General features: G+C 48.9%; 59 protein-coding genes, 1 tRNA gene, 1 pseudogene and 1 other annotated feature (2 of these 62 running past the window's edge). Of the genes and pseudogenes, 21 read left to right on the top strand and 40 right to left on the bottom strand.

Annotated elements, in window-relative coordinates:
* The 4 genes from DFP94_RS03105 to DFP94_RS03090 form a co-directional block, all read right to left on the bottom strand.
* Positions 1-101: the beginning of an HPr family phosphocarrier protein gene (locus DFP94_RS03105; RefSeq protein ID WP_114494961.1), read on the bottom strand. 145 nt of this gene lie to the left of the window's left edge; 101 of the gene's 246 nt are visible here — the first part of the coding sequence; its start codon is at positions 99-101; the stop codon falls past the left edge of the window.
* Positions 102-182: 81 nt separating this feature from the next.
* Positions 183-1,298, bottom strand: a complete 1,116-nt coding sequence (locus tag DFP94_RS03100; RefSeq protein WP_114494960.1) for an aminopeptidase — start codon at positions 1,296-1,298, stop codon at positions 183-185.
* Positions 1,299-1,437: 139 nt separating this feature from the next.
* Complete coding sequence (locus DFP94_RS03095; protein WP_114494959.1) at positions 1,438-2,274, bottom strand: hypothetical protein; 837 nt, start codon at positions 2,272-2,274, stop codon at positions 1,438-1,440.
* 162 nt (positions 2,275-2,436) lie between these two features.
* Positions 2,437-4,425 carry a sensor domain-containing diguanylate cyclase gene (locus tag DFP94_RS03090; protein ID WP_114494958.1) on the bottom strand — a complete coding sequence of 663 codons (1,989 nt, stop codon included), beginning with the start codon at positions 4,423-4,425 and terminating at the stop codon, positions 2,437-2,439.
* 474 nt (positions 4,426-4,899) lie between these two features.
* Here DFP94_RS03090 and rpsD point away from each other — a divergent pair, with 474 nt between their 5' ends.
* Positions 4,900-5,499, top strand: coding sequence for a 30S ribosomal protein S4 (gene rpsD, locus DFP94_RS03085; protein WP_114494957.1), 600 nt, complete (start codon positions 4,900-4,902; stop codon positions 5,497-5,499).
* A 48-nt stretch (positions 5,500-5,547) separates the two neighbouring features.
* On the opposite strand, the gene DFP94_RS03080 is transcribed toward rpsD, so the two are convergent.
* The 3 genes from DFP94_RS03080 to tyrS form a co-directional block, all read right to left on the bottom strand.
* Positions 5,548-6,024, bottom strand: coding sequence for an SAM-dependent methyltransferase (locus DFP94_RS03080; protein ID WP_114494956.1), 477 nt, complete (start codon positions 6,022-6,024; stop codon positions 5,548-5,550).
* 123 nt (positions 6,025-6,147) lie between these two features.
* Positions 6,148-7,014: a MerR family transcriptional regulator gene (locus DFP94_RS03075; RefSeq protein ID WP_114494955.1), complete on the bottom strand. Its 867-nt coding sequence runs from the start codon at positions 7,012-7,014 to the stop codon at positions 6,148-6,150.
* A 236-nt stretch (positions 7,015-7,250) separates the two neighbouring features.
* Positions 7,251-8,504 (bottom strand): tyrosine--tRNA ligase, encoded by a 1,254-nt coding sequence (gene tyrS / locus DFP94_RS03070; protein ID WP_114494954.1) that lies wholly within the window; start codon positions 8,502-8,504, stop codon positions 7,251-7,253.
* Positions 8,505-8,565: 61 nt separating this feature from the next.
* Positions 8,566-8,834, bottom strand: a binding site (T-box leader).
* Positions 8,835-8,989: 155 nt separating this feature from the next.
* Here tyrS and DFP94_RS03065 point away from each other — a divergent pair.
* Positions 8,990-12,097, top strand: a complete 3,108-nt coding sequence (locus DFP94_RS03065; RefSeq protein WP_114494953.1) for a transglycosylase domain-containing protein — start codon at positions 8,990-8,992, stop codon at positions 12,095-12,097.
* Positions 12,098-12,152: 55 nt separating this feature from the next.
* On the opposite strand, the gene acsA is transcribed toward DFP94_RS03065, so the two are convergent.
* Positions 12,153-13,877, bottom strand: a complete 1,725-nt coding sequence (gene acsA, locus DFP94_RS03060; RefSeq protein ID WP_114494952.1) for an acetate--CoA ligase — start codon at positions 13,875-13,877, stop codon at positions 12,153-12,155.
* Between the two features lie 299 nt (positions 13,878-14,176).
* Between acsA and DFP94_RS03055 the strand changes: the two genes are divergently transcribed.
* Positions 14,177-14,809 carry a GNAT family N-acetyltransferase gene (locus tag DFP94_RS03055; RefSeq protein ID WP_114494951.1) on the top strand — a complete coding sequence of 211 codons (633 nt, stop codon included), beginning with the start codon at positions 14,177-14,179 and terminating at the stop codon, positions 14,807-14,809.
* Positions 14,810-14,841: 32 nt separating this feature from the next.
* Positions 14,842-16,032, top strand: a complete 1,191-nt coding sequence (locus DFP94_RS03050) for an acetoin utilization protein AcuC (RefSeq protein WP_114494950.1) — start codon at positions 14,842-14,844, stop codon at positions 16,030-16,032.
* 33 nt (positions 16,033-16,065) lie between these two features.
* On the opposite strand, the gene DFP94_RS03045 is transcribed toward DFP94_RS03050, so the two are convergent.
* From DFP94_RS03045 to DFP94_RS03030, 4 genes are all read right to left on the bottom strand, one after another.
* Positions 16,066-16,776, bottom strand: coding sequence for a 5'-methylthioadenosine/adenosylhomocysteine nucleosidase (locus DFP94_RS03045; RefSeq protein WP_114494949.1), 711 nt, complete (start codon positions 16,774-16,776; stop codon positions 16,066-16,068).
* A 132-nt stretch (positions 16,777-16,908) separates the two neighbouring features.
* On the bottom strand, positions 16,909-17,913 hold the full coding sequence (ccpA, locus tag DFP94_RS03040; RefSeq protein ID WP_114494948.1) for a catabolite control protein A: 1,005 nt from the start codon (positions 17,911-17,913) through the stop codon (positions 16,909-16,911).
* A gap of 111 nt (positions 17,914-18,024) precedes the next feature.
* Positions 18,025-18,366 (bottom strand): bacillithiol system redox-active protein YtxJ, encoded by a 342-nt coding sequence (gene ytxJ, locus DFP94_RS03035; protein ID WP_114494947.1) that lies wholly within the window; start codon positions 18,364-18,366, stop codon positions 18,025-18,027.
* A 108-nt stretch (positions 18,367-18,474) separates the two neighbouring features.
* On the bottom strand, positions 18,475-18,918 hold the full coding sequence (locus DFP94_RS03030) for a hypothetical protein (RefSeq protein ID WP_114494946.1): 444 nt from the start codon (positions 18,916-18,918) through the stop codon (positions 18,475-18,477).
* 115 nt (positions 18,919-19,033) lie between these two features.
* Between DFP94_RS03030 and DFP94_RS03025 the strand changes: the two genes are divergently transcribed.
* Complete coding sequence (locus tag DFP94_RS03025; protein ID WP_114494945.1) at positions 19,034-19,570, top strand: type 1 glutamine amidotransferase domain-containing protein; 537 nt, start codon at positions 19,034-19,036, stop codon at positions 19,568-19,570.
* A gap of 67 nt (positions 19,571-19,637) precedes the next feature.
* Here the strand turns inward: DFP94_RS03025 and ptsP are convergent, their stop codons facing one another.
* From ptsP to DFP94_RS02995, 6 genes are all read right to left on the bottom strand, one after another.
* The gene (gene ptsP / locus DFP94_RS03020; protein WP_114494944.1) at positions 19,638-21,374 is read right to left on the bottom strand and encodes a phosphoenolpyruvate--protein phosphotransferase; all 1,737 of its coding nucleotides are present in this window, start codon (positions 21,372-21,374) and stop codon (positions 19,638-19,640) included.
* A 207-nt stretch (positions 21,375-21,581) separates the two neighbouring features.
* Entirely contained in the window at positions 21,582-22,007 is a 426-nt protein-coding gene (locus DFP94_RS03015; protein ID WP_114494943.1) for a CoA-binding protein, read from the bottom strand.
* 24 nt (positions 22,008-22,031) lie between these two features.
* Positions 22,032-23,324: a 3-phosphoshikimate 1-carboxyvinyltransferase gene (gene aroA / locus DFP94_RS03010; RefSeq protein WP_114494942.1), complete on the bottom strand. Its 1,293-nt coding sequence runs from the start codon at positions 23,322-23,324 to the stop codon at positions 22,032-22,034.
* A 30-nt stretch (positions 23,325-23,354) separates the two neighbouring features.
* The gene (locus DFP94_RS03005) at positions 23,355-23,831 is read right to left on the bottom strand and encodes a shikimate kinase (RefSeq protein ID WP_245954575.1); all 477 of its coding nucleotides are present in this window, start codon (positions 23,829-23,831) and stop codon (positions 23,355-23,357) included.
* A 249-nt stretch (positions 23,832-24,080) separates the two neighbouring features.
* Positions 24,081-25,490 (bottom strand): NADP-dependent phosphogluconate dehydrogenase, encoded by a 1,410-nt coding sequence (gene gndA / locus DFP94_RS03000; protein WP_114494940.1) that lies wholly within the window; start codon positions 25,488-25,490, stop codon positions 24,081-24,083.
* Between the two features lie 157 nt (positions 25,491-25,647).
* Positions 25,648-26,244, bottom strand: coding sequence for a hypothetical protein (locus DFP94_RS02995; RefSeq protein ID WP_114494939.1), 597 nt, complete (start codon positions 26,242-26,244; stop codon positions 25,648-25,650).
* 298 nt (positions 26,245-26,542) lie between these two features.
* Between DFP94_RS02995 and DFP94_RS02990 the strand changes: the two genes are divergently transcribed.
* Positions 26,543-27,166, top strand: a complete 624-nt coding sequence (locus DFP94_RS02990) for a YktB family protein (RefSeq protein WP_114494938.1) — start codon at positions 26,543-26,545, stop codon at positions 27,164-27,166.
* Between the two features lie 826 nt (positions 27,167-27,992).
* On the opposite strand, the gene DFP94_RS02985 is transcribed toward DFP94_RS02990, so the two are convergent.
* The gene (locus DFP94_RS02985) at positions 27,993-29,297 is read right to left on the bottom strand and encodes an MFS transporter (RefSeq protein ID WP_114494937.1); all 1,305 of its coding nucleotides are present in this window, start codon (positions 29,295-29,297) and stop codon (positions 27,993-27,995) included.
* 188 nt (positions 29,298-29,485) lie between these two features.
* On the opposite strand from DFP94_RS02985, the gene DFP94_RS02980 reads away from it, so the two are divergent.
* Positions 29,486-30,961 carry an aminotransferase class I/II-fold pyridoxal phosphate-dependent enzyme gene (locus DFP94_RS02980; RefSeq protein ID WP_114494936.1) on the top strand — a complete coding sequence of 492 codons (1,476 nt, stop codon included), beginning with the start codon at positions 29,486-29,488 and terminating at the stop codon, positions 30,959-30,961.
* A 70-nt stretch (positions 30,962-31,031) separates the two neighbouring features.
* Here DFP94_RS02980 and DFP94_RS02975 read toward each other — a convergent pair whose 3' ends face one another.
* The gene (locus tag DFP94_RS02975) at positions 31,032-31,352 is read right to left on the bottom strand and encodes a DUF1292 domain-containing protein (protein ID WP_114494935.1); all 321 of its coding nucleotides are present in this window, start codon (positions 31,350-31,352) and stop codon (positions 31,032-31,034) included.
* Positions 31,353-31,462: 110 nt separating this feature from the next.
* The gene (locus DFP94_RS02970) at positions 31,463-32,017 is read right to left on the bottom strand and encodes a stalk domain-containing protein (RefSeq protein WP_114494934.1); all 555 of its coding nucleotides are present in this window, start codon (positions 32,015-32,017) and stop codon (positions 31,463-31,465) included.
* 171 nt (positions 32,018-32,188) lie between these two features.
* On the opposite strand from DFP94_RS02970, the gene DFP94_RS02965 reads away from it, so the two are divergent.
* Entirely contained in the window at positions 32,189-32,923 is a 735-nt protein-coding gene (locus DFP94_RS02965; RefSeq protein WP_114494933.1) for an MBL fold metallo-hydrolase, read from the top strand.
* A gap of 65 nt (positions 32,924-32,988) precedes the next feature.
* Here DFP94_RS02965 and DFP94_RS02960 read toward each other — a convergent pair whose 3' ends face one another.
* The 8 genes from DFP94_RS02960 to DFP94_RS02930 all read right to left on the bottom strand — a co-directional run bounded on the left by DFP94_RS02960 (position 32,989) and on the right by DFP94_RS02930 (position 38,442).
* Positions 32,989-33,228, bottom strand: coding sequence for a DUF3892 domain-containing protein (locus DFP94_RS02960; protein WP_114494932.1), 240 nt, complete (start codon positions 33,226-33,228; stop codon positions 32,989-32,991).
* 81 nt (positions 33,229-33,309) lie between these two features.
* Positions 33,310-33,759 carry a GNAT family N-acetyltransferase gene (locus tag DFP94_RS02955; RefSeq protein ID WP_114494931.1) on the bottom strand — a complete coding sequence of 150 codons (450 nt, stop codon included), beginning with the start codon at positions 33,757-33,759 and terminating at the stop codon, positions 33,310-33,312.
* Between the two features lie 273 nt (positions 33,760-34,032).
* Positions 34,033-34,284, bottom strand: a complete 252-nt coding sequence (locus DFP94_RS02950) for a hypothetical protein (protein ID WP_114494930.1) — start codon at positions 34,282-34,284, stop codon at positions 34,033-34,035.
* 174 nt (positions 34,285-34,458) lie between these two features.
* Positions 34,459-35,754 carry a glycosyltransferase family 2 protein gene (locus DFP94_RS02945; protein ID WP_114494929.1) on the bottom strand — a complete coding sequence of 432 codons (1,296 nt, stop codon included), beginning with the start codon at positions 35,752-35,754 and terminating at the stop codon, positions 34,459-34,461.
* On the bottom strand, positions 35,747-35,890 hold the full coding sequence (locus tag DFP94_RS25390) for a hypothetical protein (protein ID WP_181873013.1): 144 nt from the start codon (positions 35,888-35,890) through the stop codon (positions 35,747-35,749). The genes DFP94_RS02945 and DFP94_RS25390 overlap by 8 nt, the downstream gene beginning before the upstream one ends.
* Before the next feature lie 32 nt (positions 35,891-35,922).
* Positions 35,923-36,798, bottom strand: coding sequence for a diguanylate cyclase domain-containing protein (locus DFP94_RS02940; RefSeq protein ID WP_245954443.1), 876 nt, complete (start codon positions 36,796-36,798; stop codon positions 35,923-35,925).
* Between the two features lie 81 nt (positions 36,799-36,879).
* Positions 36,880-38,004 carry a glycosyl hydrolase gene (locus DFP94_RS02935; protein ID WP_245954438.1) on the bottom strand — a complete coding sequence of 375 codons (1,125 nt, stop codon included), beginning with the start codon at positions 38,002-38,004 and terminating at the stop codon, positions 36,880-36,882.
* Between the two features lie 51 nt (positions 38,005-38,055).
* Positions 38,056-38,442, bottom strand: a complete 387-nt coding sequence (locus DFP94_RS02930; protein ID WP_114495753.1) for a YkvA family protein — start codon at positions 38,440-38,442, stop codon at positions 38,056-38,058.
* 245 nt (positions 38,443-38,687) lie between these two features.
* On the opposite strand from DFP94_RS02930, the gene DFP94_RS02925 reads away from it, so the two are divergent.
* Entirely contained in the window at positions 38,688-38,885 is a 198-nt protein-coding gene (locus DFP94_RS02925; protein ID WP_147273834.1) for a hypothetical protein, read from the top strand.
* 995 nt (positions 38,886-39,880) lie between these two features.
* Here the strand turns inward: DFP94_RS02925 and DFP94_RS02920 are convergent.
* Positions 39,881-40,441 (bottom strand): hypothetical protein, encoded by a 561-nt coding sequence (locus DFP94_RS02920; protein WP_114494927.1) that lies wholly within the window; start codon positions 40,439-40,441, stop codon positions 39,881-39,883.
* 127 nt (positions 40,442-40,568) lie between these two features.
* Here DFP94_RS02920 and DFP94_RS02915 point away from each other — a divergent pair, with 127 nt between their 5' ends.
* The 3 genes and pseudogenes from DFP94_RS02915 to DFP94_RS02905 form a co-directional block, all read left to right on the top strand.
* Positions 40,569-40,949, top strand: coding sequence for a hypothetical protein (locus DFP94_RS02915; RefSeq protein WP_114494926.1), 381 nt, complete (start codon positions 40,569-40,571; stop codon positions 40,947-40,949).
* A gap of 185 nt (positions 40,950-41,134) precedes the next feature.
* Positions 41,135-41,824: a hypothetical protein gene (locus DFP94_RS02910; RefSeq protein ID WP_114494925.1), complete on the top strand. Its 690-nt coding sequence runs from the start codon at positions 41,135-41,137 to the stop codon at positions 41,822-41,824.
* A gap of 160 nt (positions 41,825-41,984) precedes the next feature.
* Positions 41,985-42,206: pseudogene (locus DFP94_RS02905) on the top strand (tyrosine-type recombinase/integrase); the annotation flags it as partial.
* A gap of 146 nt (positions 42,207-42,352) precedes the next feature.
* On the opposite strand, the gene DFP94_RS02900 reads toward DFP94_RS02905, so the two are convergent.
* A tRNA-Val gene (locus tag DFP94_RS02900) sits at positions 42,353-42,425 on the bottom strand.
* Between the two features lie 185 nt (positions 42,426-42,610).
* On the opposite strand from DFP94_RS02900, the gene DFP94_RS02895 reads away from it, so the two are divergent.
* The 3 genes from DFP94_RS02895 to DFP94_RS25380 all read left to right on the top strand — a co-directional run bounded on the left by DFP94_RS02895 (position 42,611) and on the right by DFP94_RS25380 (position 43,938).
* The gene (locus DFP94_RS02895) at positions 42,611-43,384 is read left to right on the top strand and encodes a polysaccharide deacetylase family protein (protein ID WP_114494924.1); all 774 of its coding nucleotides are present in this window, start codon (positions 42,611-42,613) and stop codon (positions 43,382-43,384) included.
* Positions 43,385-43,511: 127 nt separating this feature from the next.
* Complete coding sequence (locus tag DFP94_RS25385) at positions 43,512-43,655, top strand: hypothetical protein (RefSeq protein WP_181873012.1); 144 nt, start codon at positions 43,512-43,514, stop codon at positions 43,653-43,655.
* Positions 43,656-43,767: 112 nt separating this feature from the next.
* Positions 43,768-43,938, top strand: coding sequence for a hypothetical protein (locus tag DFP94_RS25380; protein WP_181873011.1), 171 nt, complete (start codon positions 43,768-43,770; stop codon positions 43,936-43,938).
* A gap of 91 nt (positions 43,939-44,029) precedes the next feature.
* Here the strand turns inward: DFP94_RS25380 and DFP94_RS02890 are convergent, their stop codons facing one another.
* Positions 44,030-44,782: a glucose 1-dehydrogenase gene (locus DFP94_RS02890; RefSeq protein WP_114494923.1), complete on the bottom strand. Its 753-nt coding sequence runs from the start codon at positions 44,780-44,782 to the stop codon at positions 44,030-44,032.
* A 232-nt stretch (positions 44,783-45,014) separates the two neighbouring features.
* Between DFP94_RS02890 and DFP94_RS02885 the strand changes: the two genes are divergently transcribed.
* Positions 45,015-45,554: a DoxX family membrane protein gene (locus DFP94_RS02885; RefSeq protein WP_114494922.1), complete on the top strand. Its 540-nt coding sequence runs from the start codon at positions 45,015-45,017 to the stop codon at positions 45,552-45,554.
* On the opposite strand, the gene DFP94_RS02880 is transcribed toward DFP94_RS02885, so the two are convergent.
* Entirely contained in the window at positions 45,551-45,949 is a 399-nt protein-coding gene (locus DFP94_RS02880; protein ID WP_114494921.1) for a phosphatase PAP2 family protein, read from the bottom strand. The two genes, DFP94_RS02885 and DFP94_RS02880, sit on opposite strands and share 4 nt — an antisense overlap.
* Before the next feature lie 81 nt (positions 45,950-46,030).
* Positions 46,031-46,732, bottom strand: a complete 702-nt coding sequence (locus DFP94_RS02875) for a PIG-L deacetylase family protein (RefSeq protein ID WP_114494920.1) — start codon at positions 46,730-46,732, stop codon at positions 46,031-46,033.
* Positions 46,733-46,851: 119 nt separating this feature from the next.
* Here DFP94_RS02875 and trhO point away from each other — a divergent pair, with 119 nt between their 5' ends.
* Both trhO and DFP94_RS02865 read left to right on the top strand, forming a co-directional pair.
* Positions 46,852-47,751 (top strand): oxygen-dependent tRNA uridine(34) hydroxylase TrhO, encoded by a 900-nt coding sequence (gene trhO, locus DFP94_RS02870; RefSeq protein ID WP_114494919.1) that lies wholly within the window; start codon positions 46,852-46,854, stop codon positions 47,749-47,751.
* A gap of 27 nt (positions 47,752-47,778) precedes the next feature.
* On the top strand, positions 47,779-48,405 hold the full coding sequence (locus DFP94_RS02865; protein ID WP_114494918.1) for a helix-turn-helix transcriptional regulator: 627 nt from the start codon (positions 47,779-47,781) through the stop codon (positions 48,403-48,405).
* Positions 48,406-48,466: 61 nt separating this feature from the next.
* Here DFP94_RS02865 and DFP94_RS02860 read toward each other — a convergent pair whose 3' ends face one another.
* Positions 48,467-48,715: a YuzB family protein gene (locus DFP94_RS02860; RefSeq protein WP_114494917.1), complete on the bottom strand. Its 249-nt coding sequence runs from the start codon at positions 48,713-48,715 to the stop codon at positions 48,467-48,469.
* Between the two features lie 199 nt (positions 48,716-48,914).
* Here DFP94_RS02860 and DFP94_RS02855 point away from each other — a divergent pair, with 199 nt between their 5' ends.
* The gene (locus DFP94_RS02855) at positions 48,915-49,532 is read left to right on the top strand and encodes a superoxide dismutase (RefSeq protein ID WP_114494916.1); all 618 of its coding nucleotides are present in this window, start codon (positions 48,915-48,917) and stop codon (positions 49,530-49,532) included.
* Between the two features lie 827 nt (positions 49,533-50,359).
* Here the strand turns inward: DFP94_RS02855 and DFP94_RS02850 are convergent.
* Positions 50,360-51,388: a LacI family DNA-binding transcriptional regulator gene (locus tag DFP94_RS02850; protein ID WP_114494915.1), complete on the bottom strand. Its 1,029-nt coding sequence runs from the start codon at positions 51,386-51,388 to the stop codon at positions 50,360-50,362.
* Between the two features lie 113 nt (positions 51,389-51,501).
* On the opposite strand from DFP94_RS02850, the gene DFP94_RS02845 reads away from it, so the two are divergent.
* Together DFP94_RS02845 and manA are read left to right on the top strand one after the other, a co-directional pair.
* The gene (locus tag DFP94_RS02845; protein ID WP_114494914.1) at positions 51,502-52,419 is read left to right on the top strand and encodes an ROK family protein; all 918 of its coding nucleotides are present in this window, start codon (positions 51,502-51,504) and stop codon (positions 52,417-52,419) included.
* 21 nt (positions 52,420-52,440) lie between these two features.
* A complete protein-coding gene (manA, locus tag DFP94_RS02840) occupies positions 52,441-53,385 on the top strand; it encodes a mannose-6-phosphate isomerase, class I (protein ID WP_114494913.1) in 945 nt (314 codons plus the stop codon).
* Positions 53,386-53,451: 66 nt separating this feature from the next.
* Here manA and DFP94_RS02835 read toward each other — a convergent pair whose 3' ends face one another.
* The 4 genes from DFP94_RS02835 to DFP94_RS02820 all read right to left on the bottom strand — a co-directional run.
* Positions 53,452-53,970, bottom strand: a complete 519-nt coding sequence (locus DFP94_RS02835) for a DinB family protein (protein ID WP_114494912.1) — start codon at positions 53,968-53,970, stop codon at positions 53,452-53,454.
* A 27-nt stretch (positions 53,971-53,997) separates the two neighbouring features.
* The gene (locus tag DFP94_RS02830) at positions 53,998-54,210 is read right to left on the bottom strand and encodes a DUF3006 domain-containing protein (protein WP_114494911.1); all 213 of its coding nucleotides are present in this window, start codon (positions 54,208-54,210) and stop codon (positions 53,998-54,000) included.
* 6 nt (positions 54,211-54,216) lie between these two features.
* Positions 54,217-54,921 (bottom strand): ComEC/Rec2 family competence protein, encoded by a 705-nt coding sequence (locus tag DFP94_RS02825; RefSeq protein ID WP_245954437.1) that lies wholly within the window; start codon positions 54,919-54,921, stop codon positions 54,217-54,219.
* A 335-nt stretch (positions 54,922-55,256) separates the two neighbouring features.
* On the bottom strand, positions 55,257-55,996 hold the end of the coding sequence (locus tag DFP94_RS02820; RefSeq protein WP_114494909.1) for an Ig-like domain-containing protein. 1,483 nt of this gene lie beyond the right edge of the window; the window shows 740 of its 2,223 coding nt (coding positions 1,484-2,223); its start codon lies beyond the right edge, outside the window; its stop codon occupies positions 55,257-55,259.

Raw genomic sequence — 55,996 nt, 5'->3', positions numbered from 1 at the left:
TTAACATCGATGTACTTATTGTCTGCTTGCAGCACAATAGATGAAGTAAACTTTCCTGCTGTTTGAGCAATTTCCACTACTGCTTCGTTATTAGTGGCCATAGCGATCCCTCCGTGTCTAACTTTGAAATAACATATCTTTATGATACCTTGAATCCGCTTTCCAGGCAAGGGATTTTCTATTTATTTCAGGTTCTCCGGATTTAATCCTTCAAGTTCTGGAAGCACGAAAATCCCGTCCTTACGGATAAGAACATCATCGAAATAAATTTCTCCGCCGCCGTATTCCGGCCGCTGGATCAAGACCAAATCCCAGTGAACCGAGGAACGGTTTCCGTTGTCCGTCTCGTCATAAGCTTGACCCGGCGTGAAATGAAGGCTGCCGGCGATTTTCTCGTCGAACAGAATATCCTTCATCGGATGGAGAATGTACGGGTTAAAACCGATCGCGAATTCCCCGATATATCTGGCTCCTTCATCCGAATCCAGAATCTCGTTCAAGCGTTTGTTATCATTGCTCGTCGCTTCCACGATTTTGCCGTTCTCAAAACGGAATTTAATATACTCAAAAGTGACCCCATTGTACAAAGTCGCCGCATTGTAGCTGATCGTGCCGTTCACGGAGTCCCGTACAGGCGCGCTGTACACTTCGCCATCAGGGATATTCTTTTGCCCGGAGCATTTTTCCGAACCGATATCTTTAATCGAAAAAGAAAGCTCTGTTCCCGGTCCGGTAATGCGTACTTTGTCGGTACGGTTCATCAAAGCTTGCAATGCATCCTGAGCCCGGTCCATTTTTGCGTAATCCAGATTGCAAACATCAAAATAGAAGTTTTCGAAAGCTTCGGTACTGACATTGGCCAGTTGTGCCATGCTTGCATTCGGATAGCGGAGAACGACCCATTTGGTGTGTTTGACGCGCTGCTCGCTATGTACCGGATGGTTGTATAATGTATTGTAGAGCTTCATGCCTTTTTCAGGAACATCGGACATATCGTTGACGTTGGAGCCTGCGCGAATTCCAATGTAACAGTCCATCATTTTCATCCGGACCAGGTCATATTCCGCCCACGCCTTAATACCTTCTTCCGTGGCATATTTCAATTGGGCGCTTTGTACGGTTTTGTCAGTCAGCTCAACAAAGGCATTCCCGCCTTTTTTGCCGATTTCTTCGACTACGGCTTTAATCAGGTCACGTTCTTCTCCGATCATCTCTACCAGGACATTTTCCCCGGGTTGGACATTCACCGAATAACCTACCAGGTTCTCTGCCAGTTTTTGTATTCTTGGATCTCGCATACCTTTACGCCTCCTCAAAATAATGGGCTCTCGAAAGCCCGGAGCGGTCTCAAAATGAACCCGCAAATAAGTTGAACATTGGTTAATTCTCATCTTCTATTGTAGCACGCCGCTTCCGTGAAGTCAGCCCAACCCGGTTTCAATGAAATTGTTCAAAACGGCTGTCCGTAATCAGCACTTCACGTTCCTGGTCACCCAGCGCGTTCATATAGTTCAATTCCGTCTCCGAAGATAGTCTCACCGGCAGGCCGGATTTGCGCTTAATCGTCAAATGATAAACCACCTTGGCATCCGCCTGATTCAGCATGGATACCATTTGATCCTTTCCTTCCGACCATTCCTTCCGCAGTTCGCTTTCCACCTTCGGGCGCCGGTCGAGAGCGACTTGAGCAAGCTGTTCTTTCCAATCCGCTCTAATGACTTCCATTTCCCCTTCAAGTTTTACGCCCAGACGATGTTTGGCCTCCTCCGGGTCGAGTTCGATCCGCAGCACCCTTGTGCCTCTCCCGGCTCCTTTTTCCGTAGTTATCGACTTCTTCATGGCGCGTATTTCTTCCAACTGATCCAACGGATTGAGCCGGGCAATCCCCCGAAGGAGGACATCGTTTTCATTCGATTTCAGGCTCCAGCCCCCTCCTTTCCACTGTAGATCCGCTTTAAATGCCGCCGGGTTGATTCCTGTCGCCCGAACTCCGACATTCTTATCGATGGCGCCGGAATTTGGCAGCACCGTACGAATAGATAATTGATGGTGGTCTTTCAACTGTCCCGTAAAATTTACGGAATCCTCCATTTTTGAATTTTTTCCGCGAAAAACAGCCGCGCTGCCGCGAAAAGTCAATGAATCGCAGCCGGCCATCCCCGACCAGGTATAATGGAACCAATCCTCAGCCGTTTTAGTATCGCTGAGGCCGCAAGCCGACAATAACAGGATAATGCATCCGATCCAGCCCGCTTTGAAATATGCCTTGTACATAATGATTCAGCGCCCCTCTATCTCCGGAAAGCCGCAGCCTAAACCGGAAAAGGTATGTTAGCTGTAGCCTATCCCGACAGAAGGAATCTATTCGCTGACGAAAAACAAAAAGAACGCCCCGGTAGGACGTTCCTTGCAACTTCAAAACTTTTTAACGAGCCATTATTTTTCAGGAGCCAGTCCGATTTGAGTCTGGTTTCGGCCGTTTTTCTTGGCTCTGTACAGGGCCATGTCCGCCAGGTAGAACAGGGATTCCACGCTGATTCTCTCGTTATCGCGGTTCCACTCGGCGATCCCGCATGAAACGGTTACCTGCGGCTGCGTTTCCATAGCGACCCGATGGCGAATCGTCTCCGCGATCTGGTATCCGCTTTGCACATCGGCAGCCGGCAGATAGATCGCCAGTTCCTCGCCCCCCCATCGAGCCGCAATATCGGTTTTGCGGACCGTGCTTTTGATGATGGAGCAAACCTGCCGCAAAATTTTGTCTCCGGCCTGGTGACCAAACGTATCATTCACCTGCTTGAACAAATCGATGTCGACGATGATCAGGGAGCCCCCTACATCCCGCTTCTGAAGCTCCTGGATCCGGTCGTCCAGATAACGGCGCGCATACAGGTCGGTCAACATGTCATGATTGGCCATCCGTTGCACTTCCGCATGCAGCGAAGCGTTGGCGATCGCAAGGCCGATATGCGAAGACAAGACCTGCAGCAATCTGTAATTTTCATAAGAAAAAAAGCGTTCCGCCCGATGTGCCAGCATAATTGCCCCGATAACTTCTCCCCGGACGACCAGAGGAGCCACGATGAGCGAGCGGGCGCCCGTTTCATCCATTAGCCTGGACTGAATTTTATCGTAAGCCTTGTAATCGGACAAAATAATCGGTTCCCTGGATGAAAACACCATGCCGCTGAAGCCGTAATCTTTAGGAAAATACTCCTTGGAGAGCGACGGGACGTTGCAAGCCATCACCTCAAAGAAATCGCTGTCCTTTTCTATTTGGGAAATACAACAATACTCCGCTTTGAAGATGGATAACAGTTCTTCGGTTGCGAACTTGAAAACTTCCTTCAGCCTCAGGCTCTGGTTGAGCCGTTTGGTCAGTTCGTTAATCAACCTCAGCTCGCTCACCAATAGATTGGATTGCTCGTACAATTTCGCGTTCTCAAAGGCCGATCCCGCCGTATCCGCGAGCATACCGATCAGTTGCAGATCGACCTCTTCGATTTCGTCGCAGGGCATAATTAAATGAAATACGCCATAGACTCCTTGCTTGCCCACCAGCGGTACCGCAATTTCCAGGCAAGGCTCTTCATCCTTGCCCCAAATCTCGGCCCGCAGCACCCGTCCTTCCATAAACGCACGGACGCACATATGATCCTTCTCTCCCTGCAGTTGGAGCGATTTGACCCGGGGATCCCGGCTGAGATGATCCTGAGACATGAGGAGTTCTACCTTCGCATTAGGATACATGCCGGCAATCCGCTCGAACACCTCGGTCAACACCGCATCGACATCGATTTGATCGTGCAGCTTCTGAACGACCTGAAACAGGATGGACCGCCGGTATTCTTCCCTTTTGGCCTGCTTTTGCACATGCAATAAATCCGTTACGAACAAAGCCTCGAACCTTCTATAGAAGCATGTCCGGAAATAACGGGCAGCCATACTCACCCAGGCTTGGACTAAGGAAACTCCGTTCTCATCCAGACCGGTAATCTGACACCCCAGCACAGCAAACACTTCGTTTGCGTGCCTCGTAAAAACCGGAACTGCAATACAATAGCCATCATCGAAACCCGACATTGTAGTGTCCCGGCGCAGCAAACAAGCCTGGGCGACCTCAAGCTGAATTCTTTGGTCATCATTAAGGTTGCGTCGGCATGTGTCTACCAGCTCTCCCGTATGGTCAGCTGCAAACCAAGCCATCCGGCAAGAAGCTGGAGGCTCTTGCATCTCATTAACCGAATCGGTGTAGGCATACTGAAGTAGAGAAGATATATATGGATAGTCATAGAATGTGATATCAAGCAGCTTCAACCAGTTCATCTGGTCGCCTTGCTCTTCCCCTTCATTCATTTGCGGCAGAGTAATGCTAGAATCCGGCTTAAACGACTGCGTGCAGTTATCTCTTGATTGTTTTGTCATGAAAAAAGCTCCTTTTTTCACCGCGTCCTGCCCGCAGCGAGATAATGTAAACGAAGCCGTTTGACTCTGCCCATAGTTACACGTTTATCATAGTAAGTAAGCTTTGATTTCTTTCTAGCTAGATATTATGTTCATTTTACTATCTTCCTGATTGTTTTGCATTAAAATTCCTTCATTTTACCCTAATATTTTAGGACAAAAGCCCTATCGACATATTTCAACTTAATAAAACAAAATCATCCACTTGACTTTACTGTCCCGATTCATATAATATTTATTGTTGATAAAGATCTGGATAGGATCTTGATTAGGGCGTAACGCATGCGAGCACCCTCTCGGTTTTTGTTGCTGACAGGACAGCGGCTGAACTTTCCTGTTAGAGAGCGGATTTACTATCCTCCGCCCGTCCAAACAAAACCCGCGCAAGTAGAACCCTACACGAAAATTTCATGATAAAAGGAGTCTACCTATACAATGGCACGTTACACTGGTCCTAAATTTAAACTCAGCCGTCGTCTCGGCATTTCCCTGAGCGGCACTGGCAAAGATTTGAAACGCCCTTTCCCTCCTGGACAACATGGTGCTAACCAACGGAGAAAAATATCCAACTACGGCATGCAGCTTTTGGAAAAACAAAAACTGCGCCACATGTACGGTTTGGGCGAAAAACAATTCCGCACTTTGTTTGTTAAAGCTCAAAAAATGCCAGGTATCGCTGGTGAAAACTTCATGGCGCTGCTTGAAAGCCGCCTTGACAACCTGGTATACCGTCTTGGTTTTGCAAATTCACGCGCCGGTGCCCGCCAATTGGTTGCTCACGGTCACATCACCGTAAACGGCAAGAAAGTGGATATCGCTTCTTACCGTGTAAGCCTTGGCGACGTTATTGGTCTTCGTGAAAGAAGCCGCGGCCTCTCTTCTGTTAAAGAAGCTTTGGAAAACCGCTCGCATCTTCCTGCTTACCTCGAATTCAACGACAGCGCTGTTGAAGGCAAGTACATCCGTCTGCCTGAACGTTCCGAGCTGTCCCAAGACATCGACGAAAAACAAATCGTCGAATTCTACAACCGTTAAGAATTTCAAAACCGGCCAACCCTTTTCAGGATTGGCCGGTTTTTTTGTTCAAAAATTAAATTCTCCTGCCCAGTCGAAATGCGCCGACTTTTCCAGACTCTCCGGCCAGTGACCGCACCATCCTGGGACATCGGGTGATTCAACCCGATCAAGACTAGGCGTATAAGGCTTTAAGTCAATAACCGGGGTACCCTCGTTGGCATCGATAAACGGAATCCGAATAATGCCCTGGTCTTCATCGATATGGATCGCCTGAACGACGCTCAAGGCTACCGGATTGGGTCTGAACGGCGAGCGGGTAGCAAACGTCCCCAGACTTGGAGGGGAAGACTTATAAGGCGACTGCATCTCCATCACATTTCTGGCCTCATCATTGTCAAATTCATGAAACCACCATACAACAACCACATGACTGAAACCTTTCAATCCGTTTAAAGCAGGAACATATTTTTCATCCACCAGAATAAATGTCCCATCATGACCTGACTTTATGGTGCCGATGGGGTTGACTGATAATTTTTCCACTTCGTATCCTCCTTTTTAACAAACCAATTCCAACTTCAATTTCACTTTAAAGCCTGCCACTATGTGAGAGTCAAGAAACGTAAAAACAGCCTGCTAACGTTTCAGCAGACTGTTTTATTGAATTCATTTTTGTTTTACCACCGGAATTTGAATTTCAGTTAGATAACATTCCGGATTTTCTTCATTCCACGGGCCTTTGTGACAAATTTGCCTGTTCAAACCGACCATACTATATTGCTCATGCAAGTGGAGCCAGCGTGCTAACGCCAGAAAGGCGGATCCGATATTTTCATAAGGGCCATCTACCAGAGCGCAAGCCATCGTATCGATTTGTTCCGTTTCATGGAAAGTAAATCCGTCACTACTTTTACGAAGAACTTCATCCACCACTACGCATACCTCAACATCTACATCACGTTCTTTAAAATCCTTGTCATGATAAACCGCAAAAGTTTTGCTGCTTTGAGGAATGGCCAAACCCTCAGCTTCAATGTAACGGGTGAGTTCCATCCATAGCGACCCCTCGCTGAAATAGTCCGGTATGATTCTTCTCAAAGACAGAACCTTGTAGCTTGGCACGCTTTTTAGCGTAACATTGCAGTGCACAGCCATGTTGTCCGCATGAATGTCGCGGAGGGCCATTTCTATTTTCTTCAGTTTTTCCTGTTCTTTTCTGATTCCATAGACAATCTCTTGGCGTTTGTCTCTGAGTTGCCTGGTTACGAAGCAAGACTCCCAGTTGCTAATCGCCAGAGCGATCTCGGATACGGTGAACCCGGTATCCCGCAAAAAAATAATTTTATGCAAAAGAGAGATTTGCTCAACCGAATAATAACGGTATCCCGAATCGTTGTCGATCCGCGCTGGCTTTAGCAGCCCTGTCTCGTCATAATAGCGCAGCATTCTTATCGAAACCTGGGTAAGCTTTGAAAATTCACCGATTTTAAAAACGGCAAACCCTCCTTTCCGGGACCTAGCTAGGTTATGCATTTGTATTTTATTCGAACTTTCTTTCTGTTTCTGTAATAAAATTCATTCCAAGTACGGCACCGGCACTGCAAGTTGCTCACCGTGACAACTAACTGGATTTCCTTCAGTTAATATAGATAGAATGCTATCAAATAAAAAAATAACTGGAGCTTTCCAGTTATTTTTTATTCGGTAACCTTTTTGGACGCAGATTTGAAATGTAATATGTAAAAGGGGCCTAAACGGCCCCTATCCTGTTATTTCACCAGCAGCTTGGCAAATTTGCGTTTGCCTACCTGGATAACATCTCCATCCGCAATGGCAATGTCGGCATTCGGATCGGTCACCTTCTCTTCATTAAGCTTCACGGCCCCTTGCTGGATGCTGCGCCGGGCTTCGCTATTGGAAGCCGCAAAGCCTAGCAGCGAGAGCAGCTTGATCAGACGGATTTTCCCCTCCTCCAGCTCGCTTGACGGTATCGCTATCTCCTCGATGTCTTCCGGAAGAGCCCGCTGCTGGAAGACGGTAATAAAATGATCTTGCGCCGCTTCGGCCGCGTCCAAGCTATGGTACATACGGACAAACGTGTAGGCAAGCCGCATTTTTGCATCTCGAGGATGAACCGCGCCTGTCTTCACGCCTTCGCTGAGTACAATCAATTCCTCGTTCGTCAGGTCGGTCGCTAGCTCGTAGTATTTCAGCATAAGCTCGTCCGGCACCGACATCGATTTGCCGTAAATTTCGTTCGGCTCCTCATCGATGCCGATGTAGTTCCCAAGGCTTTTGCTCATCTTCTGGGCACCGTCAAGACCTTCGATCAGCGGCGTCATAATCGCAACCTGCGGCTCCAGGCCGTATTCTTTTTGCAGCGTTCTGCCCATCAGCAGATTGAACTTTTGGTCCGTACCCCCAAGCTCGATATCGGTATGCAGCGCGACCGAGTCCATTCCCTGCATCAACGGGTAGAAAAACTCGTGAATGCTGATCGGCTGACCGTTCTGGTAACGCTTGGTGAAGTCGTCTCTTTCAAGCATCCGGGCTACCGTAACCTTTGCAGCCAGCTTGACCACTTCTTCGAACGTCATCGGAGCAAGCCATTCGGAGTTAAAGAATACCTTCGTTTTCTCCGGATCCAGTATTTTAAAAATTTGCTGACGGTACGTTTCGGCATTCCGTTGCACATCCTCTTCGGACAACTGCTTGCGGGTTTCCGATTTCCCCGTCGGATCGCCGATCTTCCCGGTGAAGTCGCCGATAATGAGCTGTACTTGATGTCCAAACTGCTGGAACTGGCGCAGCTTTTGCAAAACTACCGTATGGCCCACATGAATATCCGGAGCTGAAGGATCAAGTCCAAGCTTCACATTTAACGGAGTTCCGGTTACGACCGATTTCATGATTTTTTGCTTTAATTCATCCTCCGGCACAATCTCCACCACACCGCGGGAAATCACCTTCAACTGGCGCTCGACTTCCTCCTGCTGAGTAACCGTTAATTCATCCCATTTCATTTCAGCATTCCTCCTAAACAAATTTAACCTATCCGAGAACGACAAAAAGCTCCTTCTCATCCCAAGGGACGAGAAGGAGCTGCTCGCGTTACCACCCTAATTAAAACCGTTATTCAGCCTTGTCCGCCTTAGGCGGCCAATGTTAAACAGACGGTCTTCACCTCATTTCGAATAACGGGTCTTCCCGGTACCGGGCTACTAGCAGTTCTGCGTTCCCCCGGACGGCTCCAGACGGTAATTCAAAAGGGATCCGCCCATTCGGTTCGCAGCGACCACCGATTCTCTGAGCGGCGGGATTCCGCCTTCTACTAAGTCTTTCCAAGCCTTTGACGATATGCAATTAGCTATTTTATATCACAGAAGCTTTCGCGAAGTCAAACGCTAAGCCGTCAAAATCACGGTCGGATACTGTCCGAATAAGCTGAAAAAGACACCAAACCACCATTTTTGTGCTATAATGTTGCTGTTAAAAAGGAGGATCATCCATGGTTCATGAGAACGATAACAACTCCGGGAAGGAGCAACGCAAATCGCGAAGCGAATCACGGAGCACATCGCGAAACAAGAAACCTGCACCCAAGCGTAAACGGGGACGTTGGGTATGGACAACGCTTGGCTGGCTCGTTTTGCTTGGGTTTGCCGGAGCTTTGTTTGCCGGAGGGGCAGTATTCGGGTATGTCTCCTCGATCGTCGTAGACGAACCCGTGAGAACACGTGCCGATATCGAGCAGAAAATCAATTATAACGAAATTACCGGATTCGCATACTTCCGCGACGGCCAACCCATCGGACAATTGCGTTCGGAAGAAGACCGGCGGCCCATCAGTTATGAGGAAATTCCTTCTTCCGTTATTGATGCCGTCATAGCCATCGAAGACAATAATTTCCAAGAACATATGGGTGTCGACTTTAAAGGTACGATGCGTGCAGTAAAACAAAAACTGCTCAAAGAAGATATCCAAACCGGCGGAAGCACGTTAACCCAACAGTTGGCACGCCGGGTATTTCTGAATCTCGACCGGACGGACAACCGGAAAGTGAAAGAAATTTTGCTTGCGATGCGACTGGAGCGTTTCCTGACCAAAGACGAAATTCTTACGGCCTATCTGAACAAAGTACCATTCGGAAACGGCTCTAACGGGTATCAGGTCTACGGCATCAAGGCAGCGGCCAAAGGTATATTTAATATCGTTAACCTGGAAGGATTGAATATCGCCCAATCGGCCTATTTGGCCGGGTTGCCCCAGCTCCCTTCTTCCTATTCCGCCTATAACGGCAAAGGGGAGTTCAACCAGGAAGCCTTCGATCGTGCGCTCAAACGGCAGCGTCTGGTCCTTCAGCGCATGCTGGAAGAGAACAAAATAACGAATGCCCAGTATAATGAAGCGCTTGCGTTCGATATTAAAGGGTCGCTCGCGCCGAAAACGAAGAAAGCCTATGAAACATTCCCATATCTTATGCTGGAAACGGAACGGCAGAGCGCCATCGTAATTGCCATGCTTAACAATCCGGAAATGACCAAAGAAGAGATCTCCAAAAACTCGCAGATTCTTGAAGAATCCCGTCAGGAGCTCCTAACCGGAGGATATCGGGTGTTTACGACGATTGACAAAAAAGTATACAATTCCATGCACAAGGTTTCGGAAAACAAGGAGAACTTCTCTCCATACAGCGAAACCAAAGGACTGGAACAAGTGGCCGGCATGATGATCGACAACCATACCGGGGCGATTCTCGGGATGATCGAAGGCCGGGATTTCTATACGGAGCAAATGAATTATGCCACGCAGATGGTACGCCAGCCCGGTTCGACCATGAAGCCGATCGCCGCCTATTTACCGGCTATGGAGGCAGGATTGATTCAACCGGCAAGCATCATTGACGATTCGCCGGTTATTTTACGGGACTACCAAAAGGGATACCATATCCCTGTCAACTCCAGCGGAGGCTACAAAGGGCTAGTAACCGCACGCACGGCGCTGAATGAGTCGCGAAACGTTCCAGCCCTGAAGGTGTTCAATCAAACCGTGGGCATCGACAAGGCTTGGGATTTCGCCAAGAAGCTGGGCATTACGACCTTGGATGAGCAAGACTACGGAGCTCAAACCGGCGTACTCGGCGGATTGAAATATGGCGTTACGGTAGAAGAACTTACCAACGCTTATACGGCGATTGCCAACGGCGGAGAATTTAACGACTCGTATATGATTGCCAAAATTACGGATTCCAAAGGAAATATCGTTTATAAACATGAAGCCGATCCGCAGCGCGTATTTTCCAAGCAGACGGCCTATCTCATGACCGATATGCTGCGCACCGTCATCAAGGACGGAACCGGGAAATCGATCAAGAAAAATTTCAAAATGTACGGAGAAATCCCGATCGTCGGGAAAACCGGCACGACGCAAAACTATGCCGACGTCTGGTTTATGGGCTATTCGCCCGACGTAACGCTGGGTATCTGGATCGGGTACAAAGAACCCGTCAATACGCTGTCGGAAGCCGGGAAGTCCCGGGCACGGTCCGTTTGGGCGGAAGTAATGAACGAAGTGACCGAAAATGAACAGGATCTGTTTGTCACGAAGGAGTTCAGCAAGCCGGACGGCATCGTCTCCGCGACGGTGTCGGGATTCAGCGGCAAGCTGCCGACAGAGCTCACCAAACAGGCCGGCAAAATGGTTACGGATATCTTCAATGTCAAATACGTCCCGAAAGAACGGGACGATGTGCTGGTTCGCATGAAGTATATTACTTATGAGGGTGTCAACTACATTCCTCAGAAAGCTACACCATCCGATATGGTGCTTGAAAAAGTGGTGATGAAGCGCGAAAAACCGATCAAGGAATTGATCAATGAGTTGGAAAAGGCCTTCTCTTCCATGAAAGGCGGCCATAGACCGCTAAGCTTCTATCTGCCGAAAGATGCGGGAGAAGATGCACCAACGAAGTCGGACCCTCGCATGGATGACGGAGCGCCTCCGGCAGCGCCTGCCAATGTGAGACTTGCTTCCGGGAACGGTGCTTCCAAAGTCACGTTCAGCAAGAACGGAGAGAACGATGTCGTGGGTTACCGTCTCTACCGTTCCGTTGACGGCAGCTCGTTCAAGTATACGGGCCAGGCGGTCCTTACCGGTCAGGCGACGGCGGTCTCCGATTCGAACACCGGCGGATTCGCCCATTCTTATTACGTAACAGCCGTCGATGTTGCCGGAAAGGAATCGGAGCCAAGCGCGATTGTAAGCTCGGACACCGCGATTCCGGATATTCCCGATGAAGAAGAGATAACAGAGCCTGGTGGCGATTCGGGGCAGGAAGAAATCCTCCTTCCACCTGCAGTTCCCGGCCAGGTAGCTGTTCAGACCGCAGATAGTGAAATTACTGTCACCTGGGGAAGCGCCCCACCGTCTGACTTCGTGTCAAGCTATAACATCTACTTCTCTGATGCCGCTAACGGCCAGTTCAGCTTACTGGGCTCAACGGCCGGAAATCAGTTTTCCTTCAAGAGCGATGCGGCCGGCGGCTGGATTCAAGTAACGGCGGTCAATGCTTTCGGCGAATCCGCCCCGACCGCTCCCGTGCAATACAGCAAGTAAGTTCAATCCAAAAAGGGTTCCGGGATGATATCCATCCCGGAACCCTTTTCTACTATTAATCCTCGATCGTCGATAAATCGCCTGCCGGGAGGTTCAATTCCCACGCCTTCAACACGCGCCGCATGATTTTGCCGGAACGGGTTTTCGGCAGTCTATCTTTAAATTCAATTTCTCTTGGAGCTGCATGCGCCGACAAACCTTCTTTCACAAACCTGGAGATTTCCGCTTTCAGCTCTTCGGAAGGGGCAAACCCTTCACGAAGTGAAATAAACGCCTTGATAATCTCTCCACGCGTCGGGTCCGGTTTGCCGATCACGCCGGCTTCTGCCACCGCAGGATGTTCCACAAGTTTGCTCTCCACCTCAAACGGCCCGACCCGCTCCCCGGAGGAATTGATGACGTCATCGATTCGTCCCTGAAACCAGAAGTACCCGTCTTCGTCCATATAGGCGGTATCGCCCGAGATATACCATCCGGGAATTCTGAAGTATTCTTCGTACTTGGGAGCGTTGTTCCAAATTAACCGCATCATTGATGGCCACGGCGTACGAATGGCCAGGTTGCCCATCCGGTGAGGCGGCAGCACTTTACCGTTGTCATCGATAATCGCCGCATGAATGCCAGGCACAGGTTTTCCCATCGAACCCGGTTTAATCGGCATGGAAGGATAGTTACAGATAAGCTGTCCTCCCGTTTCGGTCATCCACCACGTATCATGAATCCGGTGGCCGTATACCTTGTATCCCCAGCGGACGACTTCCGGATTCAGCGGCTCGCCGACCGAAAGAATATGTCTTAGCGTAGAGAGATCATATTGCTTCACAATGTCCTCTCCGGCGCCCATGAACATCCGGAAAGCGGTTGGAGCACTGTACCACACGCTGACCTTGTTTTTTTGAATCGTCTCGTACCAGTCTCCGGGACTGAAACGCCCTCCCCGGACTACATTAGTGACGCCGTGCAGCCAGGGAGCGAAAATGCCGTAAGAAGTGCCCGTAACCCAGCCGGGGTCTGCCGTACACCAGTACACATCGCCTTCTTTGAGATCCAATACCACCTTGCCCGTATAATAATGCTGCAGCATCGCATTGTGAACATGATAGACGCCTTTCGGCTTTCCGGTGGATCCGGAAGTGTAGTGAAGAATCAATCCGTCCTCCCGGTTCACCCATTCAATCTCGGCCTCCGGCGAGGCAAGTTCCATCTCTTTATAGTAATCAACGACGCCCTTCTCTGGTACAATGTCCTTTCCCACGAGAAAAAGATGTTGAAGCAGCGGCAGCTCCTTCCGCTTCACTCTCGGCAATAAAGCCGTCGTGGTTACGAGTGCAACCGCTCCGCTGTCTTCCAGACGGTCTTTAACCGCCGTCTCCATAAACGCTTCAAACAACGGTCCCACCACGGCTCCGACTTTGATGATAGCCAAAATACTGACGTATAATTCCGGACTTCGCGGCATAAACACAAATACGCGATCACCTTTAGAGATCCCCCTGCTGCGCAAGACATTGGCAAATTGGTTCGATTTGGCCTGAAGATCTCCAAAAGTATAAGTTTCATCGCGGGTGGGATCATTAAACCGCAGCGCAATCTGATCGCCTTTTCCAGCGTCAACATGACGGTCGATCGCTTCATATGCAAGGTTGACCTTTCCGGTTTCATACCAGGAAAACTGCTTTTCTACGTCCTCCCAGCTAAAATTATCGTACGTCTCCACGTAGTCCCCCAAGTTGGAAGAAGGGGCACCCACAGAAATAATTTCTCCTTGCAATTGACTCATCGTTCCATCCTCCCTTGATCTGCACAACAGTTTGGTATAATAGATCAACATCATGAAAACGGATACAAAGATATTGGGGTTGAAAGGATCATTGGGACATTACTTAGTGGGACAGCATCCGTTTAAAGAACGCAATAGCTCGAACAAAAAAGTATGCAACAATAATCACGATGTCAAGTGAAAATTGTGAAAATTTTATGTCGGAAACATTATAACATACGTCATACATAGCGGCTATACTTTTCAATTTTTCATTTTTCTGTTATAAGAGAGTGGAACGAGCAAAGGAGGCGGCAATTATGGAACACCGTAAAACGTATATCCGCCATACCCTGCCCCATGATGACAGCGAAATTGTTTTGGAAGGTCCCGTGACGCCATCTCATCTTCGCAGCCTTCGGATGCATCCGGAACTGGACGCTTTCCGCCGTCCGAAAGATCAGCTTACGGCTTTGATCGAGATCGCCGGCCTTCCGGAGGGGCGAATTATTTTAGCCCGGGTAAATGAAGTAATAATCGGCTACGTGACATTCCACTATCCCGATGAAATGGAGCGCTGGTCTCAGGGAAGCATGCAAGATTTGATTGAATTGGGGGCCATTGAGGTAGCCAACGATTACCGCTCGCTCAAAATCGGCTCCCGCTTGATTCGTACGGCGTTTGAAGATGGTCAGATGGAAAAGTACATCGTCTTCACTACCGAATACTATTGGCATTGGGATCTTAAAAGCAGCGGCCTGACGGTTTGGGATTACCGGAAAATGATGGAGCGGCTGATGCAAACCGTCGATATGGTCTGGTACGCTACGGACGATCCGGAAATTTGCTCCCATCCCGCCAACTGTCTGATGGTCCGAATCGGCAAGGAGGTTCCACTCGAATCCGAGGAACAGTTTGACAGAATCCGTTTCCAGCAGCGCTTCATGTATTAATCAATGACCCTAGAGGAAGGACGCGTGACGCCATGTCTGGAAGCGCTTTATTTGTCCATCACGATAAAACGATGAATTACCGGTTCCATGATCATCATCCATTCCATCCGATCCGGCTTCAGCTCACGCTGGACCTCTTGTCAGACATCGGGGCCATTGCCCCCTCCCAAATGATATTTTCTCGTCCGGCAAGTGAAGAAGAACTGCTGAGGATCCATCAGCCCGGTTACGTGGAGGCCGTAAAAGCTTTAAGCCAAGCCATGCCGGATCCCGAATGGATCGGCCGTGCAGATCAGTATGGCCTGATGGATGAGGATACGCCCTATTTTGCCGGAATGCATGAGGCGGCATCCTATGTGGCCGGTGGTACTATCACGGCCGTCGAAACTGTAATGTCAGGGCGGGCGACCCATGCCCTTCACCTTGGCGGGGGCCTGCATCACGCCCTGTCCGCCAAAGCGGCCGGTTTCTGCGTCTACAATGACGCCGCGGTCGCGATTGCCTACGCCAGACAAAACTACGGCGCCCGGGTGCTCTATGTGGATACCGACGTGCATCACGGCGACGGGGTGCAATGGAGCTTTTATTCCGACCCGGAGGTATGCACTTACTCCATTCACGAGACCGGCAAATATTTATTTCCCGGCACCGGTAACGTCAATGAGAGGGGCGAACATCAAGGTTACGGGGCGTGCATGAATATCCCCCTTCAGCCATACACCGAGGATGACTCCTGGATGGAATGTTTTGAAGAGTCCATTCAACGCTTAACCGATTACTTTAAGCCCGACCTTATCGTCAGCCTGCACGGCTGCGATGCCCATGCCCTGGATCCACTTAGCCATATGCATTGCAGCATGGACATTTACAACAAAATGCCGGCCCTTCTGCACAAGCTCGCTCACAACTATTGCGAAGGACGATGGGTTGCCGTCGGAGGCGGAGGCTACGACATGTGGCGGGTGGTCCCGCGCGCCTGGAGCCTGCTTTGGCTGGAGATGAGCCACCACCCCTTAAAACAGGCTCTGGACCTAAGGGATGCTTCGCTAATGAGCCTTCCCGCGTCCTGGATCGAGAGATGGCAGGGACAGACCCAACTGCCGCTGCCGACGGAGTGGCTGGACGATCTGTCCCGATGGGAGGGGATTCCGCGCCGGGATGAGATCACGACAAAAAACCGCGAGAATCTCGCGGTTGCGCTGCAGGATTACCCTGAAGTATGACCTATGAGTGGGACTGTTGATTTAGAAGTCGATTTAAAAATCTACATGTTGAATCATATCTTCCACGATCTCGAAAGAGCGTTTGGAGGCGGCAACGGTAAATTCGGCGAAGTTCACGTTCGCCGTTCCGTCCGCCTTGTCGGACATCGAACGCAATATGACATACGGCACCGAATTAGTGTGGCACACCTGCCCGATTGCGGCCCCTTCCATTTCCACGCAAGCCCCGTCCATGACTTCGTACAAAAACCGCACAACCTCCGAATCGGCGACGAACTGATCGCCCGACAGCACCCTCCCAATCAAATAATTATGTTGCTTGCATACGCGGGAACATGCATCTTCCGCCAGCTTGATGTATCGTGGATCGGCCGGAAAATCCGATACCTCCTGAAACGGAGTTATCCCCCGTCGATACCCGAGCGGGGAACAATCCATATCGTGCTGCTGGCAGGAAGACGATATGACGATATCCCCGATATTGAGCGCAGGATCAAGCGCTCCCGCCACGCCCGTAAACCAAATCACTCCCGCGCCAAAACAATCGATTAAAACTTGCGTCGTAATCGCCGCATTAACTTTTCCTACCCCGGACTTGCACACGACGACGTTCTTGCCATGAAACCGGCCTTTTACAAAAGAAACCCCTGCATGCACTTCCGGCTGCTCTTGTTCCACCATCCCTTGCAACAGCAATGATATTTCTTCATCCATCGCTCCGATGATTCCGATTGTAGTCGTCATAATGAATTACTCCTTTAACTCTGGCAAATAAGTAGCTGAATCCTAAAAAAAGCCCCTAAGTTTAGGAGCTTTTTCCGTTATAACCTTTTTCATATATTTGTCTTTTTTATCTCTTTATAAACTTAACCAGCCTTAAATATGGCTGACGGACAACCGCAAAATCGTTTCATGCGGCAGGATCACCCGAGGATTCTCCACCGTTTCCTTCTTCATCAGCTTGGTCAGGAGCCGCATCGCTACGGCGCCAAGATCGTACATCGGCTGCGCAACCGTAGTCAGTTGCGGACGTACCATAGAAGCCATGCGGATATTATCGACACTGATGATAGAGAAGTCGTCAGGCACTTTCAGGCCTTCGTCCTGGATGCTGTGGATCGCGCCGATCGCCATCTCATCCGTAGCCGCAAAAATGGCGCTAGGCCGTTTCTTCAGTCCCAGGAAATACTTCATCGCTTCAACGCCGGATTCGTAACGGTAATTCCCAATGCGAACAAGATCTTCATCGTACGGGATGCCTGCTGTTTCTAAAGCGCGTTTATACCCTTGGAAACGGGCGTATCCATTCGCCGGATCCTGCAGCGTGCCGCTGATCATAGCGATATGCCGGTGCCCGTGGCGAACCAGCGTACTAACCGCATCAAATGCCGCAGCTTCATGATCAATATCCACGGATGGAATCATGCCGTTCTCATCGCTCGTAGCACACAAAACAATCGGCACTGCCGACGTCTGAAATGCCTGAACATGCTCTTCCGTCACCGTTCCGCCCATGAACAACAGCCCGTCCACCTGCTTTTCAAGCAGTGTGTTGATGACACGGATTTCCTTTTCCTTCTTCTTGTCGGCATTACATAAAATAATATTGTAGTGGTACATGTTGGCGATGTCTTCAATACCTCTTGCAATCTCCGCAAAAATCGAGTTTGAAATATCCGGGATCACCACTCCGACCGTGGTCGTCTTCTTGCTGGCAAGTCCTCTTGCCACTGCATTTGGACGATATCCCAAACGTTCAATCGCTTCATATACTTTCTTCCGGGTTTGCGGCTTCACGTTGGGATTGTTGTTCACAACCCGGGAAACCGTTGCCATCGAGACGCCCGCTTCACGTGCCACATCGTAAATGGTAACCGTCACATTCTTCTCTCCATTGCCAATAGATTTTCAATCATTCATCACGAAAGTCCTGTGCTTCAATTAGATTTATCTTACGACAAATTACTACTTTGTGCAATGATAACGCTTCAATTATACAAGAATTCCTCTTAACGCATCAGCAGTTATCCTGGAATGGGAGGTATGCCATACCGCCTGACCGTCCTTGACCAGCAAAGCCTGCGGGGATTCGTGTTTGACGCCCAGCACATCGGCCGCCTCATTCGATATGTCACGGTCTTCAATCACATAGATCAGCCCATATGTAATCTTCTCATTCGGAGTAGCATTCAAATACTCCTCTAATTCCCGGTGAGCTCTGGCGCTAATCGGGCAACTTGTGCTGTGCTTGAACAACAAAAGCGACTGTTCCGCCGTATGCTGCAAAGCGTTGTGAAGATCCTCTTTAGAGACTATTCTATTCAAACCGGACATCCTGCATCCATCCCCTTTCAGAAAATGATTTTCAATTTTCTATTCTTATCTTACCAAAAAGAGAAAGCTAAAAACAACTTATTACGACAAATTCATGTAAAATTGTATCTATTTCGCGCTAAGGGACTGACGATTACTTACATACTTCGACAAAACCGCCAGCCGTACCGCGATCACGTTCATCCATGAGGAATCGTTCATTTTTTGAGCGCATCCGTACAGATCAAGCAGCAAATTGATCCGTTCATTGCATTTCTGCTCAAGGACCGCTTCAAAAGATGACGAGTCACTCTTCTCTTTTTGCTGGATCATGTCGTATAGAACATCCGCCAATTCGTTCATATCCGTAAAAAATACCCGCACGTTTTCTCCCTGCTGCTTCAACTGCTCCAACAAGTCGATCACATCCGCTTTAACAAAAGGAAGCACCTCATAATAATCGCATTCATCACATTCAAGAATCGGAACCCGGTCAACCTGGAACTTATTTTCGAAAATAACCAGCCTAAAACCGAGGTTCATTTTTTGTCCGCAACGGCAGTGCTTGCGCACAGAATCACCTCATTAATCCTCATCATTTTATGACCTGAATGAAAGTACTATTTTTGATACAATTAAAATATCGAAAACGATTTTCGTCAATAGCAAGAAAAGACAGGAGGAGACGATTTTGAGACTAACTGGAAAAAAAGTAATCGCCCTGGTGGACGAGGAATTCGAGGATTTGGAGCTCTGGTACCCGATCTATCGGGTTCGTGAGGAAGGCGCCCTGGTGCAATTGGTCGGTTCGGAGAAAGGCAAAAAATACATCGGCAAATACGGCGTCCCGGCCGAGGCCGAGTTAGCGTTCGAGGAAATCCGTGCCAGCGACTATGACGGGATTCTCGTTCCCGGAGGCTGGGCTCCCGACAAGCTGCGCCGATACAGTAAAGTGCTGGACATTGTCCGCGAGCTTCATCAGGCAAAAAAACCGGTCGGACAGATCTGCCATGCCGGCTGGGTGTTGATCTCGGCTGGAATCCTGAAAGGAGTTACGGTTACTTCAACACCGGGAATCCGTGACGATATGGAGAATGCGGGAGCGATTTGGAAAGACGAGCCCGTTGTCGTCGACGGACATATTATTTCGGCGAGACGTCCACCCGATTTGCCGGAATACGGCAAGGCAATCGTCGATGCATTGATAGCAGCCGCCAATAAATAGATCTTAAGCAGATGAAAAGCCGAGGAGAGGTCGTCTCCTCGGCTTCTTTAAAACTTTACTTGCTGGTTTACCGCCCCAGCACCGGATCTTTCCCCAAGAAACCCGCCAGTTTCGCTTCGATCTCTTCGCTCGTGGACAACTGGTAGCAATGTTTGCCTTCCGCCTGCCCCTCTTTGAGCGTGCTGTTCAAGATGCGGTGTTTTACGCGAAGCAGTGCTTGCGGTGACATACTAAGGTTGTCTACCCCCAGGTGAAGCCAAATCGGAAGCGCCTTCTCATCACCCGCCAATTCCCCGCACACGCTGACCGGAATTCCGGCTTCCTTGGCCGCCGAAACGGTCTGACGCAGCAAGCGAAGCACCGCAGGATGGTAAGGATGATACATATGCGCGATTTTCTCGTTCATCCGGTCTACCGCGAGAATATACTGGACAAGATCGTTGGTGCCGATGCTGAAAAAGTCGGCTTCCCTTGCCAGCAGATCGGCAATCGCCGCAGCGGCCGGCACTTCGATCATGATACCCGCCTCGATATCGGAACGAAACGGGAGGCCGCGGGCGGTCAAATCCAGCTTCGCTTCCTCCAGCACCGCTTTGGCCCCCCGGAATTCCATCAGGGATGAAATCATCGGGAACAGGATTTTTACGTGGCCATGCGCACTCGCCCGCAATAAGGCGGTAAGCTGGGTTTTGAACAATTCCTTGCTATCCAGGCTGATACGAATGCCCCGATAACCGAGCACCGGATTCTCTTCCTCAGGCAGAGAAAAATACTCCAACTGCTTATCACCGCCGATATCCAGCGTCCGAATCACGACCGGATGGCCTCCCGCTTTTTCCGCCACCTGACGGTATACCTCGTATTGCTCCTCTTCGGTCGGAAAAGTAGGCCGGTCCATGTACAGGAACTCCGTACGGAACAAGCCTACCCCTTTCGCACCGAATTTTATCGCCTGTTCCAGATCCTTGACCGAGCTGATATTGCCGGCCAGCCGCAGCTTGTAACCGTCTTTAGTGACGGCCTCAACGGAAGCGAGCAACTGCAACTGTTCCTTTCTGCGTCGCTGTTTCTCCGCTATCTCGGTATACCTGTCAACGACATCCTGCGTTGGTTCAAGATAGACCACGCCCTCGTCCCCGTCGATAACGAGCAGATCTCCGGTCTGAAGCTGCTCGTCGAGCTTGTTCTCCAAGCCGGATACGAGCGGAATACCGATAGCCCGAGCCATAATGGCGGAGTGAGAAGTTTTTCCTCCAGCCATGGTAACCATGCCAAGTACATTCTCCGGGTTCAAATGAACCAGTTGGGAAGGCGACAGTTCCTTCGCCACCAAAATGTACGGTTGCGTATCTGCAGGCAGCGTAATTTCCGGAGTCCCAAGCAAATGCTTCAAAAGCCGGTTGCCCACATCTTTGATATCGAGCGCGCGCTCTTTCATATATTCATCATCCAGCAGATCAAACATGGTCACGAAGTGGTCGATCGCTTCTTTGACGGCTACCTCGGCCGCCTTATACTGACGTTCGATAATTCCCTGGATTTCACTCATAAACACAGGGTCTTCCAAAATGGCGAGATGCGCGTCAAAAATACTTGACTCGGCCACGCCAACCGTCTCCTTGATTTCATTCTTCATGAATTCGATCTCGGTTTTGGACGTGCGGATCCCCTCGTACAATCTCTCGAATTCCTTCGCGAGGTCCACTTTCTCCATCCGCCGATCCTGGACATCCCATTCCCAGGCGGGCAGCACAAACGCTTTGCCGATCGCTACGCCGGCAGCTGCGCCGATCCCCTGTATCATGTTTCGACCCCCTAATGTCCTACTTTTGTAAATATAGGATACCCTCTCTCTAATACTTTATGGTAAGCCCAGCTTTGCAAATTTGTCAAAGGAATTCGGAAGAACCTCATGATAAATTCATGCTTATGACCGCATTGAACCGTAGTTGCGCCAAAAATAAAAACCCAGCACCAATACATCCGGAGCCGGGTCTGCTTCTTAAAAATATTATCGCTTGCCGATCAGAATACTGTCTTCCACTTTGATGCAGCGGTCCATAATGACCGTCAGTCCGCCTTGGGAGGCGATCTCGTAAGCTTCGTCGCTTATGATACCAAGCTGCAGCCAGAGCACCCGGGCGCCGATTTCCACCGCCTCTCGAGCCACCTCCGGCGTATATTCGCTGCGGCGAAACACATTGACGATATCCACCGGCTCGGGGATGTCCTTCAGGGAGCCGTACACCTTCTCGCCTAGAATTTCACCGCTGACGGACGGGTTCACGGGGATAATCCGGTAGCCGTTATTTTGAAGCGCCTGAGACACCATGTATGAGGTGCGGTCGGTTTTATCGGACAAACCCACGACAGCAATATTGCCGGCTTTCAGCAAAATCTCTTTGATTTCTTCGCGGCTTGGATTTTGAAATGCCATATAAGATCACACCTTTCTTTACTTTTATTTTACCCACTCGACCGAAGCACCAAGCGCTGACAAGTGATCGAAATATTGCGGGTACGATTTGGCCACATGATGCGCGTCCTTGATCAGCAGCGGTTCTCTGCAGCGCAACCCGACGACCGTAAGCGCCATGATCACCCGGTGATCGAAATGCGCATTAATGGTTGCCCCGCCCTCAAGTCCGGAAGGACGACCGTGGACAATAATCTCCGATTGCCGTTCTTCTACCTGGGCGCCGGCCTTTTTCAACTCATTCAGGTAGTCCGTAATACGGTCGCATTCCTTATACCGCAGATTTTCCACGTTATAAAATCTCGAGGTCCCGTCGGCAAACACGGCCGCCGCCACCATAGCCAGCACCGCATCGGTCGCGGCGTCGCCGTCGAATTCCACCGGACGCAGCCGCCCGTTGCCGAGCACATGAACGGTGCCGCCTTCATGGCTAAGCGGAACGTCCATCATCTGCAGCACATCGACGATGGCGCGTTCTCCCTGTTTGCTCCGTTCCATCAAACGGTGAACCTTGACGTCGGATTTCGTAACGGCCGCTGCGGCCAATATGGCTGCAGAACCGGGGTAATCCCCCTGAACCGTGTAGTTCTTTGCCTGGTAGGCTTGACGCCCCGGAACCCGGAAGCTCATATAATCGCTGGCCGCCTCAATCGTGATCCCCGCCTGCTCAAGCACTTCCAGCGTTTGTCCGATGACCACTTTGGACTTCAGATCGCCCAGCACTTCAATTTCGCTGTCTTCTTCCAGCAGCGGTGTCAGGAATAATAATGCGCTTAGATACTGGGAGCTGACCTCGCCCGATACCTTGATTTTGCCGCCTTTCGGCTTACCGCCGCTGATCGTGATCGGCAACCGGCCGTCCTGATGTTCGATTTGCACGCCCATACTTTCCAGCGCCTCGATCAGGTCGCTGTGCGGACGTTTGCCGAGAGACTCCGGATACGTGTTCACAAAAGTCACTTTCGGACTAAGTGCGGCGATCGCCATCAAGAAACGCAGCACCGCCCCCGCATTGCCTACGTCGAGTTCTTTTACATCACGCGGATGATTGCCGAAGCCGGTGATGACGATCTTCTCGTCATCCTCCTCCAGTACGGCGCCGAGATCCCGGATGCAGCGGCGCATCGCGTCGCTGTCCTCGCTGTGCGCCGGATAGTATATAGTGCTGGTTCCTTCCGCTAAAGCGGCGACCAGCAGATAGCGGGTCGTATAGTTTTTGGAGGACAGCGCTCCGATTTCACCCTTTAGTTCCGCTGTGGGCCTGACGATCATATCCATATGTATACTCCCCTTTTGTATAATTGTTGATTAACCGCGGTAATGCATTAAAATCTCAGCAGACACTTCTTCAGCGCTTTTGCCGGATGTATCAACGGTTACATGCGCGAAATCATAAGCATCCTTCCGTTCTTCCAGCAGCGCCGTAATTCTTTCCTTGGCTCCGCCGGCAAGCAGCGGCCTGCCCTTATCCTCACCGACTCGGGATACGATTTCATCGGCCGAAGCGGCAAGCGCAACGACCCAGCCGCAATCCAGCATCTCCCGGCAATTATAATCCCTAAGCACGGCTCCGCCTCCGGTCGCCAGAATGGAACCCGGTTTCTTGAGCGATTCGCACAGAACTTCGGTCTCCAGATCGCGGAAATAGGTCTCGCCTTTTTCTTCAAACAGCTGCGGTATCGAACAGCCCGCCTTCTCTGCGATCAAAGCATCCAGATCAAGCAGCCTGTACCCCGTCTCTGCAGCTAGATAACCGCCAACCGTCGATTTACCGGTTCCCATCATCCCGATAAGTACGATAATGTCCCTTTTGCTTTGCAAATTCTCACCTACTTCGGCTTCTAACCCATGTTCGCAAATTAACTTTTTCATATCATAACACAGGCTGGTAACTTTGGCACTTCCACATGCAAAATATGGGGCGAGGCCGAGAATCACCGGATAGCCGGCAAGGAAAAAGCGCCGCGACAGACGGAAATTCCGCTGGCGTGGCGCCTCATTGCAATTGTTAGTGCATAATTTCAAATGCGGCTCTTAGAACCATTGGTGATGGAATACGCCTTCTTTGTCCACGCGTTTGAAGGTGTGGGCGCCGAAGTAGTCGCGCTGCGCCTGAAGGAGGTTGGCAGGCAAACGCTCCGTACGGTAGCTGTCATAATAGGACAGCGCGCTTGAGAAGCCAGGAACCGGAATTCCATTTTCAACAGCGGCCGATATGACTTTGCGCCATGCATCCTGATAGCTTTCCACGACATTTTTGAAGTAGGAATCCAACAGCAAGTTCTTAAGTGCAGGATCTCGGTCATAGGCATCTTTAATATTTTGCAGGAACTGCGAACGGATTATGCAACCGCCGCGGAAAATCATCGCGATGTTGCCGTATTTCAAATCCCAGCCGTATTCATCGGAAGCGGAACGCATTTGCGCGAAGCCCTGGGCATAAGAAACGATTTTGCTTGCGAACAGCGCTTTGCGTACGTTCTCGATAAATTCGGCTTTGTCGCCGCTGAATGATTTCTTTGCAGGGCCGCTCAAAATTTGGCTTGCCGCTACGCGTTCTTCCTTCATCGCGGACAAGAAACGGGAGAACACCGATTCCGTGATCATGGACAAAGGTACGCCGAGATCGAGAGCGCTTTGGCTTGTCCATTTGCCGGTGCCTTTTTGTCCGGCTGCGTCGAGAATGACGTCAACCATCGGTTTGCCGGTTTCTTCGTCATATTGCGAGAAGATATCGGCGGTAATTTCGATCAGATAGCTGTCCAGCTCGCCTTTGTTCCATTCGGTGAAAATTTCATGCAGTTCCTTGGCATCTACGCCAAGCACGTCTTTCAATAAATGGTAAGCTTCTCCGATCAACTGCATATCGCCATATTCGATGCCGTTGTGGACCATCTTGACATAGTGTCCAGCACCGTCCGGTCCGATATATGTACAGCAAGGATCACCGTTTACTTTAGCGGAAATCGAGGTCAAGATAGGCTCAACCAATTTGTAGGCACTCTCTTGTCCGCCCGGCATGATTGCAGGACCTTTGAGCGCACCTTCTTCGCCGCCCGATACTCCGGTGCCGATGAAGCGGAAGCCTTTGGCTTCGAGTTCTTTGCTGCGGCGCTGCGTATCAGGGAAGTAGGCGTTGCCTCCGTCGATGATGATATCGCCTTGATCCAGGTAAGGGAGCAGGCTTTCAATGGTCGCGTCGGTAGCAGAACCGGCTTGTACCATGATCAAAATTTTGCGGGGCGTTTCCAAGGATTGCACAAACTCCTCAACCGAGAACGTACCGACAAGGTTCTTGCCTTTGGCTTCGTTCTCCAGCAGGTCATGCGTTTTTTGCGGGGAACGGTTGAATACCGAAACGGTAAAGCCCCTGCTTTCGATATTGAGGGCCAGGTTTTTGCCCATAACGGCCAGGCCGATAACGCCAATCTGTTGTTTTGACATGGTCTCCATCCTTTGCAAACTATATTTTTATCAATAGTATCATTTTAACTCTTTTGAGCACAGAAGTGAACCCCTTTGACCCTCCATCCGCAAAACAACCCCCCATAAATCAGGGGGCGTGCAATGAATTAAATCATAGTTTGCGTTATTCAGAGGCCTACCATTCAAGCCGGATCAATTTAATACGGAGTTTGCGAAGCTTCTCCTTGCAGGCTTCTGCCAGTTCCTTGTCGCCCTTCTGCAGCGCCTCATAAAGCTCCTCCAGTTCCCGATCGAGCTCCTGCTGAAGACTTTCAAGCTGCTGCTCCGCCGACTGGGAGGCGTACAATTCGGCCATTTTTTCCGTATCGAGTATGGGGCCTTTCTGATAAATTACCCGGTGTTCCATCCCGTTGATTTCCACCAGCCGGATTACTTCGCCAAACAGGATATTTTCAATCAGGATCTGCCGGTCCTTGAAGCGTTTGACCACGGCGTGCCCGCGGAGGTCCCCGATCAGCTTCTCAAGCCATTCGGCCAATTTGGCATCCTTGATCACATAATCGCCTACCAGCTTGTATCCTTTGGCCAGACGCTGAAAACGAAGCTTTGTCAGTTTGCGGCCCGTGCGTACGGAAATAATGAAAACAGATTCGTTTTCGCTCCAATATAAAGAATACCCGTCTTGGATCAAATCGCGGATCAACTGCTGTATGTGCCGGCGGTCGAATCGGAGTTCCAGATTGCAGTATTCCACTTCATAGCTTTTATTCATGGCACTCCCTCCCTTTATTGTTCGAACCCGAACCGGGCTTAGCGCATCGCTTCGGCTAGGGCTTCACATCTCTCCCACTTGCGGCTTACCATATCTTATACTTCATACTATGTAACGGAACTTGGATTATTGATTATTTTTACCCGTTTCGGGCTGGTTCTGACGCAAAAGGGCGGTAATTCCGCTTCTTCGCAGCCTCTCCTGACGAATACCGATACTTCGCGAGCCAGCAAGCACAAATATGCTATACTTGGTTACTAAGACAAGTTGGCAATGAGCCCGTGATGGAGGTAAAAAAATGACGTTTAACGGTTTTTCCGAGCAGGATTTCGATTGTTTGACGGTCCCGGGACTGGAACCCCGGATGGAGGCAATTATCAGCCGGGTCAGACCCAAGCTTGAAGCGCTGGGCGGCTCGCTATCCCCTTATCTGTCCGCTTTGTGCGGCGAAGACATGTACCCTCATGTCGCCAAGCATGCCCGCCGCAAAGTAAATCCGCCGATCGACACCTGGATCGCCTGGGCCGGCAGCAAACGCGGATACAAAGCGCTTCCGCATTTTGAGGTAGGGATGTTTTCGACCCATCTGTTTATTATTTTCGCGGTCATTTATGAAAGTCCCAATAAAGCGGTGTTCGCCGATTACGTGCTGAAGCATACCGCCAAAATCAAAAAAGCCGTGCCCGGCGAGTTTTACTGGTCCATGGATCACATGGATCCGGGAGGCCGGTTGCATGGCGATGCCACTGCTCAGAATCTCAAAGCCATGGCCGAGAAACTAAAGAATGTCAAAAAAGCGGAAATCATGTGCGGTCTGCGGATCGACCGGGATCAGCCGATCCTGCGTGACGGAGAGCAATTAACGGCTAAAATAGAGGAAACTTTTTCCTCCTTGCTTCCTTTGTATAAAGCTTCTTATTGAGTACTTGCTGCTAGAGCGGGAAAGTAAGCCGAGGTGGTTTGCTTCCTGATGAATTAACTGGATTTTCTCCAGTTAATTTGCCGGAATTCAGCCGAACATCATAAATAACTGGAAAACCTCCATCTAAATTTCGGATGTTGCCTCCTCAAGGGCGATAATAGCGAAATTAACTGGAGGTTTTCCAGTTAATTGGGCCGGAAAGCTCATTTGGCGGGAATTAGCTGGAGGTTTTCCAGCTAATTGGTGGAGCTTGAACTGCAATCGATGCGCACTGAGCAGGGAGCAACCGGGAGCGGGGAGTGGTTAGAGAGTAGTGTGTCTGGTTCTGCTACAACTTATAAGTTAGTTAGATGTGGGCGGCCAGCGGCTAGGGGAGAGTGAGTAGGTGAGTGTTGGGTGGGTGTTGGGTGGGTGTTGGGTGGGTGTTGGGTGGGTGTTGGGTGGGTGTTGGGTGGGTGTTGGGTGAGTAAATGAGGTTGTGTAATGCGCGGAGAGTAACGATGCTTGTTCTTTTGTGCTTTTTGAGTAACGTTGTTTGTTCTTTTGTGCTTTTTGAGTAACGTTGTTTGTTCTTTTGTACTTTTTGAGTTACGTGCGTTATTCCTTTGTATTCTTTGAGTTATGTTATTTATTCCTTTGTACTCTTTGAGTTACGTTGTTTATTCCTCAGTGCTCTTTGAGTAGCGTGTTCAATCCGCAATATGGAGTGCGATGGCAGGCGGGATTTACAAGTTACGAGTGTTCGAGTTGAAGTGTGCAGAGCACAGTAAGTATCATGCGGTGAGCTCAGGATCCATAGCCGAATGCTCGAAAAAACAACCCGCTCTTACCGGGGAGAAACACCGGGGGGAGCGGGTTGTTTGCGTGAGATAAACAGATGGATGAAGAACAGCAGTGCCATCGAGATCGAACTGGCGAGGAATGGAGCCGGGGCTCCCAGCGCGTCCCACATTTTCCCGGAGACGATCGGTCCGACCACCATCCCCGAGCCCTGAATCGTCAGGAACAGCCCCCAGACGGTTCCCTTTTCTCCTTCAGGCAGCAGGTGGGAGATCATTGTATCCCAGGTAGGGAGGATAAACGCGTAACTGACGCCGATCAGCATGACAAGCAGCCAAACGACCGGCATCGGCCTCATAAAGGCAAACAGGCCGACGGATACGGCTGCCAGCGCAAAGCCGGTGTTCAAGAAACGTCTGGTCCCGTAACGGTCGACCAATTTGCCGATCGGAATCAGCCCGAGCACGGTAACCCCGCCGCCCGTGATGAGCATCAAACTGAAGGCTTCCGGCGACAAGCCCAGTTCGGAGCGGACAAACAGCGTGATGACCGGCGTCAGCAAGCCGACGGCAAAGGATTGCAGGAACAGGGCCGGGTAAAGTAGCGGACTCACCTTCAGATGGGTACGGATATTACGGTGCGTCTCCCTGATATTTTGCCAGATCCGGGCGAGACCGCCCCGCCATAGGCCGTCGGGCGCTCCTGCCGAAGCAGCAGGAGCGCCCGAAACCTTCATAGTTTCCGCAGCATCATCTTCCGGTCGATTCGTACGCCGCGGTAGGAACAGCGACACGAGGATTACCAGCCCCATACATCCCAAGAGCACCCAGAACACGAGCGTGTAGGAGACGCTAACCAGAAAATTGATGATAACCGGACCAAGGCCCGTACCGCCGAGGCTGGAGATCTGAATGACCCCCATCGCGGTTCCGAAATTTTTATTTTCCTCCGTTACCGCCGTAATCCCCATCAAGACGCAGGGCCAAAGCGGTGCCGTTCCGATGCCGAGCAAAGCGCAGCCCAGAACGATAAATCCCATTGTTTTCATAACAGTAATGATAAAGACGGCTCCAAACGTGATGCACAGTCCAATCGTCATCGTCAATCTGAATCCGATCCGTTCAATCAGCCATCCTGCGGGACTGCGGAACAGATTATCCCCTATGTACTGGCAGGAGAAGGACAGACCGATGGCAAATGCGCTCAATTTCAAAACATCACCCATATATACCGGCAGTATGGCGACGATCAGCGCTCCTTTTACAAACTCCACCAAAAACATAATGATCCACAGACTGACAAAGGTCGGGGTTAACAATTTCTTGTTTACAAGCTTTGCCGTCAACTCCATCAGACACTTCTCTCCTTTCCCCTATTCCTCTCTTTGTGTGCTTTCTCCTAGTATTTCCAGTTTGGTCCGCAACTTAACCTCTCGCGGCAATTCGACGGTTTCGTCCAAACTCTTGCTTGCATTCCGGGCCCATTTTGCTATACTCAACTTTGTTGAAAATTTACATTACGAAAGGCAGGGACGGCCCTATGGATCATCAGCAGACGCCGCTCTTTACCGCACTCAAGCAGCACGCGGCCGGCAATCCCGTTCAATTTCACATTCCCGGGCATAAAAAGGGGCTCGGAACCGATAAAGAATTTCGCGAGTTTATTGGCGATAACGCCTTATCCATCGACTTGATCAACATCGCTCCGCTGGACGATCTCCATCAGCCTACCGGCGTGATCGAGGATGCCCAGAAGCTGGCCGCCGACGCATTCGGCGCCGATCACACTTTTTTCTCCGTACAAGGAACAAGCGGAGCCATTATGACAATGGTACTCTCCATTTGTTCTCCCGGTGATAAAATTATCGTTCCAAGAAATATTCATAAATCGGTTATGTCGGCGATCATTTTCGCCGGCGCAAAGCCGGTGTTCGTTTCTCCCGCGCAGGACGAAAGTCTGGGGATCGACCACGGCATTACGACATCGTCGGTCCGCCGCGCACTCCAGCGCCACCCGGATGCCAAGGCCGTACTTGTCATTAACCCGACCTATTTCGGTGTATGCGCCCACCTGAAGGAGATCGTGGATTTGGCCCATAGCTTCAATGTGCCCGTTCTCGTGGACGAAGCCCACGGCGTGCATATCCAGTTCCACGAAGAGCTTCCGATGTCGGCCATGCAGGCCGGCGCCGATATGGCGGCAACCAGCGTGCACAAGCTGGGCGGTTCCATGACGCAGAGTTCGGTGTTGAACCTGAACGTCAAAAACGGCTTTGTCAACCCACAACGCGTACAGACGATTATCAGCATGCTGACGACGACTTCGACGTCTTATTTGCTGCTGGCCTCGCTCGACACTGCCCGCAGAAATCTGGCCCTGAACGGCCGGGAAATGGTACAGCAAGCGCTCGACATGGCTCATTATCTGCGCGCCGAAATCAATAAAATCGAGGGCTTGTACAGCTTTGGCCGAGAAATTCTGGGCGGCGAAGCCACTTACGATCTGGACCCGACCAAAGTGACGATTCATGTGCGTCATCTGGGCATCACCGGATACGAAACGGAGAACTGGCTGCGCGAGCATTACAATGTCGAAGTCGAGCTCAGCGACATGTACAACATTCTTTGTATCATTACCCCCGGGGACACAATGGAATCGGTGGATACCTTACTGACCGCGCTACGGCAGTTGGCGGAGACCTACTACAAAGAGAACAATGCGAATGAGCTGATTGTAAAAATTCCGGAAATTCCGCAATTGTCGCTGATTCCGAGAGATGCCTTCTATACGGATACGGAAGTCATCCCGTTCAAGGAGTCGGCAGGTCGCATTATCGCGGAGTTCATATATGTTTACCCGCCGGGAATTCCAATCCTGCTGCCGGGCGAGGTCATTTCCCAAAGCAATATCGACTATATCGTCGACCATGTAGAAGTCGGCCTCCCCGTGAAAGGCCCGGAAGACCGTTATATCAATCAGGTTAAAGTGATCGTGGAAGCCGATCCGATTTTCTAAAAGAACATGCAAAAAGGGTGATCCCAAGCTGAACGCTTAGGACCACCCTGTTTTTTATCGGATCGGGTTATTAATCTTCTTGCTGGGATACGAGCTCTTTATAAGCTTCCTCCACTTGACGCCATTCGTTTTCGTCTTCGATATTGTAAAGCACCATTTCTTCGTTCTCTTCTTCCATACGAAGGATGATGCCGTCCGCTTCCGGGTTGTTCCGCTCTAACAGTAGCGCATATACTTTTTCGCCTACATCGAACGTTTCGACAAGAACCATTTCTACGTCATTGCCTTGTTCGTCCGTCAGCGTCAATACGAACTCTTCATGCTCGTGGTCATGATCATGGTCGTGTCCGCAGCCGCAAGCCTCACCGTGTTCGTGATTATGGTCGCTCATTAAAATACCTCGCTTTGATTATTTTGATGTGTTAAAACCTGTTGGTTCCCTCGTATCGTATCATTTTACCAAGGACAGGTCAATTTTGGAAAACCTGCGGTTCTCCATGGTTACTTCACGACATTGACGCTCTTCTCTGAGACCAGCGTATAATCGCCTACGACAGGCTTCATATAGAAACCGATGATATATTTTCCTTCGGCTTTGAAGTCATACGAATAATCTTTCGTACGGTACCAGAAATTATCCGTCTGTTCCTTAATCTCCTCGGACTGAATCACTTTGGAGTCGCCATCGGGCGCCGTGATGGAAATTCGAACTGCGGAGATGTCCGTCCGCAATTCGTCGATTTGGGCGAAAACATTGAATTTCAGCTTACCGGTTTTCTTGATAATACCAATCACCGCCGACTCCTCCGTAAACAGAAACATGTGAACATTCGGTTTATAATAATTGACCGTTTTAGTTGCGTCGTTATATTCGACTAAGCCTTCCAGTTCGCGGACCGGGACGTAAGTTTTTCCTTCGATCGTATAGCCCCCGTCTTGTATCTCTTGTCCGTTCAGGAGCAACTTCACCTTTTGGGTCGCCGAATCGGCAAATAACAAGGAGCCTCCCATCAGGGAGAAAGCAACGACCATTATAGCAACTCTTCTCCATCTCATCCAGAATAACCCTCCATTAAATTCATGTTGATATAAATTTATACTCCGCGGCTGGACCCAAGTTGCGGTCTTTGGCTGAAAGAATCCACTTTTTTTGGTGGAACCGCTCTTTCGTTCGGATTCGAAATCGTGTACATTAAGGGGAACATCCAAAATACAAGGAGGGGTCATATGACACTGCGACTTCAAATGTTGGGCACGGGCGGCGCCTTCGCCAAAAAATATTTCAACAACAACGGATTTGTATATGCCGACGACTTCAGCCTGCTTATCGACTGCGGTATAACGGCCCCGCTTTCGCTGCATCAAATGGGTAAACCGCTGGACGAAATCGACGCTATTCTGATAACGCATATTCATGGGGATCATGTCGGCGGATTGGAGGAACTTGTCTTCCGGATGAAGTATGGATCGGGGCGTAAACCGGTTCTTTATATCGCCGAAGCATTAGTCACCCCGCTATGGGAAAATACGCTGAAAGGCGGACTCGGCCAGGACGGCATCGCTTCGCTAGGGGACGCTTTTGAAGTACGGGTACTAAAGGAAGGAACCCCATGCGGGTTATCCCCAAACTTGAGCATAGAGATCATACGGACACCGCATATCCCTGGCAAAGCCAGCTACTCTCTTTATATCAACAATGAAATCTTCTACAGCGCGGATAAAGTGTTCCAGCCTGATTTGCTGCTTCACCTCGTGGAAGAAAGAAACTGCCGGAAAATTCTGCATGAAGTCCAGCTAACCGGACCCGGCGAAGTACACACGACACTGGATGAACTGTTGTCCCTCCCGCCGGAGATCCGCAATAAAATACTCCTGATGCATTACGGGGATGAAATGGAGAGTTATATCGGCCGTACGGCGGAGATGGAGTTTCTTCTCCAGCATGAGATTTATACGTTATAATGAAACAGCCCTCCGGATAAATTCATCGGAGGGCTGTTTTGACATCTTTTCGCGTTCAAATTATTCTAATCAAAACGGGGCAGAGCGTCCAGGTTGTTGCTCGGATCACCGTCGGCATCTCCCCGGATGTACATCTCCCCGTCTCTACCCTTAAACAGATTCACTCCGGCGATCGCTCCGGCCTGAACTTCCTGTTTTGCCTGAACGTAGTCCAATATACGGCCGCTGGATGTTTTAAAAGCAGCTAAATCGCCGTCGCCGTTTTTCTGTACCGCAATAAACCGTTCCCGCGCATCGAGTGCCATGCTTTCATCACATCTCCTCTGCTTGATTTCCCTAAGGAAAGGGATAGATGTAGCATGTCCCCTTTTGGCGGAGTCTATAATCTAGGATTTGAGCGCTTTGACCATTCGGACATGAGGAATCCCGGCGTCGTCAAACGGCTCCGTGGTGATCGTTTCATAGCCCAGTTTCCGATAAAATCCTTCGGCCTGACATTGTGCGTCCAGCACCGATTGAGTCAGTCCCAGTTCCCGGCCGAGTTCCTCCAGCGCGATCAGCAGTATTTTTCCCATTCCTAGCGAACGAAAGTTTTTGCGTACGGCGATCCGCTGCATTTTGGCTGCGTTATCTTTATAGTAGGTCAGTCTTCCTGTAGCCGCAAATGCCCCGTCTATCTCTACGAGAACATGGTTCACTTCAGGTCCAATCCGGTCGAACTCGTCGATTTCCAAATCAAGCGGAACATTCTGCTCCTCCACAAAAACTTCTTTGCGAATATTCAAGCATTGTTCCAATTGCTCTTCCGTTTTCACATGTATGATGACAGCAGCCATCTCTCTTCGCCCCCCATGCTGGTTCTCTATTCTATGTCAAACAAATGAACTGCATTATTATACAAAAAAAAGACATTCATGTATAGTTGAGTCAAGATCGAGTGCCATCCAACTATCGAAAGGAGTTTCACCTATGGTTATGGGCATCACCATCGCGGCGGCCGTGCTGATTGCCGTTCTTTTGATCGCCTCCATGTTCTATGTCACGAAAAAAGGTTATTCCCGGAAATGGGATGAAGACTAAAAGCCAACAACCGGTGATTTGAACCGCCGTCAAGGATGCGTCAAAGTTTCCTTCGAATACACATCATCCCGTACGGCCGGCGAATATACCCCATCCGATACGGACGGACCGAAAAACCACCAAGGCGAGGACGCCTGTCTGCGCAATGTGGTTTCATCAGCCTTTAGGCCGCATCCTACGGTAAAAGAAAGTGCACTGATGCCTATGATCAGGCAAAGCAACCGATACAGTATTTTGTAGCGTGCTTTAGACGATGCCTCCTTCCTGCTGTCGATAATCACGGCGTGAACTCCTCCTTAACTTATGTCTTGCATCATGACTTCCAGTGTTGCCAGGAATGCCTTTCCTATACGCTAACGATCGAACGGGAAGTATTTTAGGAGACTATCGCAAAAAGACTTGTACTCCTGCTTTAGGCAAGGATACAAGTCTTTCTCTACTTAATAGGGAACTTCTCAGTCGAAGCGCTCCGTCTTATACCATTTTGTTTTTCTGCGAAATATTTTATCCATAATCAAAGAGTAAAACGCCCGAACGGAAATAACGAGAAACAGTTGGGAATACGTAAAATAAGAGACTACGGAAACAATGAAATTGCGGACGTTGCTCTGTCCGATATCGGCCGCCAGGGCCAGATTGATCTGCAGGACATAAATATAGTACATCAATGCCCAAGCGATCATTAAATAGACGAAAATATCGCCACCGAAAATAAAAGGGGATACGATCGACGGAACAAACAAAGCTATGATCTGATAAACGATATTCGTTATGAAAATAATGTCCGAGATAATAATGGCGACCATGAACCAAAAATAACTGGCCGCATAATACAGGACATGCAGTTTGATCCGCCAACTTGACCTCCTGAACAGATGATGGATGTTGTCGATAATAACATGGTAATTTCCCTTAGACCACCGCTCCCGCTGCCTCATATATACGCTAAGCCTCTCAGGCTCCTGCTGATAAGCCTCCGCCTGCGGCGCCAAGGCAATAAGCTGGCCTCGCGTCAAAATCTCGAAAGAAATCGCGGTGTCCTCCGTAATTGCCTCCTCGTCCCAGCCTCCAATCTCCTGGATCAACGCCGACTTGACGATAAAGTTCGTCCCCGGGATGGTGCCAATCTTGAACAATTCCCATAATCCCGTATGATGTACCCGCTGTACGGTCACAAGCTCCAGGTTAATGCATTGGGTCAGGAAATTCTGGCTGCGGTTTCTCGCTTTGTTCCGTCCAAAGACGGCACCGAACAGCTCGGGTTCCTCCATCGCTTTCTGCACAAGGAAGGCAAGCGCGTTGCGCTCCGGTGCGGCATCCGCATCATAAACGCAGAGCCACTCTCCGGTGGCCAGCTTGCGCGCATCATTCAAAGCCCCGGACTTGCCGCCCTTCCCTGTCCGTTCAAGAATTATAAAGTCCCGATCGCGGTAAGCATCCTTGTTCTTTAAAGCCTTCAAATTCTCGGCCGTGCGGTCCGTGCAGTTGTCGGCGATGATGATGACCTGTACTTTCCTGGCCGGATAATTGAGCTGCAAGATATGCTCCACCGTTGAAGCTATAACGATCTCTTCATTATGGGCCGGGACCAGAACGCTGACGGTCGGATAATGTTCCATATTTGCCGGGATGGTCAAAGGGGAACGATTCTGCCTAAATATGAATTTGATCGCACCCGCCATAATTACGATGGCTTCCAGTACGGCAATCCAGATACTGATCACGGAGAAGATCAAGAAGAAGTCAGACATGAGGCTTCCCCCGATCGTACTTCTGAATCACCCTGGCACGAAAGACCAGCGTAAATATCGTTAATATGATCACAGCAAGGGTGAATAACGAAGAGACGATAATGCAAAGGATGATGAACCATCGATAGTCAATCATGCTGACACTTCCTTTCTGCCGCTTCCAGCTCACTAAATATATTCCGCAATAAGGTCGGTCTCCGTACCTCTTTCAAGGGCGTTAATGACATCATCGGTTTGCAAAAAGAAATCGGCCCGTTCCAGTTGAAACCCAAGTGTAGCCGAGCGCACGACGAGTTTCAGAGGTTGTCCCTTTTTATCTTCAAATTTGAGATTCATCATCGCGTTCTTCACCCGTTCCGTCACTACAGGAAAAAAGCTGCGGTCCGTCAACGGACAGAGGATGATGAAGCGCCCCATGTCGATCGAAAACTTGGAATCTTCCAGCCGGATTTGCTGTTGGATGGTAGTGGAGATTTCAAGCAGAAATCTGGAGTAGCGTTCAGGACCAAGCGATTCTAACACGAGCGGCAAAAACTCGATTTTAAAGATCGCCAGGGAGAAATCATATTGCTCCGGATACCTTTTGGCCAAATTGGTTTGCTTGGACAACATATCCGCAAAGGCTTCTTTGTTCCCGAGCCCGGTATCCAGATCTATCGTCGGATTTTTGTCGTTCAAATCTTTCAATCGAACCATCATGTTTTTCGTTCGGATAAGTCCGTTGTTCAAGAAAGACGCCACCATCACATTAGCGGGGATAAATAAAAGCCAGGACACTTCAAGCAGGTCGCTGCGCCCATGGGTAGTAAGCCATACCAGGTACGTAACCAGGAAAATAAATACAAGCACGACCGAGTAACCGACCGGCAGAAGCAGCCCTGCGGCGACCGCAGCAAGAGCCCCCACACTTGCGATCATTTCCCAAACAGAAAAATGCTGATCCATAAACAGATTCGAATACACCGCCAATTGTTCTAACAGTAAAATGGCCATCAGGCTGAGGAAGCCGATATCGATGCTGCGCAGTTTCTTTTTATGATCCAATGTGTACCTCCCTACCACTCAAACGAACCCGCTGTTGTAGTGTAGTTTGTTTGGAAGACTGTTTTCTATTAAATTAAACTACTATTTAATATCTGATGCATTTCTAAGATAGCAGATTTCAGCCAAAAGAGGCACTAAATTATCGAACAGGTGCGAATTCCGGTCAAACACATAACCGCCTTCAAAATTGGGGTCATTGTCCCGCATAGCGATCATGTATGGGTAGAGCTGCTCCGCCCAAGTTCTATCCTTGGTCTCGTAAGCCAGCAATATGGCCAACCCGTATACGGCCGGAGATTCGTATTTCACCGACGGCTCCCTGGTTTCCCGGTCATAGCGCCCTGGGAGCATGTTGCGCGCGGTCAGTTCCTGCTTAAGAAATCCGGTAAGCGGCTCCACGGACTCCCCCAACTCCGCCCGGTGAATCGCCACGATCAATTGATCGATCAAATTGATCTCCTGATCGTACCGGTACTTGCGGGAAGTGACTTGAAACGTTTTCGGAAAGAACGCTCCGTCATTGGGCATGTTGAGCAGCAAATCCGTATGCTTCTCCAGCAAATTCCTGTCGACGAGCCCGTGCCGCTGCATCGCCTGCAAGGCTGCCGTGTCCACGTAAGCCAAGCTTAACGCATCGGCCGAAGACTCATGCTTGAAGTCATGGTAATCGACAAAATAACCATCTACGGTGACCGAGGAGCGCAGCGTTTGCGTTAATTTTTCGGCCGTATCCAGAACCTCTTTCTCTTGCCAAAGATCATAGGCGTCCAGAAGCGCACCGATGACCCTGAAATCATCGCCAAGCGCATTGGTGTTCACCTCGGTTTTCCCGTCAGGCCGGAGCTTCCAGTAAACGTAATTTTGGGGCGAAACAAACAGTTCCTGCAGCAGCTCTAAACTCCCGTCAAAGCGCTGTTTGTCCTTATTTAGTACCGCTGTCTGCATCCAGAAGCCCAATGATTCCGATAAAGCCTCGCGTCCGGCGACGATATCCGGATTGTCCGATTTGAAATCCTGCAGGTATGAGGCTAGCGTTCCGTTGGGATTGGTCATATGCTTCTCGACAAAAGCGATGGTGGACGAAGGGGTCTTTTTTTCGGTTTTCTTGATAAATAGGAAAGCTGTTATAGCCAGAACTAACGCCAGAATGATGATCAAGAAAAGAGCGTTTTTTCTTTGTCCGACAATAAACGGTTTTGATTTCACGTGTTCCCTCCTCGCTTGTAGATTTCTTGCATCCTGTGGGAAACACTCCGTCTATTCAGTTCCTTGATCTTTTGCGAGCTTTTTGTCGATTTCCTTCAAATCTATTAGGCTTTCCGAGCCAAACCAGTCACTCAATTTGGATTTCGCCTTATCCCTGATATCATCGTTGATATAAACGGCCACTACGCCCAAGGCAGCCAACAACGACCCCAAATCATCAGTGTAACCTGCCACGGGCATGATGTCGGGCACTGCGTCAATTGGGCTGATAAAGTAAGCTAAAGCACCGATGATCACGGTTTTGGTCCAAGCGGGAACCTTTTCGTCCTTAAGACAATAAAAAAGCAAAAGTGCAACATAAACGACTTTGGATCCGGCCTTCTTTCCGAACTTCTTGATCTTCTTCCAAAAGGATTCTTCCGAATACTTTTCGTTCAACTTTGTATCTGCATCCATTGTATACACTCCTCGAAAACACTTGTAACGTTAAAAAATAATAAGTCTTGCAAAGATAGTACCAATAAATGTAGGGGGACCGCAACAAACAAGCGAAGAACATAAAAACGTAATGACCTGTGATGGCAGCTTCTCCTAATATTAGTACAAGAGGACTATTTGGGAGGGCATTCATTTCGAAGGTGATCATATACCTGATCATTTTTATTATCAGGATTTCCATCCCTATGGTAGATGAAAATATTGGATTAGCAGGTATGTTAGCGGTTGTAATTGCTATCGCAGCGATGTTAATTATTCGAAAACCTACATACAAAGTGGAACGAGTTGAACTTAGCGAAGAATTAAAGGGATTGGGAGTTATTGCGAGTAGCACTTCACACCATTTTCAAGTATTGCTGCTGGTTAAAAAAGAATCTATGTAACGTTCACTTTACTATGATTTGTTAATCATTGAAGGCGTCGAAACTACCTTTGAATTGAAATTGAATAAAATAAGAGCCGCAGAAGTTAAGACAGATGTTGAAATTGCGAATATCGTCCATAGTAGTGCAACGAGGGAATTGCAGGAGGGCTAATATTCGGTCCTGTCGGGGCAATAGTTGGTGCGAGGGCAACAAACAAAAAGCAAACGACATTACAAATGTTCCCATCAAGATTAATTCCAGTTATGTATGCAATGGATAATTCACCAGCTTTTATATTTGGATGAGTTGTTGACACATCATATAAGTGGGTAACTATATTTTTAGTAATAGCTTCAAAAAGCATAAGTCTTGAAAAATAGAATTTGAATATTGATAAATCTCATTAAAAGAAAGGTTTGTATTATGAAAAAAATGATATAAAGATACGCCATTGAACTTTTGAAAAAAATACTTTCCTAATAAATTTATTAAGGCGTCGCTCAGATCAAAGCTTGGGCTTTCCTAAATCAGATTCAATGACACGAGACCACGCTCCTCTTACTATAAGGAGCTAAATCTATGATTGTTAGTGGGCGGTTGGACCATGCAGACGTAAAATAAACCTAGATACTTATTCTAATTTACTTCTGAGTATGCATAAGAAACTGCTATTATGTTCAGTAAAATGCTGTTTGAGGAAGAAGTAGAAGAGGTTTTGATTTCTTGCCCAATTCTTGACCACTTGAATCAAAAAGGTTTATTTGTCATGTCTGAAAAACAGTAAAGAACCCTTACGGAGTAAAGGTTCTTTAGCATGATCTATAGTGAGTTCCAACCACTGACCCCACCTTGTCAGGATAAATGATAAATAATGAGGGTCAAAAATAAATTGATAGAAAGATCAACAGCAAAGGGCTACGTTTTCAAAAGATTACTTGTTAGAAAAAAACGGGTCATACAAAAATTTATTGACCAAATTATTGAACATCGTCCTCATTCTAAACCTATTAGAGCTATTTCCCTATAGAGTTGGCAATCTGAATTAGTTCAGAAATATCATACAAAGGAAGGAAGTCACCACCTTCGGCCTTGCTCGATGCTAAAGCATAGGTTAATCCTTTACTTCTCCAATATAACCCGCTAAAGTTCTGATTGCTTTGTATCCAGGTTTGTGTCCCGTCGTTTAATTTAGGACCTTTTTTTCCTTCCGGCTTGGATTTATCCTTCGAATTTGAAATAGACAATATTAGTTGCTCTCCATGCTCCACATTTGCAAAAGTAAGGCGTATCAAATTGAAGTTTGCTGGGACAATTTCGGCAGCCTGATTAGTAATTTGAAAGGGAACCTTAGGAATTCGAACCTCAAAAGGCATTTCGAGCAATGTATCTTCGAAAGATTTGCAACAATCTGAGCCTTGGTTCCATTCTACTACTCCGTTTGTTATTGATAGTCCGGCATAGTTTGGAGGACTTTGATCGATAGCAGTAGGCGGTATAGTATTCTGAGCTCCAGTCCCACATCCACTAGTCACCAAAAAGGCAGCAACTAGACAAATATATATTACTCTTTTCAAACTTATCAACCCCTTTTTTCTTAATATAACATAAATTTTCAAATGATTTCCAACTATGTGTATAATGGAAATGTAAGGGATCTGAATGGGTTACCTTACCAAATTATATTTAGGAGGGATTTTATTTATGATGAGTAATCGAAAACACCTCAGATTAACTCTAGTTTTCACTTTAGTAAGTAGTCTTCTTCTAACCATCTTTAATCCGGTAATAGCTTCTGCAGCAACTAAGACTAGCGAAACTGCTAAAGGAATCCTACAATATGGACCTGATGGAGGAATAACTTTCACAATCAGTCTAATAGCCCAAAGCATTATAACCTACTCAGGTGCTTCGGGTTCAACAATCACATTATCAATGTCTGATAGCAATGTTAGAATTCCACCTGGATATTCATACGGGGCCTCTGCATGTGGAACTCAAATAAATGTTCGTAATTACACGAGTATGAGGGATCCATTTAAGTACCTGGCTCTGTCCAATAAGACGAAGTATAGGGTAAATTAATTGTACTATTAGTAGCTATTTCAGGAAAAAATAGCGGTAGCGATTGGTCTAGACAAATTGGTGGTACGTTCACTGCAACGTTCCAGAATGAAGGATATGCACAACCAACTCCTAGTAAATGTTTTGGTGGTGGGACTGCGTCGAATACACTAACATTTAGTAATTAATATTAAGGAGGAGACGAAATGAATAGAAAGAGATTTATTATAATATCTTTCATAGTATTACTTGTTGCAGTCAGTTCCTCTTTGTACGCATCAGCAACTGATAAAGATTTAGTTACAAATGAACAAAAAAAGCTGATAGAAAATGCATTTGGTGAATTGAAAGATCAGAATAGTTCTATGAGCAAAAGCAACTTTGTTATCTCGGGGGGCGACATTGAAATAAGCAAATCGGAGTTTGATTTTTACAAAGTAAACATTAAACTGATAAATCAATTGAACGCAACATTAGACAGCTCTTCATATAAAATAGCTAGTCTTCCTACAGATCAGGAATTAATAGATGAGATGCTGAAAAAGCGAATTTCGGTACAACATGCTAAAAAAATAGGTATTACCGTAGCAGAAGGTGAAGTTAAAGAGGTTATAAATCGAGAAAAAGATATGCTTAATAGTGAAGATGTAGATGTTCAAAATCAAGCTCTTATTAGAGAGATAATGCACCAAAGAATTAATTTAACTGGACTTTCTGAAGAGGAATTTTGGGGCAGTGATTTAGTATTTAAAGAATATGAAAATACACTTTATATTGACAAATTATTTAATAAGTTAATTAGTGAAAAAGAGATAAGTGATATTCAAGACTTCGAAAAATTCCAGAATAATATACTCGAACAATATAAAGATGCTCATAGTACAGATTTAGATTAATTTTAGCCCGACACACTCCCAGTAACAGCGATATACGGAAAATCTTTAAAAGTGTATAATCGCAAGCCATTCTTTGAGTCACCTGACTTCCGTAGTCGGGTGGCTCTTTTTATTGCTGTTTAATGCAAAAAAGATGACATGTATGGACTATTTTGTTGGGCTCCCCAAAATCCGATTCCATGCTACGAGACATACCCATGCCACGCTCCTCTTACTACAAGGTGTTAATCCGAAGATTGTTAGTGAACGGTTGGGACATGCAGATGTCAGAATAAGCCTTGACACTTATTCACATCTGCTTCCTAGTATGCAAAAAGAAACGGCGATTATGTTTGGTAAAATGCTATTTGAAGAAGAAGTTGAGGAGGTTGTTTTGAACTAGTCAGAGGTTCGAAAACTACGATGAAATGACCAAAACAAGACCTTCTTGACCAAATCTTGACCATTTGAATCATAATGGTTTATTCGCCATGTCTGAAAAAACAGTGAGAAAGCAAAGAACCCTTACTCCGTAAGGGTTCTTTAGTATGATCTGTAGTGGGCTCGAACCACTGACCCCCACCCTGTCAAGATGGTGCTCTCCCAGCTGAGCTAACAGATCAGAATATATAGTGAAGACAAAATTTATCTTATCAGGGCGGGAAGCCGATGTCAAACGTTTTTTCCGGCAGGCTTGGATAAAATCGTCCTCAGGAAGCAAAATAAACGAATATCTGAGCTCATGACGCATGAGAATGCATCCAAAATTGGATGACAACATGTTCTGTAATGGAGGAAGCTGCACCCATGTTAAAAAAGCAAACCGCTATAGCCCTTGTTTTTTCCTTGTCCGCCGCTTTGTTTCCGGCGCATGCCGGAGCCGACGCTTCCTATCCCGTCGCCCAGATGAAAGAACGCAGTTATTACGAGCAACGGGGCGATATCGTCTGGGAAGTCCCGACCGCGGAGAAGTATATCGCCTTTACCTTCGACGACGGCCCTGACGCCAAGCAAACCCAGGAAATTCTGCAAGTTCTGAAGCAGTACGAGGCGAAAGCGACATTTTTTCTGGTCGGAGACCGAGTGGAACGCCATCCAGAGATTGTCCGCCATGAGTTGCAACAAGGGCATGAGATCGCCAATCATTCCTTCCATCATCCCTCCTTTCATCGGCTATCCGGAAGTTCCATCGAGAGCGAACTCACTAGAACACAGGACGCCATTTTTAAGGCGACAGGTGAAAAGCCCGTGCTTTTCCGTCCCCCCGGTGGCTATTACAATGAGACAATCATCAATCTATCCAAACAGAATCATTTGCAGATGGTGTTGTGGTCCTGGCACCAGGATACGAAAGACTGGAGATCTCCGGGGGTTCAGCGGATTGTGAACAAAGTGCTGGATAACGCAAGAAACGGCGATATAGTCCTAATGCATGATTTTGTCCATAATAGTAACCAAACTTCGGAAGCGCTGAAAGTGATTCTCCCCGAGCTGAAAAAGCGCGGATACTCGTTCGTTACGGTTTCGGAGCTGATGTCCCATAAGGTGGCCCCGAAAAACCATATCAAGGTCAGCCATTAGATGAAGGCATCGATGATTGAATACGTTTGGTCGCTGGAGAAGGCATGCCCTTCTTCTTTTCCCTTCTAATAGAAGGGAGTCCCCTGGAGAATCCGGTTAATGTATAGGAGATAAAAGAGGGATCGGGATGGAAGATCAATCTTCTGCCGAAAATCGCTATGTTCAGCGGCATCGACCGCCTATTCTCGATCATTACGGGCATGGGCTCCCTTCTACCCTGATGTTGATTGTTTTCGGGCTGCTCTTTTTCCTGATGTTTTTTCTTTTATAAGCTTAAAACGCGCATGGTTCAAGACTCCACCGTCAGGTCATCGGTTTACATAGAACGATTAGTGTGGGCACACCCTAACGACAGGTTTAAACAGAAGGAAGGAGAATGAATTATGGGCAAAGATAAAGAAAAGTTCGAAGGCATAGACAACGGTCCCGGTGTGGACCCGATCCCCGTCCCGGACGACGGAGTCGTGTCCTCCACGGAAATGTTGGAAGAGATCGTCGACAAAGTGCTGAATGATCCAAAAGATGAGGAAGAACAAAACAAATCGCGAGAGTGACCGAGACATGGAGCGAGGACATTGCATGAGTGTAAAAAAAGAGCCCGGCGCAATTCCTGCGCCGGGTCTTCCCCGTTCTACCGGGCTCCAATCAGTGTGCGGTCCAGCCGCCGTCCGCCGTCAGTACAACGCCGTTCACGAAGCTTGACTCGTCCGAAGCGAGAAACAGTGCCGCATATGCGATCTCTTGCGCTTCGCCCATCGGAGCGGATCCGGCTCGCCCGATGGCTTCCATCCCGAGTTGATTCGGTGCGGTGATCGTTCCGCTGATCGCCGTGTTCACTCCGCCCGGAGCGATCGCGTTGGTACGGATTCCTTTTGAACCGTAGACGGCCGCCGTATTTTTCGTGAGTCCGATCAAAGCGTGTTTTGAAGCCACATAGGCCGCTCCACCTCTGGCCCCGAACAGCCCGCCTACGGAAGCGTTGTTGATGATAACGCCTTTACCTTTTTCCAGCATAATCTTCAGCACCGCACGGGAAGCATACATCGGCCCGTTCAAATTGACGCCTAATACCCGCTCCCAATGCTCATGGGTAACTTCGCCGACAGGAATGAAATTGTCCATAATGCCGGCATTGTTGACCAGAATATCGACGGTGCCATAAGCTTGTACTGTCCGGTCGATGAGTTGCTGCACATCGGATTCCTTGGCTACGTTCGCCAGGATCCCGAGCGCTTCTCCTCCAGCCTCTTTAATGGAAGTCGAAACCTCATTAATCCGCTCTTCACTGATATCCGATGCAACAACTTTTGCCCCTTCTTTGGCGAACAATTCCGCGATCGCTCTGCCCATGCCGGAACCGGCACCCGTTACGATGACCACTTTATCGGACAATCTCATATCCATAACCTCCTGCTGAATGAGTTGGTTAATTCTTCAAATTTAATATAGCTCACAGTCGCCCATTATGCAAAATTCATCTATTCAAATTCACCTAAACACAAAATAAATAATTAAAATTTTAATAACTGTGATTTAAATCACATGTCATGTGAAAATTATCACTTATACTAAAGACATCAAAGATGATCATCCAAAAAAACAGAGAACAAATCCAAAAGGAGTGGTAATTATGTTTAACAATTTCCTCAGAACTAACAAATTTGCAATGTGGTTTTTGACCGTACTTCGGATTTACCTCGGTTATCAATGGATCACCGCCGGATGGCACAAAATAACTGGCGGATTCGACGCCGCGGGATTCCTGAATGGAGCCATCGCCAACAGTACCGGCGAACACGCAGCCGTCCAAGGATGGTGGGCCACATTCCTGCAGCATGTAGCACTTCCGGGCGTAGACATCTTTAACGTCATGGTTCCTTACGGTGAATTCCTGGTAGGTTTGGGCCTGTTGCTTGGAACGTTCACTACCTTCGCCGCTCTGATGGGACTGGTCATGAACGCAGCCTTCCTATTCTCGGGTACAGTAAGCACTAACGCACAAATGCTCCTGCTTGAAGTACTTGTAGTCGTAGCCGCCGCCAACGCCGGAAAAATCGGACTCGACCGTTATATTCTCCCTTATCTGCGTAAATTATTCCACAAAGAGAGAGCTGCAAGCCCGGTCACACCGGCTCCAAACCAACCATTGAAAGTAAAACATACGGCTTAAGCCAACAAAAATAGAGCAATCAAAAAAACGCCGGGGATCATCCCCAGCGTTTTTTTATTTCCGTAGTCCGGTTCCATCCTTTCCCGGTGATACAGCGCTTTTAACCCTTTGTTGAACAGCCAACCGGCTGCTAAAACGACGGTTAACCACAAGGCCGTCATCCAACGCCGCCTGAGCAGGGTAATGATCAGCACGATAGCAAAAATTACGATGTATCCCGTTGTTGTGCCAAGATCGGAGAATGCCTTAACCACCGGATTCCACCACTCACTTCTTAGGCTAAAGAAGAAATTACCGATTCTCCGGTCCAAGGATTGTAACCCTTCCGAATGTATGCCGAATCCGAGCAGAACAAAACAGACAGCCAGTACGACGGTCGTTATCCAGGCTTTCACCAAAGCTCCCTCCCCATCTTTATAATCTAGCGTATTGTACAAAGATCTCTTTTGGGGAGCAATACCTTCTAAGTATTAAGTTTATTTTAGGTGATCAAAGATAGATGTCTCGACTCTTTTCGGAAAATGGACCCCGTGCTCCCATGCCAGCTCGAAGGCTTCAACCCGGTGTTGCGGAGGAACATCCGGTCCCAGCTTGCCGAACACACGCTCAATGCTGAGAATTTGCGATTCATGGACCTCCAGCGCCCGGCGCTTAACTTCCCACTTACCGTTTTCCTCTATCCAGATCACGCTTGAAATATCAGACGCAAAAGAGCCCATCTGGTTATAATACAACTTTTGCACCGACGGAGCCTGCCCGCCGAATACGACTTCATTTACGGCATGATGAATGACGATATGATCCGAATGACCGGAAATGCCGTCCTCCGGAAAGGTAACGACAACATCCGCCTCATGCCTCCGTAAAAAATCGGCAATCTGTTGTTGCAGCACAGCCGGGGCGACTTCCTTCAGTTTTCCGTCTCCCATCCCTGCCTGCTCCATCACGGAGATGCCTAGAATGTCTACGGCTTTCGCAAGCTCGACATCTCTTTTTGTCGCCAGTTCCTCACGGGTCATTGCTCCTAGATGGCCTGTTTTCCCCGCGTCTCCCCGGGTTGCCGTAAATAGTATCGGCTTATTTCCTTCGTCGGCGATTTGCCGGATCAAATAAGAACAGCCGAACGTTTCATCGTCAGGATGAGCATAAATAAAAGCTACCGTTCTTGATTTAGTCATGATGAATTCCTCCTCATTTTTTATGCACAATATTTACTATACTTACTATACTTTAATATTGACTAAGTTAATAAAATTCACTACAATTCAGTAGAATCTAATATAGACAGGTGATCAAAATGAGTCAACATGCCTACCGCATTTTATTATTTTATAAATTCACGCCGATTGCCTCCCCTGAAACTTTCACGGCGGAGCATCTGCAATACTGCAAGGATATGGGTCTGAAAGGCCGTATTCTTATCGCTTCCGAAGGAATCAACGGCACCGTATCCGGTACCGTGGAACAAACCGACCGCTATATGGCCGATCTTCGCGCCATGACGGAGTTTAAGGACATCGTGTTTAAGATCGATGAAGCTGATGGCCATGCATTCAAAAAAATGTTCGTCCGCCATAAACAAGAGCTGGTAACTTTCCGGTATGAGCATGAGTTGGATCCGAACACGCTGAGCGGCAAGCGCTTGTCTCCGGCGGAGTTCCACGAACAGCTTCAGGATGAAGACGTGATCGTCATTGACGGCCGGAACGACTATGAATACGACATCGGCCACTTCCGCGGAGCGATTCGTCCGGAAGTTGAATCATTCCGGGAGTTTCCGGATTGGATCCGCGAAAACTTGGGCGAACATAAGGACAAAAAGATTTTGACCTATTGTACCGGCGGCATCCGCTGCGAGAAACTGACAGGCTTTTTGCTCAAGGAAGGATTTGAGGATGTTGCTCAGCTTGAAGGCGGCATAGTCACTTACGGCAAAGACCCTGAAGTTCAAGGGCGGTTGTTTGACGGTAAATGCTACGTGTTTGACGAACGGATTTCCGTGCCGATCAACCGTACGGATGAGGATATAGTTATTGCCAACTGCCATCATTGCGGAGTAACTCATGACCGATATATTAACTGTCCGGTCTGCAACCTGCAGTATGTATGCTGTGAAGACTGCGAAGAGGAGCATCAGGGCTTTTGCTCCGACGCATGCATGGAAGCCGTACAGGCGCAGGCCGTGAATCACAGCTGATCTCGCGCCCCGAAGGGAGTGTCTGACATGAATCAACCCAAGGATTTATCCACCCGTAACCGGATTTTGCAAATGATGAAGACATCCGGTCCGCTCAGCACCAAAGAAATCACCGGACAACTCGGCATCACGGAAATGGCGGTACGCCGCCATCTCGGAACGATGGAACGGGATGGTCTGATCGAATCGAAAATGGTCCGCCAGACGCTGGGCCGCCCTACTGCCGTTTACGGGCTTACCGAATTGGCTGAAGGTATGTTCCCTAAAAAATATCATACCCTGACTTTGGATCTGCTTGGCGAACTGGAGCAAGAATGCGGCGAAGACACGGTGAACCGCCTGTTCGACCGCCGTAAAGAGAAGCTGAACCGGCAGTACGAAGCCGATATGCAGGGGCTTGACCTTCCGGAGAAAGTGCGACGGCTGGCTGAAATTCAAAACGAAAACGGCTATATGACGGAATGCGAGCAGCAGGGGGACGACCACTTTGTGCTCATGGAACACAACTGCCCGATCTCCCAGATCGCGAACCAATACAATCACGCTTGCGATTGCGAGTTGAAGCTGTTTGAATCGCTGCTCGATGCCAAGGTCGAGCGGACGGAATGTCTGGCCCAGGAAGGCCGGAAATGCGTTTACGTCATCAAACGATAAAATAAATAACCTCCGGTTATTTAGCCTTCGGCTGCCGGAGGTTATTTATTTTGCTCTTTTTTTATATATCATGAAAAGCGTTCAGCTCTTCTTCAATAGTCTGCTTAATCAGTGCAATGCACTCCTCCGTTGTTTTGGCGGATACTTTTTTCCCGTTGACCATCGCATAAGGTCTGATTTTGCACAGGCCGCATAAATTTAGACAGTCCAGCCGGAGTACCGCGATTTCGGGGTATTCTTCCTCCAACTGCTCCAGTTCCAGCGCGCTCATCAGATTGCTGTCGCACACTTCCACGACAACGATGCCCATACCCACGATTAACTCACCCCAAACCTGAAATTATCTGCTTCGTTCGATCCCTCATTATGAGGAAATCCGGCCTGTTTGTCAATGTAATGCCCAATTTAACATACTTAATATACATTTATGTTGACTAAGTAGTGATGGATAATTATAATAGGGAGTGTTCAAACTAACATTACATATTCAATGGAGAGGATGATAAACAATGGCACATCAATTACCGGCACTTCCTTATGCAAACAATGCACTCGAACCTCATATCGACGAGCAAACGATGATGATTCACCATGATCGTCACCATAATACTTACGTAACGAACCTGAATGCGGCACTGGAATCCGCACCCGAGCTCCAATCGAAATCCGTAGAGGAACTGATCGCCGATCTGGACAGCGTTCCGGAAAGCATCCGCACTGCAGTCCGCAACAATGGCGGCGGCCATGCGAACCATTCCCTGTTCTGGGAAACGATCGGACCCAACGGCGGCGGCGCACCATCCGGCAAGATTGCTGAAGCAATCAACAGCGAACTCGGCGGCTTCGACAAATTCAAAGAAGATTTTTCGAAAGCAGCTACAACTCGTTTCGGCAGCGGCTGGGCATTCCTGGCAGTAGATGCTAACGGCAAATTGTCCGTTTACAGCTTGCCAAACCAGGATTCTCCGATCATGGAAGGCAAAACGCCGATCCTTGGTCTGGACGTTTGGGAACATGCCTACTACCTGAAATATCAAAACAAACGCCCTGATTACATCGCAGCCTTCTTCAACGTCATCAACTGGTCCGAAGTTGAGAAACGTTACGAAGCCGCTCTGAACAAATAATCAGCGTATAACAAAAAGACGGTAGGATCGAGGGGGACTCCCCAGATCCAGCCGTCTTTTTCTGTTCGAGCTTGTGCCGCGTCTCCGCTTATAACGATGCCTACCGTTGCATTCCTCTGTGTCTCTATTCCCATCTGCCTGCTGATCGTTCCGCTCTTAAGCCTGAGTTGTCTTGCTTCTCTTTTCGACTACTATATTTTCCAAATACCAACTTGTCTTGTTCCGTCCTTGCGTTATCCTACTATGGTACTTCTCTTCTGGTACTTCCCTTCTAGTACTTCTTTTTTGGTCTTCTTTTCTGGTACTTCTCCTATGCTACTTATCTAGCGCTTGCTTATCCATCCCCTTGCTACTCGCTTTATCGCTTTATCCTCAACTAACTTGTTTTCCCTCTATAACCCAACTAACTGGAATACCTACAGCTAATTTGAGAGAAAAGCTTGTTTTGGGCAACTTAAATGTATAAACTACAGCTAATTTCGAGCTGTTCAGCCTTTTGGGGTATATCAAGCAAAATTAACTGGAGGTTTTCCAGCTAATCACCCTAGTGGCTTTAATTCCGGAAAAACACCTGCATAAAATACAGCTAATTTTGTACCAGTGCTATGTGGAACCTATTATCATGTGCAACTTCCGTGGAACCTTGCCTTGCCTTACGTTGCTCTAAATTGCTTTACACTACTCTACATTGCTCTACGCTCTACATTGCCTTACGTGTCATTGCATATCCCTGCCTGTGTTGCATTCCCTCGTAAGTCAGTTGCCCGTATCCCCCTCCCCAGGGGCACCTTCCTTCTGGAACCTTACCTGTGGCCCTTAAAGAGGTTCTAGCGCTCACGAACGGAATTTCCATGCCGAAGCGTAGGCGCCACATGCACGCGGACCATCTCCCGGCTCGGACCGGACAGCGACAGCAAGAGCTTCGCCGCGGCATTGCACATCTTTTCTTTTTCCACGGACATCGTGGTAATCTTTAGTCCGCCCACCTCCTCATACTTGAGACCATCGAAGCCGACGATGGAGATCTCCGTAGAGTCCTCTCCCTGCCGTTTCCGGAGTTGTCTCGCGAGCAGATAAGCAATCCGGTCGTTCCCGCAAAAGAAAGCGCTTGGCAGTACGCTTAGTCCCTTCAAAAACGTACCGATTTCCTTCTCCGTATGATCAAAGCTTTGCGAAGAAGTTAGAGTGAATCGGTCGGCGATGTTCAGCTTGTGTTCTTGCATGGCTTTCCAATATCCGAACCAGCGCTCTTCATGGCTCGTCGTCAAATTGGTCGGCCCTATGAACCCGATGTCCCGGTGTCCTGCCCCGATCAGTACCGAGACGGCTTCCCAGGCTCCCTCGATATTCGCGGAAGTGACCACCGGGCAGGGAAGGTCCCGGTAATAGGAATCGAGCATGACGAGCGGAGTGTCCAGCTCCCACACGACTCTGGCATAAGCCTTGTCCACGATGCCGAACAAGATGATGCCCTGGTAAACGATGTCCGAGCAATGCCGAGGGAGCTCAAGCCGGGATTCCATCTCCCGGTCGATCGGCGCGATGACTGCATTCATTCCTTTTTTGCGGATGCTTTTTTCCAAGCCCCAAATCATATCATGATAAAACTGGAAATGATCATTGTCCTCATAGCTCATGATTCGCTCCGGCACCAGCACCAGAATGTTCCCGCCGCCGCTGCCCGGCGGTTTCGCGGCGAATTCGCCGTAGCCCAACTCCCTTGCCGTTTGCAGCACCCGGCTCCGCATCTCCTCGCTAACGCCTTTTTTATTTAAAAGAGCCAAGGATACCGCATTTTTGGATATACTCAAATGATCGGCGATGTCCTGCATCGACACTTTCTTTTTACGGCCCATTCTCTTTTCATTCCTTCCGAAACATGCTAAACTATGCCTAATGATACTTTACAAATTTGATTTTTGTCAAGTTTGTCAAGTAAACCTGCACTGTTCATCTGGAGGAATGCATTTTGAGTTACGCAGTTGGTATAGACATCGGCGGTACAAAAACCGCCATCGGACTCGTCGATTCCGACGGGCAAGTACTGTCAAAGAGCTCGCTGCCTACGGATCATACGGTGTCGCCTGCCGAGATGGTGGACCGGATCGCGTCTGCTGTCAAGCAGCTTACGGCGGGGACCGGTACCCCGGAATCAGATCTGCAAGGCATCGGCATCGGGGCGCCCGGGCCGCTGAACACCAAATTGGGCCAAATCGTGAAGCCGCCCAACATGTCGGGATGGTGGGGCTTCCCCGTCGTCGAATCCTTCAAACGGCATTTCAGTTTGCCGATTTCTTTTGAGAACGATGCTACCGCCGCAGCCCTCGCGGAAAAATGGCTCGGTGCGGCCCGCGCGGCCGACGACTTCGTCTTCATTACGATCAGCACCGGTATCGGGGCGGGTATCTACAGCCACGGCAAGCTGCTTACCGGAGCAACCGGCAATGCGGGAGATGTCGGCCACTTCGTCATCGACCCCGCAGCCGGAACCTGCGTCTGCGGTCAGCAAGGCTGCTGGGAGTACATCGCCTCCGGCACGGCGATCGCCAGACAGGCCAGCCAATTGCTGGGTCGCTCCGTCTCCACCAAAGAGGCCTTTGATCTTGCCTTTTCAGGTGCGGACGCCCGGATCGAGCAACTGGTCAACCAGGTATTCCGCTATATAGGGATCGGCTGCGTCACCCTGATCAATACGCTGGATCCGGAACTGCTTGTCATTGGCGGCGGCGTATCCCAGATCGGAGCCCCGCTGTTTGATACCGTAACCGATTATGTCAAGCAATATGCTTTGAATCCTTCGGGACGTAACACGCCTATCGTTCCCGCCGCGCTGCAGCAAGATGCCGGCCTCATCGGCGCCGCGGCCCTGGTCCATGTCACATATTAATTCAAGGAGGAAGCAATTATCATGAATCAACCGATTTTTTTAGCACCCGTATTTCAGGAACGCATTTGGGGCGGCACGAAACTCAAGCAACTGTTCGGGTACGAGATCCCGAATGATAGAACCGGAGAATGCTGGGCCGTATCCGCACATCCCAACGGTCAAAGCGTAGTCAAGAACGGCCCTTATCAAGGCATGCCGCTTGGCGAGCTCTGGAGCTCGCATCCGGAGCTGTTCCGTTCGAATTCAACCGTTTTTCCGCTGCTCACCAAAATTTTGGACGCTTCCGACGATCTTTCGGTCCAAGTCCATCCCGATGACGAGTATGCGGATAAGCACGAGAACGGCGAGCTGGGTAAGACCGAGTGCTGGTACATCGTCGATGCCGAACCGGGCTCCGTGATCATTTACGGTCATGAAGCCAAATCCAAAGAGCAACTGGTGCAAATGATCCAGGATGGCCAGTGGGACGATCTTCTGACCCAGGTACCCGTAAAGCCCGGCGACTTCTTCTACGTTCCGAGCGGAACGATTCATGCCCTCGGCAAAGGGATCGTTGTCCTGGAGACCCAGCAAAGCTCCGATACGACTTACCGTGTCTATGATTATGACCGCAAGGACAAAGAAGGAAATCTACGCGACCTGCACCTGGAGAAGGCGATTGATGTTACGACGATTCCTCAAGCGTACGAACCCGTGACATACAGCAGCAAAGAAACGGATGGCCTTTCCGTGACAACCTTTGTATCCAATTCCTTCTTCACCGTGGAAAAATGGAACCTGTCGGGAACCGCGAAATGTTCATCCAACGAAAAATATACGATCTACAGTGTGCTCGAAGGTGAAGGACTGCTGCATAGCCAGGGCCAGGCGTTTCCGCTGACCAAGGGCGACCATTTCATCCTGCCCGCTGGTTTCCGCCCTTTTGAACTGGAAGGAAGCCTCATGATGATCGTTTCCCATGAATAGTTTAACTCAAAAAAAAGACGCCCAACTGTCCTTCCGGACAACTGGGCGTCTTCTTTACCTGAAAAATTATTTTTGCAAATAACGTTCTTGGAGGATTGCGACATGATGAATAGCATGCCCGGCGATGATGTATGCGAGCGCCAGGGCCGAGCACGGATGCTCGCTGCACGTTCCGGTGCGTTCCCAGGCATCGTCATCAAGCTGGCGAATCAGCGATAACGTCGCAATCCGCACGGCCGCAAAATCCTGGAGCAGCTCGTTCACCGTAAGGCGGTCCGCCTTCGCATGGCCGACAAACAAATTTTCCTCAAACCCCGGCAAAGGAGTCGTATCTCCCCGGGCTATACGAAGCAGTCGGTAACTCATGACACGTTCCGTATCCGAAATATGTCCCAGCACTTCCTTAAGACTCCATTTCCCTTCCGCGTATCTGTATGCGCCATCTTCCTCCGAGAGGTTACCCAATAGCTGGATAATCTCATCAACCTGTTTTTCCAGAAGGGACGACAGATTTCCTTCCGGTACCTTCTGAATATAAGTTTCAAAATGAGTTGCATATTCTCCGGCCTGCGGTTTTTTCAACATTCTTCATCTCTCCTCCGGTTTATGTAATCAATCTTCCCAAACTTCGTCCATCAATTTTTTGATTTTTCGGGTGCGTTCCTCCGTCAGCTCCAGATCGGGTATCCATTGTTCCCCGTTCCAGAGAACGACATCCCCGGCCTTGACGCGGTCATCCACTTGTTGCCTGGATACATCTTGCCTTTGCCCTTCGATTTCAAGGATGCAAATATCCCCCTCGAACCCTTCCACAATGGCGCTCACCTCGCTTCACCTCTCCGTCGTGATCTCGTAATGCTGCCCGTCCGATGCAAACTCAATCGTCCCCTGAAGATCATTGCGATAAACCTGAGTTCCGTTTTTGCTCAAACGGTTGAGGATCTCCTGCTTGGGATGTCCGTAAGAGTTCTCCCCTACTTGGATGACCGCAAACTTAGGAGCAACCTGCTGCAAAAAAGTCAGCGACGTAGACGACTTTGAACCGTGATGTCCAACCAGAAGCACATCGGCCGACAAATCCTTGCCCGAGGCAAGCATGGCCTTCTCGCTTTCGCGCTCGGCATCGCCGGTCAGCAGAAATGAGGTTTCCCCATAGGTCACTTTCAGCACGGCGCTCATGTTGTTGCTGTCCTCGCTATATTCAACCGGGGCAATCATTTCTACTTGCACTTGGTCGTCCCATTCCAACTGCAGACCGGCCTGCGCCGTTTTGACCTTGAGTCCTTTATCCCGGATAGACTCCAGCAAGGACTCAAACGTCTTGGTGTTTGCCTGGATTTTCGGCATATAGATTGCGCCCACCTCATAATGGTCGATCACGACATCCAACCCGCCGATATGATCCGCATCCGGGTGCGTGCCAAGAATCACATCAAGATGATCGACACCGTACTGCCGCAAGTAATCCACCATTTGTTGCTCCCGGTCATTGTTGCCCGCATCAATCAGCATCGTGCTTCCGGACGGACTAATCAAGAGCTGTGATGCCCCCTGACCAACGTCCAAAAAAATGACCCTCAGCCGGTTCTGCGAAGTTATGGATGAAGAAGATGAGTCTTTGCTCTCCTGGGTGGAAATATCGACCAATTCCAAGGAGCATCCGGAAAATAAAGTACAAAGTACAACAAGGCAAATCCAAAGCAATACTCGTTGCGTCCGAAGCCAATTGCGTCTGATCATAGGTGTTAAATTCCTCTTTCCAAATCCTTTTTATTAATATAGCACAGGCTGATACCCGCTTTACAGTAAATGTTTCCAATGAAAAAGCAGCCTGCCTTCACCATGAAGGTAGACTGCCGCAAACTTGCTGTCTATTTAACCGTTACGCGGACCGTTACTGTCTTTCCGCCGTAGACCGCTTTGATTGTAGCGCTGCCCTTGGCAACCGCTTCAATCTTTCCGGCCGTTACTTTGGCTACGGAAGGCTTGGAACTAGTCCAAGTGGCGCTTCCGGTGACGGACGGCTTGTTGCCGTTATCGTATTGCGCCGTCAAAACTACCGTTTTGGCGGAACCCGGAGCCAATTTCAAACTTTTCTCATCCACCGTAAGCTTTACAAGCTTAGGAATTACGTTGACTTTCACGCTTAAATTATGCCCTTGGTAAAAACCTTTCAGCGTCGCGGTTCCCTCGGCTACGGCCTTGACTGAGGTCGATGAAATCATTGCGACTCCGCTGTTCGAGGATTCCCATCCGACTTTGCTGGACAGGTTAACCTTCTTGCCATCTTTATAGAATCCCGTTACCTTAATCGATTTTGACTTTTTGATATTCAGGTCAATATTGACCGGATCAACGACAACTTTAACGATCTTCGGCTCTATGGTAACCGGGATGCTAATCGTTTTATTCGAATACGTTCCTTTGAGAGTTGCCGATCCTTTCGTCAATCCCTTCAGTACTTTGCCCGTAGACGTGGTTTTGATAACAGCATTGGAGCCGGATACGCTCCACTCGATCGAGTCGGGCACGCTCGACTCTTCCCCGTCTTCCCAAACAGCGGTCACTACCGGAAGTCTGGTATCTTCGCCGATCACAGCGCTAAGTCTTT

The organism is Fontibacillus phaseoli (assembly GCF_003337355.1).
GTDB lineage: Bacteria > Bacillota > Bacilli > Paenibacillales > Paenibacillaceae > Fontibacillus > Fontibacillus phaseoli.
This window is presented reverse-complemented; position numbering and strand designations above follow the sequence as displayed.

What these genes read in the sequence shown, in the direction of transcription:
- DFP94_RS25380 (WP_181873011.1), top strand. Translation starts at nt 43,768, where the DNA reads ATGGGCAAAGATAAAGAAAAGTTCGAAGGCATAGACAACGGTCCCGGT.
- DFP94_RS03095 (WP_114494959.1), bottom strand. Translation starts at nt 2,274, where the DNA reads ATGTACAAGGCATATTTCAAAGCGGGCTGGATCGGATGCATTATCCTG.
- DFP94_RS02955 (WP_114494931.1), bottom strand. Translation starts at nt 33,759, where the DNA reads ATGGCTGCTGTCATCATACATGTGAAAACGGAAGAGCAATTGGAACAA.
- DFP94_RS03005 (WP_245954575.1), bottom strand. Translation starts at nt 23,831, where the DNA reads ATGATGGGAACCGGTAAATCGACGGTTGGCGGTTATCTAGCTGCAGAG.
- DFP94_RS03090 (WP_114494958.1), bottom strand. Translation starts at nt 4,425, where the DNA reads ATGACAAAACAATCAAGAGATAACTGCACGCAGTCGTTTAAGCCGGAT.
- gndA (WP_114494940.1), bottom strand. Translation starts at nt 25,490, where the DNA reads ATGTCAAAACAACAGATTGGCGTTATCGGCCTGGCCGTTATGGGCAAA.
- DFP94_RS02875 (WP_114494920.1), bottom strand. Translation starts at nt 46,732, where the DNA reads ATGACTAAATCAAGAACGGTAGCTTTTATTTATGCTCATCCTGACGAT.
- DFP94_RS02850 (WP_114494915.1), bottom strand. Translation starts at nt 51,388, where the DNA reads ATGGGCCGTAAAAAGAAAGTGTCGATGCAGGACATCGCCGATCATTTG.
- DFP94_RS02965 (WP_114494933.1), top strand. Translation starts at nt 32,189, where the DNA reads ATGACACTGCGACTTCAAATGTTGGGCACGGGCGGCGCCTTCGCCAAA.
- DFP94_RS02895 (WP_114494924.1), top strand. Translation starts at nt 42,611, where the DNA reads ATGTTAAAAAAGCAAACCGCTATAGCCCTTGTTTTTTCCTTGTCCGCC.
- DFP94_RS02885 (WP_114494922.1), top strand. Translation starts at nt 45,015, where the DNA reads ATGTTTAACAATTTCCTCAGAACTAACAAATTTGCAATGTGGTTTTTG.
- DFP94_RS03015 (WP_114494943.1), bottom strand. Translation starts at nt 22,007, where the DNA reads ATGGCATTTCAAAATCCAAGCCGCGAAGAAATCAAAGAGATTTTGCTG.
- DFP94_RS02865 (WP_114494918.1), top strand. Translation starts at nt 47,779, where the DNA reads ATGAATCAACCCAAGGATTTATCCACCCGTAACCGGATTTTGCAAATG.
- DFP94_RS03100 (WP_114494960.1), bottom strand. Translation starts at nt 1,298, where the DNA reads ATGCGAGATCCAAGAATACAAAAACTGGCAGAGAACCTGGTAGGTTAT.
- DFP94_RS02890 (WP_114494923.1), bottom strand. Translation starts at nt 44,782, where the DNA reads ATGAGATTGTCCGATAAAGTGGTCATCGTAACGGGTGCCGGTTCCGGC.
- DFP94_RS02970 (WP_114494934.1), bottom strand. Translation starts at nt 32,017, where the DNA reads ATGAGATGGAGAAGAGTTGCTATAATGGTCGTTGCTTTCTCCCTGATG.
- DFP94_RS03045 (WP_114494949.1), bottom strand. Translation starts at nt 16,776, where the DNA reads ATGACGACTACAATCGGAATCATCGGAGCGATGGATGAAGAAATATCA.
- DFP94_RS03065 (WP_114494953.1), top strand. Translation starts at nt 8,990, where the DNA reads ATGGTTCATGAGAACGATAACAACTCCGGGAAGGAGCAACGCAAATCG.
- DFP94_RS02960 (WP_114494932.1), bottom strand. Translation starts at nt 33,228, where the DNA reads ATGGCACTCGATGCGCGGGAACGGTTTATTGCGGTACAGAAAAACGGC.
- DFP94_RS02910 (WP_114494925.1), top strand. Translation starts at nt 41,135, where the DNA reads ATGAATAGAAAGAGATTTATTATAATATCTTTCATAGTATTACTTGTT.
- DFP94_RS02980 (WP_114494936.1), top strand. Translation starts at nt 29,486, where the DNA reads ATGGATCATCAGCAGACGCCGCTCTTTACCGCACTCAAGCAGCACGCG.
- DFP94_RS02915 (WP_114494926.1), top strand. Translation starts at nt 40,569, where the DNA reads ATGATGAGTAATCGAAAACACCTCAGATTAACTCTAGTTTTCACTTTA.
- DFP94_RS02985 (WP_114494937.1), bottom strand. Translation starts at nt 29,297, where the DNA reads ATGGAGTTGACGGCAAAGCTTGTAAACAAGAAATTGTTAACCCCGACC.
- manA (WP_114494913.1), top strand. Translation starts at nt 52,441, where the DNA reads ATGAATCAACCGATTTTTTTAGCACCCGTATTTCAGGAACGCATTTGG.
- DFP94_RS02945 (WP_114494929.1), bottom strand. Translation starts at nt 35,754, where the DNA reads ATGTCTGACTTCTTCTTGATCTTCTCCGTGATCAGTATCTGGATTGCC.
- ptsP (WP_114494944.1), bottom strand. Translation starts at nt 21,374, where the DNA reads ATGATACAGGGGATCGGCGCAGCTGCCGGCGTAGCGATCGGCAAAGCG.
- DFP94_RS03075 (WP_114494955.1), bottom strand. Translation starts at nt 7,014, where the DNA reads ATGCATAACCTAGCTAGGTCCCGGAAAGGAGGGTTTGCCGTTTTTAAA.
- DFP94_RS25390 (WP_181873013.1), bottom strand. Translation starts at nt 35,890, where the DNA reads ATGATTGACTATCGATGGTTCATCATCCTTTGCATTATCGTCTCTTCG.
- DFP94_RS02835 (WP_114494912.1), bottom strand. Translation starts at nt 53,970, where the DNA reads ATGTTGAAAAAACCGCAGGCCGGAGAATATGCAACTCATTTTGAAACT.
- tyrS (WP_114494954.1), bottom strand. Translation starts at nt 8,504, where the DNA reads ATGAAATGGGATGAATTAACGGTTACTCAGCAGGAGGAAGTCGAGCGC.
- DFP94_RS02860 (WP_114494917.1), bottom strand. Translation starts at nt 48,715, where the DNA reads ATGGGCATCGTTGTCGTGGAAGTGTGCGACAGCAATCTGATGAGCGCG.
- DFP94_RS02995 (WP_114494939.1), bottom strand. Translation starts at nt 26,244, where the DNA reads ATGAATAAAAGCTATGAAGTGGAATACTGCAATCTGGAACTCCGATTC.
- DFP94_RS02975 (WP_114494935.1), bottom strand. Translation starts at nt 31,352, where the DNA reads ATGAGCGACCATAATCACGAACACGGTGAGGCTTGCGGCTGCGGACAC.
- rpsD (WP_114494957.1), top strand. Translation starts at nt 4,900, where the DNA reads ATGGCACGTTACACTGGTCCTAAATTTAAACTCAGCCGTCGTCTCGGC.
- DFP94_RS03055 (WP_114494951.1), top strand. Translation starts at nt 14,177, where the DNA reads ATGGAACACCGTAAAACGTATATCCGCCATACCCTGCCCCATGATGAC.
- DFP94_RS02855 (WP_114494916.1), top strand. Translation starts at nt 48,915, where the DNA reads ATGGCACATCAATTACCGGCACTTCCTTATGCAAACAATGCACTCGAA.
- aroA (WP_114494942.1), bottom strand. Translation starts at nt 23,324, where the DNA reads ATGGATATGATCGTCAGGCCCACAGCGGAACTAAAGGGTGAAATCGGA.
- DFP94_RS02925 (WP_147273834.1), top strand. Translation starts at nt 38,688, where the DNA reads ATGGTAGATGAAAATATTGGATTAGCAGGTATGTTAGCGGTTGTAATT.
- DFP94_RS25385 (WP_181873012.1), top strand. Translation starts at nt 43,512, where the DNA reads ATGGAAGATCAATCTTCTGCCGAAAATCGCTATGTTCAGCGGCATCGA.
- DFP94_RS02990 (WP_114494938.1), top strand. Translation starts at nt 26,543, where the DNA reads ATGACGTTTAACGGTTTTTCCGAGCAGGATTTCGATTGTTTGACGGTC.
- trhO (WP_114494919.1), top strand. Translation starts at nt 46,852, where the DNA reads ATGAGTCAACATGCCTACCGCATTTTATTATTTTATAAATTCACGCCG.
- ytxJ (WP_114494947.1), bottom strand. Translation starts at nt 18,366, where the DNA reads ATGTCCGGTTTGAATAGAATAGTCTCTAAAGAGGATCTTCACAACGCT.
- DFP94_RS03050 (WP_114494950.1), top strand. Translation starts at nt 14,842, where the DNA reads ATGTCTGGAAGCGCTTTATTTGTCCATCACGATAAAACGATGAATTAC.
- acsA (WP_114494952.1), bottom strand. Translation starts at nt 13,877, where the DNA reads ATGAGTCAATTGCAAGGAGAAATTATTTCTGTGGGTGCCCCTTCTTCC.